The sequence below is a fragment of the Pseudomonas maioricensis genome, assembly GCF_022790535.1.
Taxonomy (GTDB): Bacteria; Pseudomonadota; Gammaproteobacteria; order Pseudomonadales; family Pseudomonadaceae; genus Aquipseudomonas; species Aquipseudomonas maioricensis.
Map to the genome: position 1 here is coordinate 1 of NZ_LOHG01000019.1, position 56,569 is coordinate 56,569.

Annotated in this window: 55 protein-coding genes (1 of these 55 cut by a window edge); 42 read left to right on the forward strand and 13 right to left on the reverse strand. The window is 58.1% G+C overall.

The genetic code is table 11. The features are described from left to right. Positions 1-210 precede the first annotated feature (210 nt). From AUC61_RS22185 to AUC61_RS22225, 9 genes are all read left to right on the forward strand, one after another. Positions 211-1,236, forward strand: coding sequence for an NAD(P)H-dependent glycerol-3-phosphate dehydrogenase (locus tag AUC61_RS22185; RefSeq protein WP_122666552.1), 1,026 nt, complete (start codon positions 211-213; stop codon positions 1,234-1,236). Positions 1,237-1,314: 78 nt separating this feature from the next. Continuing rightward, positions 1,315-1,605, forward strand: a complete 291-nt coding sequence (locus tag AUC61_RS22190; protein WP_243248414.1) for a DUF4389 domain-containing protein — start codon at positions 1,315-1,317, stop codon at positions 1,603-1,605. Further along, a complete protein-coding gene (sixA, locus tag AUC61_RS22195; protein ID WP_243248340.1) occupies positions 1,602-2,057 on the forward strand; it encodes a phosphohistidine phosphatase SixA in 456 nt (151 codons plus the stop codon). The genes AUC61_RS22190 and sixA overlap by 4 nt, the downstream gene beginning before the upstream one ends. A gap of 226 nt (positions 2,058-2,283) precedes the next feature. Further along, positions 2,284-3,954 carry an AMP-binding protein gene (locus AUC61_RS22200; RefSeq protein ID WP_243248341.1) on the forward strand — a complete coding sequence of 557 codons (1,671 nt, stop codon included), beginning with the start codon at positions 2,284-2,286 and terminating at the stop codon, positions 3,952-3,954. 52 nt (positions 3,955-4,006) lie between these two features. After that, a complete protein-coding gene (locus tag AUC61_RS22205) occupies positions 4,007-4,450 on the forward strand; it encodes a hotdog fold thioesterase (protein WP_243248342.1) in 444 nt (147 codons plus the stop codon). 116 nt (positions 4,451-4,566) lie between these two features. Further along, positions 4,567-5,364, forward strand: coding sequence for an alpha/beta fold hydrolase (locus AUC61_RS22210; RefSeq protein ID WP_243248343.1), 798 nt, complete (start codon positions 4,567-4,569; stop codon positions 5,362-5,364). After that, a complete protein-coding gene (locus AUC61_RS22215; RefSeq protein WP_243248344.1) occupies positions 5,361-6,215 on the forward strand; it encodes an alpha/beta fold hydrolase in 855 nt (284 codons plus the stop codon). The genes AUC61_RS22210 and AUC61_RS22215 overlap by 4 nt, the downstream gene beginning before the upstream one ends. A 130-nt stretch (positions 6,216-6,345) precedes the next feature. Then, on the forward strand, positions 6,346-7,164 hold the full coding sequence (locus tag AUC61_RS22220) for a DUF4892 domain-containing protein (RefSeq protein WP_243248415.1): 819 nt from the start codon (positions 6,346-6,348) through the stop codon (positions 7,162-7,164). A gap of 100 nt (positions 7,165-7,264) precedes the next feature. After that, on the forward strand, positions 7,265-8,311 hold the full coding sequence (locus AUC61_RS22225) for an AI-2E family transporter (RefSeq protein WP_122666560.1): 1,047 nt from the start codon (positions 7,265-7,267) through the stop codon (positions 8,309-8,311). Positions 8,312-8,323: 12 nt separating this feature from the next. On the opposite strand, the gene AUC61_RS22230 is transcribed toward AUC61_RS22225, so the two are convergent. Next, positions 8,324-9,574 carry an MFS transporter gene (locus AUC61_RS22230; RefSeq protein ID WP_243248345.1) on the reverse strand — a complete coding sequence of 417 codons (1,251 nt, stop codon included), beginning with the start codon at positions 9,572-9,574 and terminating at the stop codon, positions 8,324-8,326. Positions 9,575-9,935: 361 nt separating this feature from the next. Between AUC61_RS22230 and AUC61_RS22235 the strand changes: the two genes are divergently transcribed. Together AUC61_RS22235 and AUC61_RS22240 are read left to right on the forward strand one after the other, a co-directional pair. Beyond that, entirely contained in the window at positions 9,936-11,423 is a 1,488-nt protein-coding gene (locus AUC61_RS22235) for a PAS domain S-box protein (protein ID WP_243248346.1), read from the forward strand. Positions 11,424-11,593: 170 nt separating this feature from the next. Continuing rightward, positions 11,594-11,857 carry a DUF1652 domain-containing protein gene (locus AUC61_RS22240; RefSeq protein WP_243248347.1) on the forward strand — a complete coding sequence of 88 codons (264 nt, stop codon included), beginning with the start codon at positions 11,594-11,596 and terminating at the stop codon, positions 11,855-11,857. Here the strand turns inward: AUC61_RS22240 and AUC61_RS22245 are convergent. Then, on the reverse strand, positions 11,846-12,151 hold the full coding sequence (locus AUC61_RS22245) for a DUF6482 family protein (protein WP_243248348.1): 306 nt from the start codon (positions 12,149-12,151) through the stop codon (positions 11,846-11,848). The genes AUC61_RS22240 and AUC61_RS22245 overlap by 12 nt on opposite strands. A 344-nt stretch (positions 12,152-12,495) precedes the next feature. On the opposite strand from AUC61_RS22245, the gene AUC61_RS22250 reads away from it, so the two are divergent. Beyond that, a complete protein-coding gene (locus AUC61_RS22250; RefSeq protein WP_243248349.1) occupies positions 12,496-14,115 on the forward strand; it encodes a methyl-accepting chemotaxis protein in 1,620 nt (539 codons plus the stop codon). Between the two features lie 60 nt (positions 14,116-14,175). Here the strand turns inward: AUC61_RS22250 and AUC61_RS22255 are convergent, their stop codons facing one another. From AUC61_RS22255 to AUC61_RS22265, 3 genes are all read right to left on the reverse strand, one after another. Then, on the reverse strand, positions 14,176-14,922 hold the full coding sequence (locus tag AUC61_RS22255) for a FadR/GntR family transcriptional regulator (RefSeq protein ID WP_243248350.1): 747 nt from the start codon (positions 14,920-14,922) through the stop codon (positions 14,176-14,178). A 152-nt stretch (positions 14,923-15,074) separates the two neighbouring features. Beyond that, positions 15,075-16,658 carry an aldehyde dehydrogenase (NADP(+)) gene (locus AUC61_RS22260; RefSeq protein ID WP_243248351.1) on the reverse strand — a complete coding sequence of 528 codons (1,584 nt, stop codon included), beginning with the start codon at positions 16,656-16,658 and terminating at the stop codon, positions 15,075-15,077. 179 nt (positions 16,659-16,837) lie between these two features. Beyond that, a complete protein-coding gene (locus tag AUC61_RS22265) occupies positions 16,838-17,740 on the reverse strand; it encodes a LysR family transcriptional regulator (RefSeq protein WP_243248352.1) in 903 nt (300 codons plus the stop codon). Between the two features lie 100 nt (positions 17,741-17,840). Between AUC61_RS22265 and AUC61_RS22270 the strand changes: the two genes are divergently transcribed. The 4 genes from AUC61_RS22270 (at position 17,841) to AUC61_RS22285 (ending at position 21,397) form a co-directional block, all read left to right on the forward strand. After that, on the forward strand, positions 17,841-18,377 hold the full coding sequence (locus AUC61_RS22270; protein ID WP_243248353.1) for a GNAT family N-acetyltransferase: 537 nt from the start codon (positions 17,841-17,843) through the stop codon (positions 18,375-18,377). Positions 18,378-18,547: 170 nt separating this feature from the next. Then, complete coding sequence (locus AUC61_RS22275; protein ID WP_243248354.1) at positions 18,548-19,624, forward strand: ABC transporter substrate-binding protein; 1,077 nt, start codon at positions 18,548-18,550, stop codon at positions 19,622-19,624. Then, complete coding sequence (locus AUC61_RS22280) at positions 19,611-20,609, forward strand: ABC transporter permease (RefSeq protein ID WP_243248355.1); 999 nt, start codon at positions 19,611-19,613, stop codon at positions 20,607-20,609. The genes AUC61_RS22275 and AUC61_RS22280 overlap by 14 nt, the downstream gene beginning before the upstream one ends. After that, on the forward strand, positions 20,603-21,397 hold the full coding sequence (locus tag AUC61_RS22285) for an ABC transporter ATP-binding protein (protein ID WP_243248356.1): 795 nt from the start codon (positions 20,603-20,605) through the stop codon (positions 21,395-21,397). Before AUC61_RS22280 ends, AUC61_RS22285 begins: the two co-directional genes overlap by 7 nt. A gap of 15 nt (positions 21,398-21,412) precedes the next feature. On the opposite strand, the gene AUC61_RS22290 is transcribed toward AUC61_RS22285, so the two are convergent. Then, positions 21,413-21,649: a hypothetical protein gene (locus AUC61_RS22290; RefSeq protein ID WP_243248357.1), complete on the reverse strand. Its 237-nt coding sequence runs from the start codon at positions 21,647-21,649 to the stop codon at positions 21,413-21,415. Between the two features lie 257 nt (positions 21,650-21,906). Between AUC61_RS22290 and AUC61_RS22295 the strand changes: the two genes are divergently transcribed. After that, positions 21,907-22,560 carry a TetR/AcrR family transcriptional regulator gene (locus AUC61_RS22295; protein WP_243248358.1) on the forward strand — a complete coding sequence of 218 codons (654 nt, stop codon included), beginning with the start codon at positions 21,907-21,909 and terminating at the stop codon, positions 22,558-22,560. 39 nt (positions 22,561-22,599) lie between these two features. On the opposite strand, the gene AUC61_RS22300 is transcribed toward AUC61_RS22295, so the two are convergent. After that, positions 22,600-25,359 carry a beta-glucosidase gene (locus AUC61_RS22300; RefSeq protein WP_243248359.1) on the reverse strand — a complete coding sequence of 920 codons (2,760 nt, stop codon included), beginning with the start codon at positions 25,357-25,359 and terminating at the stop codon, positions 22,600-22,602. A gap of 481 nt (positions 25,360-25,840) precedes the next feature. Here AUC61_RS22300 and AUC61_RS22305 point away from each other — a divergent pair, with 481 nt between their 5' ends. The 13 genes from AUC61_RS22305 to AUC61_RS22365 all read left to right on the forward strand — a co-directional run bounded on the left by AUC61_RS22305 (position 25,841) and on the right by AUC61_RS22365 (position 37,042). Then, the gene (locus AUC61_RS22305) at positions 25,841-26,068 is read left to right on the forward strand and encodes a hypothetical protein (RefSeq protein ID WP_243248360.1); all 228 of its coding nucleotides are present in this window, start codon (positions 25,841-25,843) and stop codon (positions 26,066-26,068) included. Positions 26,069-26,153: 85 nt separating this feature from the next. Next, positions 26,154-27,890 (forward strand): type II secretion system ATPase GspE, encoded by a 1,737-nt coding sequence (gspE, locus tag AUC61_RS22310; RefSeq protein WP_243248361.1) that lies wholly within the window; start codon positions 26,154-26,156, stop codon positions 27,888-27,890. Continuing rightward, positions 27,887-29,089 (forward strand): type II secretion system inner membrane protein GspF, encoded by a 1,203-nt coding sequence (gene gspF, locus AUC61_RS22315; protein ID WP_243248362.1) that lies wholly within the window; start codon positions 27,887-27,889, stop codon positions 29,087-29,089. Before gspE ends, gspF begins: the two co-directional genes overlap by 4 nt. 24 nt (positions 29,090-29,113) lie before the next feature. Next, entirely contained in the window at positions 29,114-29,545 is a 432-nt protein-coding gene (gspG, locus tag AUC61_RS22320) for a type II secretion system major pseudopilin GspG (RefSeq protein ID WP_243248363.1), read from the forward strand. Positions 29,546-29,554: 9 nt separating this feature from the next. After that, positions 29,555-29,992: a GspH/FimT family pseudopilin gene (locus AUC61_RS22325; protein WP_243248364.1), complete on the forward strand. Its 438-nt coding sequence runs from the start codon at positions 29,555-29,557 to the stop codon at positions 29,990-29,992. Continuing rightward, positions 29,989-30,366: a type II secretion system protein gene (locus tag AUC61_RS22330; protein WP_243248365.1), complete on the forward strand. Its 378-nt coding sequence runs from the start codon at positions 29,989-29,991 to the stop codon at positions 30,364-30,366. Before AUC61_RS22325 ends, AUC61_RS22330 begins: the two co-directional genes overlap by 4 nt. Beyond that, entirely contained in the window at positions 30,363-30,983 is a 621-nt protein-coding gene (locus tag AUC61_RS22335) for a prepilin-type N-terminal cleavage/methylation domain-containing protein (RefSeq protein WP_243248366.1), read from the forward strand. Before AUC61_RS22330 ends, AUC61_RS22335 begins: the two co-directional genes overlap by 4 nt. Then, complete coding sequence (locus AUC61_RS22340; protein WP_243248367.1) at positions 30,980-31,714, forward strand: type II secretion system protein GspK; 735 nt, start codon at positions 30,980-30,982, stop codon at positions 31,712-31,714. Before AUC61_RS22335 ends, AUC61_RS22340 begins: the two co-directional genes overlap by 4 nt. Continuing rightward, entirely contained in the window at positions 31,711-32,784 is a 1,074-nt protein-coding gene (locus AUC61_RS22345; protein ID WP_243248368.1) for a PilN domain-containing protein, read from the forward strand. Before AUC61_RS22340 ends, AUC61_RS22345 begins: the two co-directional genes overlap by 4 nt. After that, the gene (gene gspM / locus AUC61_RS22350; RefSeq protein ID WP_243248369.1) at positions 32,759-33,394 is read left to right on the forward strand and encodes a type II secretion system protein GspM; all 636 of its coding nucleotides are present in this window, start codon (positions 32,759-32,761) and stop codon (positions 33,392-33,394) included. Before AUC61_RS22345 ends, gspM begins: the two co-directional genes overlap by 26 nt. Then, complete coding sequence (locus AUC61_RS22355) at positions 33,391-33,915, forward strand: general secretion pathway protein GspN (protein WP_243248370.1); 525 nt, start codon at positions 33,391-33,393, stop codon at positions 33,913-33,915. Before gspM ends, AUC61_RS22355 begins: the two co-directional genes overlap by 4 nt. A 1-nt stretch (position 33,916) precedes the next feature. Then, positions 33,917-36,256, forward strand: coding sequence for a type II secretion system secretin GspD (gene gspD, locus AUC61_RS22360; RefSeq protein WP_243248371.1), 2,340 nt, complete (start codon positions 33,917-33,919; stop codon positions 36,254-36,256). Positions 36,257-36,316: 60 nt separating this feature from the next. After that, positions 36,317-37,042 carry an alpha/beta hydrolase gene (locus AUC61_RS22365; RefSeq protein ID WP_243248372.1) on the forward strand — a complete coding sequence of 242 codons (726 nt, stop codon included), beginning with the start codon at positions 36,317-36,319 and terminating at the stop codon, positions 37,040-37,042. A gap of 193 nt (positions 37,043-37,235) precedes the next feature. Here the strand turns inward: AUC61_RS22365 and AUC61_RS22370 are convergent, their stop codons facing one another. Further along, positions 37,236-39,137 carry a sigma 54-interacting transcriptional regulator gene (locus AUC61_RS22370; protein ID WP_243248373.1) on the reverse strand — a complete coding sequence of 634 codons (1,902 nt, stop codon included), beginning with the start codon at positions 39,135-39,137 and terminating at the stop codon, positions 37,236-37,238. A 239-nt stretch (positions 39,138-39,376) separates the two neighbouring features. Here AUC61_RS22370 and AUC61_RS22375 point away from each other — a divergent pair, with 239 nt between their 5' ends. The 7 genes from AUC61_RS22375 to AUC61_RS22405 all read left to right on the forward strand — a co-directional run bounded on the left by AUC61_RS22375 (position 39,377) and on the right by AUC61_RS22405 (position 45,412). Further along, the gene (locus AUC61_RS22375; protein ID WP_027900808.1) at positions 39,377-39,859 is read left to right on the forward strand and encodes an MSMEG_0572/Sll0783 family nitrogen starvation response protein; all 483 of its coding nucleotides are present in this window, start codon (positions 39,377-39,379) and stop codon (positions 39,857-39,859) included. 179 nt (positions 39,860-40,038) lie between these two features. After that, positions 40,039-41,007 (forward strand): Nit6803 family nitrilase, encoded by a 969-nt coding sequence (locus AUC61_RS22380; RefSeq protein WP_243248374.1) that lies wholly within the window; start codon positions 40,039-40,041, stop codon positions 41,005-41,007. Continuing rightward, positions 40,994-42,076, forward strand: coding sequence for an MSMEG_0568 family radical SAM protein (locus AUC61_RS22385; RefSeq protein ID WP_243248375.1), 1,083 nt, complete (start codon positions 40,994-40,996; stop codon positions 42,074-42,076). Before AUC61_RS22380 ends, AUC61_RS22385 begins: the two co-directional genes overlap by 14 nt. A gap of 24 nt (positions 42,077-42,100) precedes the next feature. Further along, positions 42,101-42,661 (forward strand): MSMEG_0567/Sll0786 family nitrogen starvation N-acetyltransferase, encoded by a 561-nt coding sequence (locus tag AUC61_RS22390; protein WP_243248376.1) that lies wholly within the window; start codon positions 42,101-42,103, stop codon positions 42,659-42,661. Next, entirely contained in the window at positions 42,654-43,682 is a 1,029-nt protein-coding gene (locus AUC61_RS22395) for a sll0787 family AIR synthase-like protein (protein ID WP_243248377.1), read from the forward strand. The genes AUC61_RS22390 and AUC61_RS22395 overlap by 8 nt, the downstream gene beginning before the upstream one ends. Before the next feature lies 1 nt (position 43,683). Further along, positions 43,684-44,004, forward strand: coding sequence for an MSMEG_0570 family nitrogen starvation response protein (locus tag AUC61_RS22400; RefSeq protein WP_243248378.1), 321 nt, complete (start codon positions 43,684-43,686; stop codon positions 44,002-44,004). A gap of 118 nt (positions 44,005-44,122) precedes the next feature. After that, the gene (locus AUC61_RS22405) at positions 44,123-45,412 is read left to right on the forward strand and encodes an MSMEG_0569 family flavin-dependent oxidoreductase (protein WP_243248379.1); all 1,290 of its coding nucleotides are present in this window, start codon (positions 44,123-44,125) and stop codon (positions 45,410-45,412) included. Positions 45,413-45,728: 316 nt separating this feature from the next. Here AUC61_RS22405 and AUC61_RS22410 read toward each other — a convergent pair whose 3' ends face one another. After that, positions 45,729-46,730, reverse strand: coding sequence for a DUF4917 family protein (locus AUC61_RS22410; RefSeq protein ID WP_422765593.1), 1,002 nt, complete (start codon positions 46,728-46,730; stop codon positions 45,729-45,731). Between the two features lie 171 nt (positions 46,731-46,901). On the opposite strand from AUC61_RS22410, the gene AUC61_RS22415 reads away from it, so the two are divergent. The 3 genes from AUC61_RS22415 to AUC61_RS22425 all read left to right on the forward strand — a co-directional run bounded on the left by AUC61_RS22415 (position 46,902) and on the right by AUC61_RS22425 (position 50,046). Further along, the gene (locus AUC61_RS22415) at positions 46,902-47,633 is read left to right on the forward strand and encodes a GntR family transcriptional regulator (protein ID WP_243248380.1); all 732 of its coding nucleotides are present in this window, start codon (positions 46,902-46,904) and stop codon (positions 47,631-47,633) included. A gap of 213 nt (positions 47,634-47,846) precedes the next feature. Then, the gene (locus AUC61_RS22420) at positions 47,847-49,136 is read left to right on the forward strand and encodes an MFS transporter (protein WP_243248381.1); all 1,290 of its coding nucleotides are present in this window, start codon (positions 47,847-47,849) and stop codon (positions 49,134-49,136) included. Between the two features lie 70 nt (positions 49,137-49,206). After that, positions 49,207-50,046 (forward strand): amidohydrolase family protein, encoded by an 840-nt coding sequence (locus AUC61_RS22425; protein WP_243248382.1) that lies wholly within the window; start codon positions 49,207-49,209, stop codon positions 50,044-50,046. A 226-nt stretch (positions 50,047-50,272) separates the two neighbouring features. On the opposite strand, the gene AUC61_RS22430 is transcribed toward AUC61_RS22425, so the two are convergent. From AUC61_RS22430 to AUC61_RS22440, 3 genes are all read right to left on the reverse strand, one after another. After that, positions 50,273-51,664, reverse strand: a complete 1,392-nt coding sequence (locus tag AUC61_RS22430; protein ID WP_122666598.1) for a sensor histidine kinase — start codon at positions 51,662-51,664, stop codon at positions 50,273-50,275. Next, a complete protein-coding gene (locus AUC61_RS22435) occupies positions 51,642-52,325 on the reverse strand; it encodes a response regulator transcription factor (protein WP_122666599.1) in 684 nt (227 codons plus the stop codon). Before AUC61_RS22435 ends, AUC61_RS22430 begins: the two co-directional genes overlap by 23 nt. 296 nt (positions 52,326-52,621) lie before the next feature. Next, on the reverse strand, positions 52,622-53,542 hold the full coding sequence (locus AUC61_RS22440; protein WP_243248383.1) for a formate/nitrite transporter family protein: 921 nt from the start codon (positions 53,540-53,542) through the stop codon (positions 52,622-52,624). Between the two features lie 141 nt (positions 53,543-53,683). Between AUC61_RS22440 and AUC61_RS22445 the strand changes: the two genes are divergently transcribed. Together AUC61_RS22445 and AUC61_RS22450 are read left to right on the forward strand one after the other, a co-directional pair. Further along, positions 53,684-54,169 (forward strand): GNAT family N-acetyltransferase, encoded by a 486-nt coding sequence (locus AUC61_RS22445; RefSeq protein WP_243248384.1) that lies wholly within the window; start codon positions 53,684-53,686, stop codon positions 54,167-54,169. Between the two features lie 55 nt (positions 54,170-54,224). Next, positions 54,225-55,994 carry a S8/S53 family peptidase gene (locus AUC61_RS22450; protein WP_243248385.1) on the forward strand — a complete coding sequence of 590 codons (1,770 nt, stop codon included), beginning with the start codon at positions 54,225-54,227 and terminating at the stop codon, positions 55,992-55,994. A 100-nt stretch (positions 55,995-56,094) separates the two neighbouring features. Here AUC61_RS22450 and pncA read toward each other — a convergent pair whose 3' ends face one another. Beyond that, positions 56,095-56,569: the 3' portion of a bifunctional nicotinamidase/pyrazinamidase gene (pncA, locus tag AUC61_RS22455; protein ID WP_243248386.1), read on the reverse strand. 167 nt of this gene lie beyond the right edge of the window; the window shows 475 of its 642 coding nt (coding positions 168-642); its start codon lies off the right edge, out of view — the gene reads right to left on this strand; it ends in the stop codon at positions 56,095-56,097.

Below are 56,569 nucleotides of genomic sequence, written 5' to 3' on the forward strand. Positions count from 1 at the left end.
GGTGGGGCAAAAGCCTTTTGCTTACTTTTGGGCCCAAAAGTGAGGCGCTGTAAAAGCGCAACCAATATCAGCCATGCCCGCGGTAACGGATATGTACACAAGAACCACTACCAAGAACCACTTGGCAATGAACGTTGTCACTGGCCGCCATCGCCATGCTCCGTATAATGCCGTCATCGCCAGATGAGATGGCTCTAGATGGATGTTTTTATGACCACACAGCAACCTGTTGCGGTTCTGGGGGGCGGCAGCTTCGGCACCGCAGTGGCCAACTTGCTGGCGGAAAACGGCCGTCAGGTCCGTCAATGGATGCGCGACCCGGAACAGGCCGAGGCGATTCGGGTCAATCGCGAGAACCCTCGTTACCTCAAGGGTATAAAAATCCTGCCACTGGTTGAACCGGTCACAGACTTGGCAGCGACTCTGGATGAATGTGAGCTGGTTTTTGTCGCCTTGCCGTCCAGTGCTTTACGTAGCGTGCTGGCCCCTCACGTCGAGCGTTTGACGGGCAAGATGCTGGTCAGCCTGACCAAAGGGATTGAGGCGCAGTCATTCAAACTGATGAGTCAGATCATTGAAGACATCGCTCCGCAAGCCCGAATCGGCGTGTTATCAGGTCCCAATCTGGCGCGTGAAATCGCAGAGCACGCGCTGACTGCAACCGTGGTCGCCAGTGAAGACGAGGACCTCTGTCAGCAGGTCCAGGAAGTGCTGCACGGCAGGACGTTCAGGGTTTACGCCAGCAACGACCGCTTTGGTGTTGAGTTGGGCGGGGCGCTTAAAAACGTCTACGCGATTATCGCCGGTATGGCCGTGGCGCTGGACATGGGCGAGAACACCAAAAGCATGCTGATCACCCGTGCATTGGCGGAGATGACCCGTTTTGCCGTCAGCCAGGGCGCCAACCCGATGACCTTTCTTGGGCTGGCGGGCGTCGGTGACCTGATCGTGACCTGCTCTTCGCCGAAGAGCCGTAACTATCAAGTCGGATTTGCCTTGGGGCAGGGCTTGAGCCTGGACGAGGCCGTCAACCGTCTTGGCGAAGTCGCGGAAGGTGTCAACACGCTCAAAGTGCTGAAAGTCAAAGCTCAGGAGCTACAGGTGTACATGCCGCTGGTCGCGGGATTGCATGCAATTCTTTTCGAGGGTCGTACGCTCAGTCAGGTCATTGAACTGTTGATGCGCGCCGAGCCCAAAACAGACGTGGACTTCATTTCCACAACCGGCTTCAACTGATAGCCCTCATCCCGGGAGAAGATTTTGAACGAATCAAAAATCAAGCAACACGAATCGATTGTGCTGCGCATCCTCTGGATGGTGCTGTTTGTAGTGATCTGGCAACTCGCCGAACTACTGCTGGCAGGGGTGGTTCTGGTGCAATTGGGCTATCGTCTGATTTATGGTGCGCCGAGCGCCAGTCTGATGAACTTTGGCGACAGCCTGAGTCAGTTTCTCGCGCAGATAGGTCGGTTTGGCACGTTTCACACTGACCAGAAGCCGTGGCCGTTTGCGGACTGGCCAACGCCTCGTGCGCCGGATGGCGAGACGCCGCACAGCATCCCACCTGCCGCGCATCCTGTGCGCGATGAGGAGCCCAAACTGTGAAGCTATGGGTGTTGCGGCACGGAGAGGCCCAGGCTCACGCACGCAGTGATGCGCAGCGTGAGCTGACCGGTCATGGTCGTGAGGAGGTCCTGCAAAGTGCCGCTCATTTGCTGGGTAAACCCCTGACGCGAATCCTCGCCAGCCCCTATGTTCGAGCACAGCAGACTGCTGAACTGGTGCGTCAGGCGCTGGGTTTCAGCGATGCTGTGGTGACGGTGTCCTGGCTCACGCCGGAAAGTGATCCGGGCAAAGTGCTGAGTCAACTGGACGCTTATGCCGCTGATGATGTTTTGTTAGTCAGCCATCAGCCTCTGGTGGGCGCGTTGATTGGGCTCGCCGTGCACGGCAGTCATCAGCAGCCACAACCCATGAGTACTGCCAGCCTGGCTGAATTGAAAGGTGAATTTGCGCTGGCCGGAGCGATGGAATTGCTGAGCGTGCGGCACGTTTGATGTGCCTGGCTAGCTAACTCGGCGTGAAACTTTTCCGACAACCAGAGTCCTGCCCGCTAGTTTGAGGCGCCTTTATCGTCCGGATATGGGCGCCCGGGTTTCACTTGCGTTACATCCCTCAAGCCAGGCACTCATTGCATAAAACTGCTTTCAGATAACCGGCAACCAAGCAGTTGCTTGGTCGACTACGCTTGCTCCGAATAAAAATAAAAAGGAGTGAGTCGCAATGACTATCGCCGTTGCTTTGCCGTTGAGCCGCTTCTATGACCGTGAGGCTCAGAACCCTGACACGCCCTATCTGGTTCAGCCTCTGGCTGATGGGCGGGTACAGTCCTTGAGTTGGTCAGAAGTCGGCAATCAGGCGCGGCGGGCAGCGCATTGGTTGCGACGTCGAGGGCTGCCCCGAGGTAGCTCCATCGCAATCATTTCGAAAAACTGCGCTCACTGGATCATTACCGATCTGGCGATCTGGATGGCCGGACATGTCTCAGTGCCGCTGTACCCCAATCTGACCGCGGACTCCGTGGCTCAGGTTCTGGAGCATTCCGATGCTGTACTGGTATTTGTCGGCAAGCTCGATGAATGGCCCGCCATGAGTCGGGGAATCAAAGTCGGGCTGCAAACCATCGCCTTGCCGATTTGCCCTGGTGACGCACAGTTTGATTTTACCTGGGATGATTTACAGCGCTGGGAGCCCATCAAGGACAACCCTTACGGCCACGCCGATCAGTTGGCGACGATCATCTATACCTCGGGAACCACAGGTGCTCCCAAAGGCGTGATGCACAGTTTTGGAAACCTGGCATTTGCTGCGACTTATGGCAGCAGCATCTTTGGCCTGGGTGAAAAAGACCGTTTGTTCTCCTACCTGCCGTTATGCCATGTGGCTGAACGAATGTTTGTCGAAATGGCGTCGTTCTATGGTGGCCAGACGGTCTTTTTTGCGCAGAGCCTCGACACTTTTCTCGATGATCTGAAGCGCGCGCGACCCACCGCATTGTTCGCTGTGCCGCGCATCTGGACCCGTTTCCAGATGGGCGTCTACAGCAAAATCCCGCCTGCGCGTCTGGACCTTTTGCTGGGCTTGCCACTGATCGGCAGCTATATGGGACGCAAGGTGCTCAAGGGGCTGGGGCTGGATGCGTTGAAAGTGTCCTTGTCCGGGGCCGCGCCTGTTCCGCAAACGTTATTGCACTGGTATCGGCGGCTGGGCCTGGATGTGCTGGAGGTCTACGGCATGACTGAGAGTTGCGGGTACTCGCATATCTGTCGACCTGCAAAGCAGAAGCCGGGCTGGATTGGGCAGCCTTGCCCTGAGGTTGAGGTGCGCATTGCCGATAATGGTGAGGTGCTTGTGCGCAGCGGAGCGAACATGTCCGGCTACTTCAAGGACCCGCAGAGAACTGCTGAGACGCTGACGGATGACGGCTTTCTGCACACTGGTGACAAAGGCGAACAGGACGCTGACGGTTATTTACGGCTGACGGGCAGGCTCAAAGAGATCTTCAAAACCAGCAAAGGCAAATATGTAGCACCGGCGCCTATCGAGAACTTGCTGGCCATGCATTCGCGAATTGAACAAGTCTGTGTAGTGGGCGAGGGCCTGGTCGCACCGCTCGGTCTGTGTGTGCTGTCGGCCGCTGAGTCTCAAGCGCTCTCCAGTGCGAGTCGCGCGGCATTGGAGAAGAGCCTTGCGACGCTGCTGGACAGGGTCAATGCCGATCTCGACAAACATCAACGCTTGCACAGATTAGTGGTGGTGAAAGATAGTTGGGGGGTCGAAAACGGTTTCCTGACTCCGACCCTGAAGATCAAACGCACAGTGATCGAATCCGTTTATGGCGAGCGCTTTCAGGAATGGAGCTCGCGTCCGGAGGCGGTGGTGTGGCAGGAGTGAGGCGATTAATTCCAGCGCTCATTTTTCGGGCGCTTCATAACAAGGATTGACTATGAGCGTGTGGCGCGAAACCCCGAATCTTGACCAGCTTAATGCCAACAGTAAAAACACCATTCTTGAATTGCTCGATATCCGTTTTGAGTCTTTTACCGAGGACTCTTTGACCGCCAGCATGGTGGTTGATCACCGTACTCATCAGCCTTACGGCCTGCTGCACGGCGGGGCGTCAGTGGTGTTGGCCGAGTCGTTGGGTTCTTCAGCCAGTTATCTGTGCATCGACACCAGCAAGTATTTTTGCGTCGGTATCGAGGTCAACGCCAACCATCTGCGTGGCGTGCGCAGTGGTCGGGTAACGGCGGTGGCGCACGCGGTGCACATCGGTCGCAGCACCCATGTCTGGGATATCCGCCTGACCAGCGATGAAGGCAAAGCCAGCTGCATCTCGCGATTAACCGTTGCTGTCGTGCCTCTAGGTCAGGAACCTCCGGCACGCTAAGTGTCGCTTATGCCGTCTGATGGCCGGATCACCGTGTTCGATGGCCGTTACGATCATTGCTGAGGTGCCCGTCGTTACGCACAATCGCAACTGATCTGGTCATTGGGTGCTCCGGCATGTCGCAACAGGTGTTCTTCGCTCACGCCAACGGTTTTCCGTCTGGTACCTACAGCAAGCTATTCGCGGCACTGGCGCCGGACTATGCCGTGAGCCATCTCGATCAGCATGCCCACGATCCACGCTTCCCGGTGGATGATAACTGGCTGAATCTGGTGGATGAGCTGATTCATCATCTGCGTGAGCAGCCCGAGCCAGTGTGGGGTGTCGGGCATTCTTTGGGTGGTGTGCTGCATTTACATGCTGCGATGCGTTGTCCTGAACTGTATCGCGGCGTGGTCATGCTCGATTCACCGGTGCTGACCCTCGCTGATCAATGGATGATTCGCGCTGCCAAGCGGTTTGGTTTTATCGATCGTATTACCCCGGCCGGGCGCACGGTGGGGCGTCGCGAGGCGTTTGCCGACATTGAGTCGGCGCGACTGTACTTCTCTGGCAAAACCCTGTTCCGCCGCTTTGATCCCGAATGTCTGGATGCTTACCTGCAACATGGCTTGCACAATGATGGCGAGCAACTGCGCCTGCGTTTCGATCCCGCCACGGAAATCAGTATTTACCGCAGCGTGCCACATACCAGTCCGGGCCAGTCCCGGCAGCTCAAACTGCCGCTGGCCGTGGTGCGTGGCGAGCACAGTCGAGTCGTGATGCGCCACCATGCGCGTTCTGTCAGGCGGATGCCCCAAGGGGAGTATTTGTCTATGCCAGGCGGGCATATGTTTCCTCTGGAACGTCCTGAAGCCACGGCGCAGATGCTCAAGGCACTGTTCAGCCGCTGGACAGCCGGTGTCGACGCATGAGTCATTCAGTGGAAGAAGTCCGTTTGAGCCTGCCGCACATCGAGTTGGCGGCGCATTTGTACGGTCCTGAAGACGGTCAGCCGGTCATCGCCTTGCATGGCTGGCTCGACAATGCCAACAGCTTTGCCCGACTTGCGCCGCTGCTACCGGGTTTGCGCATTGTTGCGCTGGATCTCGCCGGGCATGGTCATTCCAGCCACCGCCCGCCAGGCGCGAGTTATGCGCTGGCTGATTACGTTCACGATGTACTGCGGGTTGCCGAACAACTTGGCTGGCAGCAGTTTTCATTACTGGGCCATTCCCTGGGGGCAATTATTTCGGTGTTCCTCGCCGGTGCATTGCCTGATCGTGTGTCGCGACTGGCGCTGATCGATGGTCTGGTACCGCCTACCGGTGAGGCAGATAACGCAGCAGAGCAGTTGGGCAGGTCTTTACAGGCGCAGTTGCGTCTGGCGAACAAACGCAAGCCGGTTTATCCCGATCAAGAGCAGGCGATCTGTGCGCGGATGAAGGGGGCGGTCGCGGTCACCCGTGAAGCTGCCGAGTTGCTGGCCCAGCGTGGCTTGATGCCGGTGCCGGGTGGTTACACCTGGCGCAGTGATGAACGCCTGACGTTGCCCTCGGCCATTCGCATAACCCGCCCGCAAGCCATGGCGTTCGTCGAGGCTATTCGCTGTCCGACACATTTGGTAGTAGCTTCTCAAGGGTTACTGGCGCAGCAGAAGACGTTGCTTTCAACGTTGCCTTTTGAGGTCTCGGGCCTGTCAGGAGGCCATCATCTGCATCTCAACGATCACGTCGGGGCGAGCGCTGTTGCAGACTGTTTCAATCGCTTCTTCGCTGCGCCTTGACTTGCGTCGGGCAACTGTCGAGGCTGGGCGGGTTGAAACAGGAATCAATCATGATGGATCTATGTATCGCTGCACCTTTTAAACTGCCCGTTAACGCTTTTTCCCTGAACGTGACGCAATGAGCGCGCCTATGGGAGTGACTCGCGCATTTGGATTGACCTTGTGTGCATCTGTACTCAGCACATCCTTGTGGGCTGCCGACGTCCCCGGCAGCAGCGATCTGCAGATCGTGCCGAGGCTGGCTGACGCGGAAATCGTCGATTACCGTCCTGCTGCCGAACTTGAACGCATCTATCCAATGGGCTCAATCCGCAAGATCAGTGGGCAATTGCGCTTTGATGGTCAGATCAACGCTCGTGGCAATGTCACCGGTGTGACCTATCAACTACCAGCCGAACGTACCTCATATGAGGCTTTTACCGCTGCTCGCGAAGCGTTGCAGGCGCAAGGTGCCGAGCTGTTGTTCTGGTGTCAGGCAAGGGACTGCGGCGAAAGCAGCCTATGGGCCAACGAAGTGTTCGGCAACGCCAAACTGTACGGCGCGGACGAGCAACAAGCTTATCTGCTGTTGCGCCTGGCCGAACCCAAAAGTGACACGCTGGTTGCCTTGTACAGCATTACGCGAGGCAACCGCCGGGCTTACCTGCATGTCGAACAGTTCGAAGCTGCTGCACCGCTGGGTGAGCTGATGCCCACATCCGGCACGCTGCTGCGGCAGTTGAAAAGCACCGGCAAGCTGGCGTTGCCGAAACTGTCGGGCGCGCCTCAGGACGCGTGGCTGACGTTGTTGTCGCGCGGTCTGAATCTGGACAGCAGCTTGCGCGCCACGGTCTCGGGTCCCCAAGCTGAAGCCTGGCGTCAGGCGTTGATTGGCAAAGGTGTGCGAGCAGCGCGACTGGAGGCAGGAACCGGCGATACGACCGGGCTGCTTATCGAACTCATTCGCTGAGTAAGGCTCTTATCCGCGTCCACGGCGAACACTGACGTTGTCACTGTTCGCCGTTATGCTTCACTTCTGATGTCCTGACACTTCTTTTGGAAACCGCCCCATGTTCAATAACGACCGTCTGTTGGTGCAGATTCTGCTCCTGGCGCTACTGGGTGCCTGTGTCTGGGTGATGGCGCCGTTCTGGTCGGCGCTGTTCTGGGGCGCAGTGCTGGCATTTGCCAGTTGGCCTCTGATGCGCCTGCTGACCCGCTGGCTCAAAGGGCGCGAGTCTCTTGCGGCGCTGATTCTGAGTCTGGGCTGGATGATTCTGGTGGCCGCACCGCTGGTCTGGTTAGGGTTCAACCTGGCAGACCACGTACGTGACGTCACTGTGTTGATCAAAGACATACAGGTGGATGGATTGCCCGATCCTCCGGGTTGGCTGGGTAGCGTCCCGCTGGTAGGTGAGCGCCTGGTTGCATTCTGGAACAGCATTGATCAGCAGGGCGCAGCCTTGATGACCACCATCAAACCGTATCTCGGTCAGGTAGGTAACTGGTTGTTGGCACGCAGCGCGCAGATCGGTGGCGGCATCCTAGAACTGACGCTGAGCCTTGTGTTCGTGTTCTTCTTTTACCGTGATGGCCCGCGGCTCGCGGCGTTTGTCCTGCGTTTGCTGGAGCGATTGATCGGTGAGCGGGCGCAATATTACCTGGACCTGGTGGCTGGCACCGTGCAGCGTGTTGTCAACGGCGTGATCGGTACTGCTGCCGCACAGGCTGTACTGGCGTTGATCGGCTTCCTGATTGCTGGTGTGCCTGGTGCATTGGTGCTGGGCATCATGACCTTTATGTTCAGCCTGATCCCGATGGGACCGCCACTGGTATGGATTCCCGCAACCGCCTGGCTGGCGTGGAATGGCAGCTACGGCATGGCGATTTTTCTTGCCATCTGGGGCACGTTCATCATCAGCGGGGTCGATAACGTGCTCAAGCCTTACCTGATCAGCCGTGGCGGTAATCTGCCGTTGGTGATCGTTTTGCTGGGCGTATTCGGCGGCTTGCTGGCCTTCGGTTTCATCGGGCTGTTCATCGGCCCCACGCTGTTGGCGGTGGCCTACAGCCTGGTAACCGATTGGGCACGTAGCGAGCGCCCCGCAAGGAGCTGATCCAGACTTCTTTCACGCGACCGGGAGGGCGGCGTCTGTCGTTTCTTCCGGACGCTGAATGGCGGTCCGGGTTTCCGGCATCCTCAGCAGCAACAACAGCGCGGCTGTCGCGATTGCGGCAAGCGTCAGAAACGCCGCGCTGTAGCCCGCATTCTGGACAATCAGCCCTGCCAGCCCGTTGCTCAAAGCAGCACCGAGGCCAAATATCGTGGAAATGACCCCAAGGCTGACGCTGAAACGACCGGTTCCCTGAGTCAGGTCCTTGACCACCAGGGGGAACAACGCCCCGAACAATCCGGCACCGATGCCGTCGAGCAACTGCACGGCAACCAGCCAGAACGGGTTATCGGACAGCACATAAAGTACGCCGCGGATCGGCAGAATCAGAAAGCCAGCCAACAGCAACGGCTTGCGCCCCCAGACGTCGGCCTTTGCCCCCACCAGCAGCGCCATAGGCACCATGACCCACTGTGCGGCGACGATGCAGGCCGATGTCAGCGGTGTCGCCAATTGCAGGTTCACCTCAGCGAGCTTCTGGCTCACTAACGGCAACATCGCCGCGTTGGCCAGGTGGAAGAGGGCGCAGCAGGCAGCGAACAGCAACAAGGTTTTATTGCCTGCCAGTGCTTTGAGGCCTGAAGGCTGTGCGTGGTGCTGTGCATCGCCAGTGCTCAGCTCCCGAGCGACATCATGATCAATTGCGTCAGCGGATACGCAACTGACGGCGATGACGCTGGCGACCGCCATCGCCGCCATCAAATAGAACACTGCGATCGGGCCAAACAGGTACGCGAAACCACCTGCGAGCATGGCTGCACACGCGTTACCCGCGTGATTGAAGGTTTCGTTGCGCCCGGTGCGCCGGGTAAACGCCTTGGGGCCTGTAATACCCAGAGAGATGGCGGCAATAGCCGGAACAAAGACTGACGCGGCAATCCCGCTGATCGCCTGGGTGATCGCAATCAGGCTGACCGAAGAGGTGAAGGGCAGGATCAGACAGCTGGCAGTTACCAGTAGCGCGGCGACTGCAATCACCGCCCGTTTGTAATGAGTGCTGTCGATCAGCGCCCCGGCCGGACCCTGGGTCACCAGACCGGCGATTGCCGCGACCGTCATCACAATACCAATGCTGGCCGGATCCCAGTGATGCACCGCCAGCAGATAGATAGCCAGGTAAGGCCCAAGCCCGTCTCGAACATCAGCGAGGAAGAAATTGAGGGCATCCAGTGAACGGTTGTTGCGGCGTTGGGTATGGGCGTCCACGGAGTTTCTCGATCAGGCGATGATGATTGAGCTTTGAGCGGTGGTTACGGAAAAGGTTTGCTGCCCCATCGAGTTTTCATTGGGGCGCAAGGTGGACCCGCTTTAGCCGGGAAAGCGGTATCTCTCACGACTTGTTTATAGAGACGGTAAGGGCGTCTGCCTGGCTAAACCGGGTCCCACGTCATCGCGCCCAGGTTCAGATTGACCCCGCGACAGATTGCATTCCAGCTGAACGCCCTCGAATTCTTTGGAATTCATGGGAATGCTTGATTGTCCTACCGACATTGGGCAACGAACCGCGGCCACTGAGCATTTGAATTCAGCAGCGTGCCGGATGCTCTTAACATGGAATGGAGGAACCATGAGTCAAGCAGTCCTTGATAGAGAAACCGATCGTCGACAGTTGCAGAGCATCATTGGTGGCCTTTCTGATGGCGTACTTTTGATCGAACTGGATCAGAGCATTCTGTGGGCCAATGAATCCGCGCTGGAGATGCACGGCGTCAGCCACGTCAAGGAGTTGGGTCGTAACGTCACAGAATATGCTTCGCGGTTCAACCTGCGCTATCGCAACAATCATCCGCTTGCACTGGAGAATTACCCGATCAGCCGTATTGCTGAGGGCGAGTCCTTCAGTGATGTGGTGGTGGAGGTCAGGCCGGTGGGTAACGAAGACAAATGCTGGGTGCACCGGGTGCGGAGCATGGTGCTGGATGGTCGGTCGGGTGAGCCTGAGTTAATGGCACTGATCATCACCGACGCCACCGAACTGGCCAGTGCCGAGCAACGCTTCGAGCGTACCTTTGCTGCCAATCCGGCACCGGCGGTTATTTGCAGGCTCAGCGATTTACGTTACATCAAAGTCAATCCAGGCTTTCTGGAAATGACCGGCTATACCCGTGAGCAGGTTATCGGACGTTCCGTGTATGAGCTGGACGTTCTGGAAAACGCCGAACGCAAGGATCTGGCCATTGAGCGTCTCAACGATGGCGGCACCATCCCGCAGATGCAGGCTGAGCTCAAGCTGCCCGAAGGTGGCAGCAAGCTGGTGATTGTTGCTGGCCAGCCGCTGGACATCAATGAAGACGACTGCATGCTGTTTTCCTTCATGGACATGGAGCCCCGTCGCAAGGTCGAGACCGCGTTACGACAGAGCGAAGAGCGCTTCGCCAAAGCGTTTCGCCTGACCCCTGTACCGACTCTGGTGTGCAATGCCGAATCGCAGTTTGTGGTTGAGGTCAATAATGCGTTCATCAGCACCACCGGGTTTACCGCCCAGGAGCTGACAGGACGATCCGTTGAAGAGCTGGGTTTCATCGATGGCAAAAAAACGTGCGAGCAGATTTTCGAGGTGTTGAAGAAGACTGGCAGCATTGAAGGCATGGAGCTCAAGGTGCGCAAGCGTGGCGACGAGTTGATTGATTGCGTGTTGTCTGCCGACACCGTCGTCATTCAGGATGTCCCGTGTTATCTGCTGGTGATCATGGATATTTCAGAGCGTAAGCGATCCGATCTGGAGCTGATCGCGGCGATTGAAGAGGTCATGCAGGATGCGTCATGGTTCGCACGTTCATTGATCGAGAAGCTTGCCAACGTCAAGAAGGGCAAGGCACCGCAATTGCCGGGCATTTCGCTGACAGATCTGACCAGTCGTGAAAAAGACGTATTGGGCTTGATCTGTGAAGGCCTGGCAGACAAGGAAATCGCAGCGCGCCTCAAGCTGGCGCCTAATACCGTGCGTAATCACGTGGCAACGATGTACTCCAAACTGGGCGTGCACAGTCGCGCGGAGGCAATTGTCTGGGCGCGCGAGCGTGCACTATTCACTAGTGACAACCGCAAGCAATAGCACTAACAAAAAGTGCAAATGCACTAGTGCTATCAGTGCAAATTCGTCTGGTTGATCCGGCACGGCTTTCTTTACCCTGACCGTCCATTTTCTGGACCTTGTCAGGGGCCTCCGTTGCAGAATTTTAAACGCTTGCGGATTCAAGATGGCTGGCCACAGGGTGGTCAGAAGTGAGCTGGCTGTCACAGGTCCGTCACGAAATCGAAGGCAGTTTCGAGCCTTTGGCATGCGAGTGCGTGATTGGAGCCGATTCATCCTTGAGTGTGCGCATTTATGATCGTGAATCGGGGCGCGTTGATCTAATGGTCATCGGCATTGCTCTCGATCAGGTAAAGACGCAGCACGACGTACTGGCGTTGATCAACGAGTTACGTGATGAGCTGGGCAGCGTCGGTATGAACCCTCTCGATATAGAGCCTTCCTCACAGGCTTGAACGCCACGGGATCGGTTCGCGGTTGGGCTGCCGGTCTACGCTGCCCAGTCCGACCATCTCATCCTGAACCGCTGGCTGGACCAGAAACAGCGGCACTTCCGGTACGCCTTTCAGATTCTTGCGAGCCTCTTCCATTGAGGCGACATGCAGGGTGCTTCCCTTGGCGTTGATCAGTGGGTGAGACTTGCCACTCTTCAACGCGTGCATGACGTAGGAGCCACCCTCCATCGCGACCAGATGGACTTCTTCGATCTCACCCGCCTTCACATGATCGGCCAGCTTGCTCAGTTCCATGACGTCACCTTTATCTGTGTGGCGGGCGATTGCCTGCCTGTCTTGATTCGAGGCGCACGCGCTGGCTGAGTTCGAACTGAATGGATTAATGGTCGTCGAACCGATTTGGCGGTAGCGGAATAAAAACTGACTGTTTGATCAGTTTAAGGTTTTAAATGTGTTTTATTTGTCGGTGAATTCTTTCATTTCGCTTTCAATTAATCATTTTTTTACTCTCGCTGCGGAAGTTTTCACTGTTAATTGATCGTTTTAAAACTCATTACCCCCACGGCCCCTCAAGCTTGTTTTTTAATGGCCGATAGTTTCAGGTTGAATGTTAATCAAACTGAAACAGGAGTCTGTCAATGAGAAACCTCAAGGTATCGGTGCGCGCGACGCTAAGTTTCATGTTTATCGCTTTTTTGCTGGTCGCCCTCGGTGGTATTTCCGTCTGGAAAATGGGCGAAATTCGTGAGACGGCTGCGGACCTGGAAAATGACTCCCTGGCCAGCATTGTCGTAGCAGACCGTATTAATGCCGCCATGCTCCGACTGCGCCTTGAGAACCGCAGACTGATATCTCAGACGGACCCCCAGAGTATTGCGGCGACCATCCAGACCATTAATACCGTAAGTGGCGAGCTCAGAAAGCAAATTAAGACCTATGCGCCTTTTGTTGCCAGTGACCGGGAAGGCCAGTTATTCAAAGCTGTTTCTGAAAACGCTGAAAAGATGCTAGCCGCTTTTGATGGTGTTTCAGCGCTTGTTACCCGAGGGTCAACGGCCGAAGCACTCGCTTATATAAATAGCAATGTCACGCCTGTTACACGACCGCTCGAAGAGGCGGTGGGCGGGCTTGTACAGATGAATATTGACGAGGCGGACAATGCGGGAAAAGAGTCCGAAGCCTCTTATGAAAGTGGTTTGATATTTGTCATCGTTATTATTGTCGCCGCCGCACTGGCGACCGTTGTGCTAGCTATTCTGTTTACCCAAAGTATTGTCGCTCCATTACGGGACATGTTGAAGGTCAATGAAACGATCGCCAAAGGCGATCTACGCAGTGTAATTACCGTCACCGGTAAGGACGAATTTGCCGACCTCATGCGCTCCACTCAAGTCATGCAGAAAAACCTGCGCGACACCATCAAGCTGATCGGTGATTCATCTACTCAATTGGCCTCGGCGTCCGAAGAGATGAACGCGGTCACCGAAGAGTCCAGCAAAGGGTTGATGCGCCAGAACACCGAAATCGACCAAGCGGCGACGGCGGTGAATGAAATGACTGCGGCTGTTGATGAAGTCGCCCGTAATGCAGCTTCGGCGTCTGACGCCGCCAAGGCTTCTGATCAGGCGACACGCACTGGCGCTTCGCGCGTCACCAGCACGGTTACAGCTATCGAGAGACTCAGTCAGACCGTGCAGAACACCAGCGGTGATGTTCAGCGTCTAGCGGTACAGTCCAAGGACATCAGCAAGGTGCTGGACGTAATTCGTACCATTGCCGAGCAGACAAACCTGCTGGCCTTGAACGCGGCTATTGAAGCGGCGCGGGCCGGTGAGCAGGGTCGCGGATTTGCAGTCGTTGCCGATGAGGTGAGGGCCCTTGCCCACCGTACTCAGACCTCGACTCAAGAAATTGAGCAAATGATCGGCGACATTCTCAAGGGTACCGAGCAGGCCACCAAGGCCATGAGCGAGAGCTGCGAGCAGGCGCAAGGCACGCTGAGTGTGGCCCATGAAGCGGGCGCGGCGTTGACGTTGATTGCCAAAGCCATCAATGAAATCAACGAAATGAACCTGATGATCGCCACTGCTTCCGAGCAGCAGGCCCAAGTGGCTCGTTCGGTTGACGGCAACCTCATGAGCATTCGGGATTTGTCGATCCAGAGCGCGACCGGCGCCCATCAGACGGCGGCGGCGAGTTCCGAGTTGTCGCGTCTGGCAGTAGACATGAACAAGCTGGTGGGACGATTCTCGCTTTAATTTTTGTGCAGGGGAGAGGTGTACCGGCGAAAAAGCCGGTACGCCTTGTCCGGTCAGATTTTATGAACCCCGTCGCTCATACGCGACGCGCAAGCGTTCACGAATATTGCTCAAATGGCGGCGCATGGCGGCTCTCGCACCGTCCGGGTCACGATTGGCGATGGTCGCGTAGATGTCGTGATGTTCCTGGCGCAGCCTGGCGCTGTAGTCTTCGATGGCAGTATTGGCCAGGGCTGCCGAGTTGAGCCGGTTGCGGGGAATCAGTGTCAGGCCCAAATGTTCGGTGATATCAGCGAAATAGCGGTTGTCAGTGGCCAGCGCAATTTGCTGATGAAAATCGAAATCGGCAGCCGCCGCTTCGGCTCGGCTGACCGTCGGGTCTTCGATGATCTTCAGCGCCTGGTGCATGCGCGCCAGATGGTCTTCAGTCCTGCGCAGAGCGGCAAAGCCTGCGGAGTCGACTTCGATACCGATGCGTAGTTCGATGACGGCCATGACATCGCTGAGCGTGCGGTCCGCTTGCGGGTCGATCTGATCAACGCGCTGTCTGACCACGAACGTGCCGATGCCATGCCGGGTTTCCACCAGCCCGTGGGATTGCAGATGGGAAATGGCTTCTCGCACAACGGTACGACTCACGCCATGTTCCTGGGTGATGTGTTTTTCCGGCGGGAGCTTGTCACCGACCTTCAGTTGGCCGTCTTCAATCATGCTGGTCAGGATATTGGCCAGCGCCAGAGTCAGATTGCGCGGACGTCTTATGGACGAGTCGGTCTCTGCTGGTTCGGAAATCGGGGTGGGGTTCATGGTGTGTTCCACCTGATGAAAAAATGCGCTTTCCAGTCGCACCCATTGACGCGCTGTCAGCTCTTCACGACGTTCACATGACGTTCACATAAAGAAACGGCGCGGCTTGAGGGCCGCGCCGTTTCTTTTACAGAGCACTGATCAGGTCAGTCTCAAGCGATGGGCTGATCGCTCCACTCGCTGTTGACCAGACGCTTGAGGCCCAGCGGGTTAGCGTTCTGCAACGCTTCTGGCAGCAGGCTGTCAGGGTAGTTCTGATAGCAGACAGGACGCAGGAAGCGATCGATGGCCAGAGTGCCCACCGAAGTACCACGTGCATCGGAAGTCGCCGGGTATGGACCACCGTGAACCATGGCTTCGCAGACTTCGACGCCGGTCGGGTAACCGTTGACGAGGATGCGGCCGACTTTCTCTTCCAGCACCGGTACCAGCCATTGGTACTTCTGCAGGTCGCTCTGCTCGCCGATCAGAGTGGCGGTCAGTTGGCCGCGCAGGCCTTGCAGCGCGCTTTTCAGTTGCGCGTCGTCAGCGACTTCGATGACCAGGGTGGTTGGGCCGAATACTTCTTCCTGCAGCAGCGGGTCGCCATTGAGCAGCAGGCTGACGTCAGCTTTGAAAAGTTGAGCCTGAGCCTGTTTGCCTTCCTGCGGTTTACCCGCCAGGTGCGTAACGCCTGGGTGCGACAGCAGATGCTGAACGCCTTTGCTGTAGCTGCGCAGGCCACCTGCGTTAAGCATGGTTTGTGGAGCCTGGCCACCCATGTGTTCCTGAAGTTGCTCAAGGAACCTGGTGAAGGTTGGCGAGCTGATGCCGATCACAACGCCTGGGTTGGTGCAGAACTGACCTGCGCCCATGACGACCGAAGCTGCAAGGTCCTTGGCCACGGTATCACCGCGAGCGGCCAGCGCTTCAGGCAACAGAACAACCGGGTTGATGCTCGACATTTCCGCGAACACCGGGATCGGCTCAGGACGTTCGGCAGCCATTTTGCACAGTGCGTCGCCACCGCTCAGGGAGCCAGTGAAGCCAACGGCTTTGATGGCCGGATGCTTGACCAGACCTTCGCCAACGCCGCTGCCGAAAATCATGTTGAACACGCCTTTCGGCATGTTGGTTTTTTCTGCCGCGCGGATGATCGCAGAACCGACCAGGTCGGCAGTTGCCATGTGGCCGCTGTGCGCTTTGAACACAACCGGGCAACCGGAAGCCAGTGCTGCTGCGGTGTCGCCGCCAGCAGTAGAGAAAGCCAGCGGGAAGTTGCTCGCGCCGAACACGGCAACCGGGCCTACGCCGATGCGGTATTGACGCAGGTCGACGCGTGGCAGAGGCTTACGATCCGGCAGTGCCAGGTCAATGCGTGCCCCCAGGAAGTCACCGCGACGCAGGACTTTGGCGAACAGGCGCATCTGGCCGCTTGTACGTCCGCGCTCACCCTGAATACGGGCGGTCGGCAGGGCGGTTTCCTGGCAAACGATGGCAACGAAATCATCACCGAGCTGGTCCAGCTCGTCGGCGATTGCATCAAGGAATTCTGCACGACGCGCCGGGCTCAGCTGACGGTATTCAGCAAAAGCGCCTTTTGCTGCCAGGGCTGCTGCGTCGATTTCTGCATCGGTGGCCTGGTAGAAACTGTAGGGCAGTGCTTCACCGGTAGTGGCGTCGAGACTTTTGTGTTGCGGCTCGCCAAGTGCGCTACGTGCGCCTGCGATGAAGTTGTGGCCGAGAACATTAGGCATCTGTGTCTCCTGTTTTTATTTGCGGGTTTAATCAGGCTGGTGCCTGTCTTAGAGATCTGCCGACCGTTCGATGACGGTGTGAGCGGCCTGTAACCGGCGTCGCTCAAAAATGTTGACAGTCATCGTACAACTACCGATGAAAGTGCGCAACCATGGAGTGTCGGGCACAGGGCCGCGTTTCAAGTCAGGATTTGCAGTCGCTTTAGCCCTCGCAACGCATCAACAACCTCACGTAGCGCCCGGTTGACCGGTTTGTCCTGTCGCAGTACCAGGCTCAGGGTACGAACCAATGGCGGCGTCAGGCTATGAATGTGCAGGTTGCGCTGATGATGGGCTGTGGCTACCGCAATGCGTGGCACGATGCTGTAGCCCAGCCCGGCAGCGACCATCTCTTTGATCGCTTCGATGCTGCCCAGCTCCATCACCGGTTTAGGTTGAACACCGGCATGCTGGAACCACTGATCGATCAGCAGGCGTGTGCTGCTGCCTGTTTCAAATACCACCAGAGGAAGGTTGCTCAAGGTCTCGGCATCGAGCGGCAGCTTCAGATCGGCTTGTGCAGGGGCAAATATCCCGACCATTTCGTCTTCCAGCAGAGCCGTGACGTGCAGGCTACGTCCGGCTGCGGGCAGGGTGACCAAGGCCAGGTCAATCCGGTTTTCTTCCACGGCCTTGAGGATCGCCTCGGTATTGCCGGTGCGAACCCGCACATCCAGTTTCGGGAACGCCGTGCGCAACGCTTTCAGGATGGGCGGCAATAGATGAATACACGCGGTGGCGCCAGTGCCGATGACCACCTGGCCAGCGACCCCTTCGGCATGACTGGCCAGATCCTGCAGGGCATCGTCGATCACCGAATCGATACGACCGATATGGCGTAACAGGGTCAGCCCGGCCGTTGTCGGTTTCAGACGCTTGCCCACCCGCTCGATCAGGCGCAGGTTCAGACGTTGTTCCAACAGACGTATATGCAGGCTCACAGCAGGCTGTGTCAGGTTCAACGCAGTGGCTGCAGCCGAAAAACTGCCGTGGTGGATGACCTCGGAAAAGCTGTTCAAGTGATTCAGGTTCAATGGCTGCATGGCAAAGTTTTACTTATGCTTGGGATGAGTAATCATAGCTTTATTAAGGTATCGGGCGTCGTCATGATTGCCGCACTTGTAGTCGTTACCGAGAACCAACATGAATCACGATCTAATCCTGCGCACCGCTCGCGAGGATGACATGCCCGCAGTACAGGCTATTTATGCGCACCACGTGCTGACCGGCATTGCCAGCTTTGAACTGCAACCGCCTTCAGTCGAGGAAATGGTGCGACGCCGCGCTGAAGTGCTATCCCGTGAACTGCCGTATCTGGTTGCCGAACTGGCGGGAGAGGTCGTTGGCTATGGTTACGCCACCCTGTATCGACCCCGACCCGGCTATCGTTTTACGGCGGAAGATTCGGTGTATATGGCAGAAGGCATGGCCGGTAAAGGTATCGGTCATGCGCTGTTGAGCGCTGTCATCAATCACTGCGTGCAGGGTGGCTGGCGCCAGATGGTGGCGGTGATCGGCAACAGCGAAAACCATGGCTCATTGCGACTGCATGAAAAGCTGGGCTTTCGTCGGGTCGGCGTTTTCGAGTCGGTTGGCTTCAAGCACGGGCGTTGGGTTGACACCGTGTTGATGCAGCGAGCGTTGGCGGAGGGGAGTGATACGCTGCCCAACGATCAGTGAGGGTGTGGTGATCGATAGACTGTTTGCATATTAGTTTAGAATTTAAATGCATTTTCGGAATAAACAATCCGGTGATATGGTTTTAACCAGTCACTGGAAACCTTGAGAAAAGTTATAAGAAAGGGATTTCGGCTGGCGGCCTGACTTCTAACTTCTCAAGGAATACCTGCATGGCAGCTTTTGATCATCTCACCCGCCGTCGTTTGCTTGGCCTGACCGGTGTTGCTCTTGCCAGCCCGTTACTGGCTTCTGTTCCCGGTTTTGCCTGGGCTGCCGACGAGCATGCCGGGCACAACGTCGGCGGCGCTGACGCCGAGCCCGCGGGCACCGGGGAGTTCATCAAACTTGCCGAAACACGCAAGCTCAAACTGGCAATCAATCTCAATGCGGTATGTCTGGCGCCGGTCGTGATTGCACACGGTCAGGGCTTCTTCACCAAACACAATCTGGACGTCGAACTGGTCAATTTCGGCAACTCTACGGAAGTGCTGCTTGAGGCCATAGCCACTGGTAAAGCGGACGCCGGTGTCGGCATGGCCTTACGCTGGCTGAAAGCATTGGAGCAGGGGTTCGACGTCAAACTCACCGCGGGCACTCATGGCGGCTGCTTACGCTTGCTCAGTGCGGTCAACAGCCCGGTGCAAAAGCTCGAAGACCTCAAGGGCAAGGCTATCGGCGTTACCGACATGGCCAGCCCGGATCGTAACTTCTTCTCGATCCTGCTCAAGAAACACGGGGTTGATCCTGTGCGTGACGTCGAATGGAGACTGTATCCGGCCGATCTGCTGGGTACCGCTCTGGAGCGCGGTGAAGTGCAGGCCGTCAGCGGCAGTGACCCGTTCATGTACCGGCTTATTCAGGGCGGTAAAGCCCGCGAACTGTCGAATAACCTGGTCGATGAGTATGCCAATCTCAGCTGCTGCGTGGTGGGCGTTACCGGCAAGCTGGTGCGTGAAGAGAAGCGCGTCGCAGCGGCGTTGACCCAAGCGATTCTTGAAGCCCATGACTACTCCGTGAAACACCCTGAAGTCGTCGCCAAAGGGTTCCAGGCCCACGCGCTGAACACGTCGGTGGAAGAAGTGAAGGCCATCCTTCATGACCACACTCACGGCCACCATGCGGTAGGCGCAGCGTTGACCCAGGAAATCGTCACCTACGTGACCGATTTGCAGACGGTTGAAGTGATTCGCAAGAACACCGACCCCGTGGCCTTCTCCAGGGAGATCACCGCCGATGTCTTCAATTGAAGTCGCACCGCAAATAGCTGCCCAAGAGCAAGCACCCGCCAGATTCTGGCGGCAGGGTGCGGTGGCCGTTGTCGCCTGGATTGGCGTCGCGCTGCTGATCGCTTATTTCCCTAACGCTACCCGTAACTGGCCGATGACGCAGGGGCTGGCCAATCTGTGTCTGGCGGTCGCCGCGTTGATTGGCCTGGCGGGCATTCTCGGTCGCTGGTTTCCGGCTGTGCAGCGTCGGGCCCATCCCGCAGGTGCCTGGCTGATTGCCCTGCCGCTGTTGTTGGGGATCTGGGAGCTGCTTACCGCCAAGCTGGCAGTCCTGCCGGTGCCTTTCTTTGCGCCGCCGCAAGCGCTGCTCGATGTCTATATCGAAGACTGGCCTCGGTTGGCAGACAGCTTGCTCAATTCAGCGCTGTTGCTGGGAACGGGTGTGGCACTGGGTGCCGTTACCGGTTTTGTCGCGGGCGTCGCCATCGGCTGGTCGACCAGCATCGGCTATTGGCTGCATCCGGTCTTGCGCATTCTGGGGCCGGTGCCGTCCACCGCCTTGCTGCCGCTGTGCTTCTTCCTGTTCCCGAGCAGTTGGAGCGCCAGCGTGTTCCTGATTGCACTGGCGACGTGGTTTCCGGTCACGGTGCTCACCTGGTCGGGCGTTGCCAGTGTCGACAAGGCGTACTACGACGTTGCCCGGACACTGGGTGCGAAGCCGGGCTTTCTGATTTTCAACGTGGCGATCCCGGCTGCATTGCCGCACGTTTTTGTCGGCTTGTTCATGGGGCTTGGCGCGTCGTTCTCGACCCTGGTGGTCGCGGAAATGATGGGGGTGAAGTCAGGCATTGGCTGGTACTTGCAGTGGGCTCAAGGCTGGGCCGCCTACGCCAATATGTATGCGGCATTGTTGATCATGGCGCTGGCCTGTTCCGGGTTGATTTCCGGGCTGTTCCTGATACGTGATCGCTTGCTCGCCTGGCAACAAGGAGCCATGAAATGGTAGCCACTGCATCTGCTTCAACGGTTTCAACGTCCGCCGGGCTGGCGCTGCGTATTGAGCATCTCAACCACGGTTTTGCGCTGGACGGGCAGCATTTGCCGGTTCTGGAAAATGTATCCCTGGACGTTGCGCCGGGTGAGTTCGTCGCGCTGCTGGGGCCGTCGGGATGCGGCAAGTCTACTTTGTTGCGATTGGTAGCCGGGCTGGAGCCCGCTGACAGTGGGGCGCTATCGGCGGACGGGCTGTCGATCAGAGGCCCCGATCCGAGTCGTGTTGTCGTCTTTCAGGATCCGACGCTGTATCCGTGGCGACGCGTGTGGGACAACGTTGCGCTAGGGCTGCAAGCTCAGGGCCTGCTCAAGATCCACTCCGGCAAAGTGGATGCTGCATTGGCCACGGTGGGCCTCAGCAGTTTCGCCCGCGCTTATCCGCGACAACTGTCAGGTGGTATGGCCCAGCGTGTGGCGCTGGCCCGCGCGCTGGTTAACGAGCCGCGGCTGCTCATCCTCGACGAACCTCTGGGCAAGCTGGATTCGCTGACCCGCATCACCATGCAAAAAGAGCTGATTGATTTGTGGCAGCGCCAGGGCTACACCGCGTTGCTGGTGACTCACGACGTGGAAGAAGCGCTGCTGCTGGCCAATCGCGTCATTGTCTTCAGCGACCGACCGGCCAGCATCAAGGCGCAACTGACCATCGAGCGACCTTATCCACGGCATCGTGACGATCCGTATCTGGTCGACCTGCGCAAGCAGATTCTGGGGCTGCTCGGGTTGGGGGAGAGCTGGTAGCGGTATAGATCGGGCTTAAAAACGGGCCTGAGCTGAATACTCCGGCCCGTCATTGAAGCAGGCCAGGTCTACCAGCAGGGTTTCCCACTCCACGCCATCGACGAACTGGTCCAGATGCGCCTGACCCGCGTCGGCATCCGAAGCGGTGATGGTTTTCATCGGTTCCGGCTGAACGTTGATGCTTTCCGGTGTGGCAGTTTTGATCGCAAGGCGAGCGAGCAGCGATTCCTTGAGCAGCAGTAGATAGGACATGGACTAATTCCTTGCTGATAGCGTGAGTATCGGTCTGCGCTGCACTGTTATTGGACGAAACACCGGTACAAGACTTCTAATTGGTGCGCCTTGTGCGGCGATTGGTCCGGCAGTGCGGCAAATGGCGGCCTGACACCAGTACCCTTGAAAATAGCGTGCCAACCTGGAACGTTCGTTCAGTTTATGGCTGGGCTTCAATGATTGCGACGGTTTGTCTTTGCCGGTAGGGTAGCCGGCTGTCTGGCAAGGAGCTTGAAATGACTCAGTTAACCCCGCCCGGAGTGGCGGCTGAAGCGCTTGATCGTCCGAAACAGCGTCGCGCTCCCAAAGGCGAAAAACGCCGTGAAGAGCTGCTTGATGCGGCCTTGCAGGTTTTTTCTCTTGAGGGTTACAGCGGCGCCTCTGTTGCACAGGTCGCCTCGATTGTGGGTATTTCGGTCGCCGGGCTGTTGCATCACTTCCCCAGCAAGATATCGCTGCTGATGGGCGTGCTGGATCGTCGTGACAGGGCCAATAGCCGGATCGCCGAGGAAGTGCGTTCAGACAAGAGTCTGACCGGCTTGCTGGGGAGTCTGCGCGCAATCAACCGTTCAAACGCAACCGCGCCTGGCGTGGTGCGGGCGTTCACCATTCTCAATGCGGAAAGCCTGGTCGAAGGGCATCCGGCCTGGAACTGGTTTCAGGATCGCTACGAGTTAATCCATGGCAGGCTGATCGGACAGTTTACTGATCTGGTCAATGCGGGAGAGGTGCGGGCCGATGTCGACCTGCCGGGGTTGGTCCAGGAGATCCTGGCGATGATGGACGGCTTGCAGATCCAGTGGCTGCGCTTTCCGGAAAAAGTGGATCTGGTGGAACGTTTCGACAGCTACATCGCACGGGTCGATGCGGCGATAAGGGTTCGTCCCTGAACCCGTCTTAAAACTTCTATCCCTGAGTCAGCCGATCAATTACTCGGCTGTTTCATCACTGTCGCTGTTTTGGTCCAGCAAGCCGCCAGTTTTGACAGCCGACTCACGCAACGTCGAGTTCAGCGCCGAACGCGGCAGCGGGTTGCTGGTCGTGGTCGACAGTTCCTGACGGAACGAATTGGTCAGCTTGGCGTTGAGGCGAATGTCCTGAGACGACGCGCCCACCGACAGGTTGAAGCTGTCCGCATCGACGATCCACTGCTTGCTCTTCTCGTCGAAGTAGGCAAGTGAACGGTCGTTCAGCTCGATGGTTACGCGCTTGCTTTCGCCCGGATTGAGGAACACTTTCTTGTAGCCCTTGAGCTCTTTGATTGCGCGATCCACTTTAGGGTTCTGCTGACCCACATACAGCTGAGCCACTTCCGAACCGCCTACCTTGCCGGTGTTGGTCAGGTCAAACGACACTTTGATCGGCGTGTTGCCCACTGCGACACCCGGGGTGACGCTGATGTTGCTGTAGCCGAACGTGGTGTACGACAGGCCGTAACCGAACGGGTAGAGCGGCTTGATGCCTTTCTTCTCGTAACCGCGATAGCCCAGGAACAGGTCGTCCTTGTAGTCCATCGTTTCAAGCGAGTTGTCGTTGGCAAATTTCGGGAAGCTCTCGAAGACCGGGTTGTCTTCGATGTTGCGTTCGATACTGATTGGCAGCTTGCCCGATGGGTTGACCTTGCCGAACAGAATCTCGGCCAGGGCCTGACCACCGTTCTGGCCTGGGTAGAACGCATGCAGCGCTACCGGAACCTGATTGATCCAGTCGCTCATTTTCAGGCCAGTGCCGCCGAACATGGTCACGACTGTGTTCGGGTTGACCTTGGAGATGCTCTGGATCAGTTGGCTCTGGTATTCCGGCAGTTCAAAGCTATGGTCGAAACCTTCGCCTTCGTACTCAGCGCTGTTACCAACAGCGACGACTACGGCGTCATACGCGGACAGATCCTGCGGAGCGTTGAGCGATGCCCAGCTCATCTGCACGCCTACCAGGCCGCCCATGGTCGACAGGTATCCGGCACGGCGCGAGTATTCAAGCTTCACGTCGTAGGATTTACCGGCTTCCATTTCGACTTTAGCGAATTCCGGAATGGTTGGCGGAATGCTGTTACCCGGGATCGGATTGCCTTCGCCGTTATCAATGATCTTCTTGCCGTTGACCCACAGACGGATTGCACCGTCAGCACGGACCTTGAACACTTGCTCGCCACTTTGGGTAGGAGTGACCTTGCCGCTGTAGCGAATCGACGTGGAGGAGGTGTCCCCGTTCAGTTCGCCAGAAGTCGAGCCTTTGTTGGTGTACGGGTCGGAGCTGCCGGTATTGCTTTCGAAAGGCAGGTCGGAGTCGTTCGCCCAATCCAGATCAATGCGTTTTTCTGTGCGGGTCACGGCTGGGTCGCCGGACCAGTTGGCATTGGCGAAGTATTCGGCTTTCAGGCCCTGAACGTCGTTGCCCGCCGTGTTGGTGCTGGACCAGACCGAAGTAGTCGGGTCCAGAGAAAGGCCGTCGATGAACTCTACTTTGGCACCCGGTGCCAACTGCTGCAAACCGCTCAGCTCGCTGATGTAGTGAGCCGCTTCAACATTGGCGCTACCGAAACCGGTCGGTGGTGCGTATTTGGCGAGGTTGCCGACGACAGCGATCTTCTTGACTTTCTGCTTGTCCAGCGGCAGCAGATTATCCTGGTTCTTCAGCAACACGATGCCTTCACGCGCAGCGTTCAGAGCCACCTTGTTGCTGGTGGAGCTGTTCATGTTGTGCGTGGTCAACGGCGCTTTGCTGTCGAACTTGTACAGGTAGATCTGCTTGAGGATGCGACGGACTTTATCGTCGATGGTCGCCGGGTTCAGCTCACCGCTGTCCAGGAACGGCTTCAGCACGCTGCTGTTCATCTGGTAGCCCATCATGTCCAGGTCGGCACCGGCCTGAGCAGCTGGAAGACCATGAACGATGGCGTTGTAATCGCTCTGAACAAAGCCTTTGAAGCCCCATTCGCCTTTCAGAATGTCGCTCAGCAGATGCTTGTTTTCGCAGGCGTATTCGCCGTTGATCTTCTGGAACGAGCACATCATCATCGCGACTTTGCTGTTCTTCGCCGCCGACTCGTAGGCTGGCAGCGACATTTCACGCAGTACACGCTCGCTCATGATCTGGTTCAGCTTGAAGCGGCTGCTTTCCTGGTCGTTGGCGGCATAGTGCTTGGCGTTAGCCCACACGCCACGCGACTGAATGCCGTTGATAACAGCCGGAGCCAGGCTTGCGCCCAGGAACGGATCTTCGCCGGAGAGGTATTCGAATGCACGTCCACCATAAGGCATGCGATACAGCGTGATGCCCGGGCCGGTAACGAACTGATAGCCGCCGGTAGCCGTGTCATAACCCAGCGCGCGACCCAGATCGATTGCACGACGCGGGTTCCAGGTGGCGGCCAGGTTAGGGCCGGACGGGTAAACCACGCCCTGAGCGTTGCCTTCGCTGGTGTAGCGGACGCCGATGCCGCCATCCGTACCGTGAATCTGTGGCACGCCGTATTGAGTCAGGGGCTTCACGTCCCAGCCACCAATACCGCCGATGTAGGCCAGTTTTTCTTCCATGGTCATTTTGGCCAGGGTTTTTTCTGCGGCTTTTTCGGCGCGGCTGACTTTGCCTTCATCCAGCGCAGGGCTGGTGGCTGCGTGGACCTGCGAGACGGCCAGTGCCAGCAACGCAAGGGCTGACTTTGCACCGATCATTTTCCGTTTGTTCATGTATATCTCCGACTACTGATTTTCAAGTTCTGTGCTTTTAGAAGCTGATCACGTCTGATTGCTCACGAATTTTATTCGGGCAATAGTTCACCTTCTTCGCGACTTTCCGAGTGTTGATCTCAGTGCAATAGTTAGTGTTTTTCAGGTGTAGTTATATTGTAAGAATTATGTGTTGCTTGTCTTTACTTGATATCTAAGTGCCATCGCAAGGTGGCACTTTGATTCGCGTTGGCGGCGTAATTAAGGCAATTCCGGGCTTCAAATGTCAAATAAAAGCTGGTTTTTAGCGAAATTTGTTTTTTTTCCTTACAAAAATGAACTCATGCTAAACCTACTGGTCGATTGGTTTAAGAATTTTCGGTGCGTGGAGTGTCTCCTGCCAATGGTGGGGTGCCGAAGTTCAGCTTAGTTGCGTTGTTAGTGCTCCTGGAGAGGGATCGCTTTTGCGTGGCTTATTATTTTTATTATGTGGAGAATGGTTATGAAGTTGCCTCTGATCGGTGCAGGTGTTGTATTGGGTTTCGTACTGTGTGGCGCAGCTGTTGCAGCTGAAGCGACCGATGCCGATGCGAAGTCCGGTGCTACCGACTCCACCGTGCTGACCCAGACTCAAGACGCCAAGGCGCTGAAAAAGCATCAGGCACAGACCACCAAAGGTGGCCGTCCGCTGGACAACACAAAAAACAATTCGCAAAAAACCTCGAATTGATGGTCTAACCGTTTTTCTCCCGGCCTCCTGATATCATCGGCGGCCGGAAGCCTTGCTCCTTCGATCTGTACAGATGCCCGCACCTATGTTGTCAGCCCCCGTCGATACCTCCCGATTAGTGATCCCCGATGCCGAGCAGGTGTGCGCGTGGCTGATGGAAAATGCCGGTCTGAAGACCGTTGATCTGGAACGTGCGCGGCGTTTGGCTCAGGAATCGGCTCAGGAATCTGAAGCTGCCGAGCTGTTGGGCCTGTTGACTCGATTGGGTCTGGTCTCCGAATTTGAATTGGCCCGTGCCTGGGCGGCCTTGCTTCATGCACCGCTGGTACTCGCCGAGTCCGCGCCACCACTGCTTGACCCATTGCCACCGTTGACCGAGCGCTTCATGCGCCACTACCAGATCGTGCCGCTGGGCTGGAGTCACGGTGGCTTGCGCGTGCTGGCGGCCAATCCACATCTGCTTTATCCGTTCCAGGCAGTGGCTTATGCGTGCGACGTGCCGGTGTGGCTTTCCGTAGGGCCGCGGAACGAAGTCGAAACCCTCATCGAGCGTTATTACGGCCAGGGTCGTTCAGCCATGGGCACGCTGATCGAGAACCTCGACGAAGAGGGCGGCTCGCTTGAAGACATTGAACACCTGAAAGACATGGCGTCCGAGGCGCCGGTGATTCGCCTGGTCAACCTGATCCTGCAGCGCGCCGTTGAACATCGGGCATCGGACATTCATATCGAGCCGTTTGAAAGCCAGCTCAAAGTCCGTTACCGCATTGACGGTGTGCTGCACGAAGCCGAAGCGCCGCCGTCCAGTTCATCGGCTGCGGTGATCTCCCGCGTGAAGATCATGGCCCGGCTGGACATCGCCGAGCGCCGCTTGCCGCAGGACGGCCGGATCATGCTCCGGATTCAAGGTAAAGAGCTCGACTTGCGGGTGTCCACCGTGCCTACCAGTTTTGGTGAGTCGGTGGTCATGCGCCTGCTGGATCGGCAGACCATCAACTTCGACTTCCCGAGCCTGGGCTTCGACGGCGAACGCCTCGACGAATTTCTGGAAGTGCTGGAACGTCCTCACGGCATCCTGCTGGTTACCGGGCCGACCGGTTCCGGTAAAACCACCACGCTCTACACCGCGCTATCCCGGCTTAATACTGCCGAGCGCAAGATCATCACCGTTGAAGACCCGGTTGAATATCAACTGGAAGGCATCAACCAGATTCAGGTCAAACCGTCTATTGGCCTCGACTTCGCTGGTGCCCTGCGCTCCATCGTGCGTCAGGACCCGGACGTGATCATGATCGGTGAGATGCGTGACCTGGAAACCTGCCGCATTGCGATTCAATCCTCCCTTACCGGTCACTTGGTGCTCTCGACTTTGCACACCAACAGCGCCGCAGCGAGTATTACCCGCTTGCTGGACATGGGTGTCGAGAGCTACCTCATTGCCTCCACCGTTAACGGCATTCTGGCGCAGCGCCTGGTGCGTCGTCTCGACCCTGCGACCCGCGAAGCTTTTGAAGCGCCGCCTGAATTAATAGAAGAGCACGGACTTGATCGTTTTACTGACGAACGTCCCATCATGCTGTACCGTCCACGCCCCGATGCGCCCGGGGGCGGTTATCGCGGACGAAGCGCGATTACCGAATTGCTGGTCATGAATGAAGAACTGCGCAGCTTGCTGATGCGTCATGCCGACGCGTCGACCCTTGAACAAGCCGCTCGCCGTGGCGGTTTGCGGACCCTGCATGAAGAGGGTCTGCGTCAGGCCGTTGCCGGTGTAACGTCTCTGGAAGAAGTCCTGCGAGTCACTCGTGGTGAAGGCAATTGAGCCTGTTCAAGTTTCGCGCGCTAGACAGCCAGGGTGTCGCTCAGAACGGAACGCTGGACGCCAAGGATCAGGACACGGCCGTCAGCGTTCTGCAAAAACGTGGCTTGCTGGTCCTGCACATTGAAGCGGCAGGCATGGGCGGTCTGCGCAATGCACTCGGTCGAGGCATGCTCAATGGCGCGGCGCTGGTCAGTTTTACTCAGCAGTTGGCGACATTGCTGGGGGCCGGTCAACCCCTGGAGCGCTCGCTCGGCATTTTGCTCAAACAGCCCGGCCAACCGCAGACGCGCGCGCTGATCGAGCGTATCCGCGAGCAGGTCAAGGCAGGTAAACCGTTGTCGGCAGCGCTGGAAGAGGAGGGCAGTCAGTTTTCCTCTCTCTATATAAGCATGGTCCGCGCGGGCGAAGCGGGCGGCGCGCTGGAAAGCACTTTACGACAACTCAGCGACTACCTGGAGCGCAGTCAGTTGCTGCGTGGCGAAGTCATCAATGCGCTGATTTACCCGGCGTTTCTGGTGGTAGGCGTGCTGGGTTCCCTTGCATTGCTGCTGGCCTACGTGGTGCCGCAGTTCGTGCCTATTTTCAAGGATCTGGGTGTGCCGATTCCCATGATAACTGAAGTTATTCTGGGGCTGGGCGAGTTTTTAAGCGCGTATGGGCTGGCGGTGCTTGCCGCAATTATCGCGTTGATCTGGTTCATGGCCGTGCGCATGCGCGACCCGCAAAGACGTGAGCGCCATGACCGACGTGTGCTGGGTATTCGCATCATCGGCCCGCTGTTGCAGCGGGTCGAAGCGGCACGCCTGGCCCGCACGCTCGGGACGTTGCTCAACAATGGCGTTGCCCTGCTGCAGGCGCTGGTCATCGCCCGGCAGGTCTGCACCAATCGGGCTTTGCAAGCCCAGGTGGCGCAGGCCGCCGAATCGGTAAAAGGCGGCGGGACGCTGGCAAGCGCTTTCGGCGCACAACCGCTGCTGCCTGACCTTGCACTGCAAATGATTGAAGTCGGCGAACAGGCCGGTGAGCTGGACAGCATGCTGCTCAAGGTCGCCGACGTGTTCGACGTCGAGGCCAAGCGCGGCATCGACCGCATGCTTGCAGCGCTGGTACCGGCGCTGACCGTGGTCATGGCCGGGATGGTGGCGGTGATCATGTTGGCGATCATGCTGCCGCTGATGAGCCTGACCAGCAATATCTGAATTTTCGAAAGAGGAACGATCCTGATGAGCTTCAGCCGTAAACGCTTTAAACCTGGCCGCAAACAAAGCGGCTTCACCTTGCTGGAAATGCTCGCGGTCATCGTGCTGCTGGGTATCGTTGCCACCATCGTCGTGCGTCAGGTCGGCGGTAACGTCGACAAGGGCAAATACGGCGCGGGCAAGGCGCAACTGGCAAGCTTGAGCATGAAAATCGAAAGCTATGCGCTGGACGTCGGTTCGCCACCCAAGTCTTTGCAACAGCTGGTTGAAAAGTCCGGCAATGCCTCTGGCTGGGCTGGCCCGTACGCCAAACCTTCGGACCTGAAAGACCCGTTCGGCCACGCGTTCGGCTATCGCTTCCCGGGTCAGCACGGCACTTTTGACCTGATCTTTTTCGGCCAGGATGGCCAGGCAGGTGGCGAAGGTTACAGCGCCGACCTGGGCAACTGGGAATAAACACCGATCATGAACAGTCGTGCTGCAAGCCGTGGTTTTACCCTGATGGAAATGCTGGTGGTCATCGTTCTGATGGGCATCGCCATTGGCCTCGTAGGGTTCGGCCTGCAGCAGGGTTTGAGCGCAGCAAAAGAGCGTCAGACGGTCGGGCAGATGGTTAACGCGTTACGCGCCACACGGGTCAAGGCGATTGTCACCGGTCAGCCCGCACGGACGGTTTTTGACCTGCGCAGTAAAGCGTTTCAGGCCCCTGACCAGCGCGTTCATCACTGGCCTGCGGAATTGCAGGTAACCTTGCAGACCGCCGCCGAGATGGGCTCGACCGTAGAGTTTTACCCGGACGGCGGGTCCACGGGCGGCAACTTGACGCTGGTCAATGGAGACAGGCGCTGGCGAATCGACATTGGCTGGCTGACCGGCAGCGTACAGTCCAAGGCGTTGCCATGAGCGGCGGCAGCCAAGGTGGTTTCACCTTGCTGGAAATGCTCGCAGCGCTGACCGTGATGGCGGTGTGCAGCAGCGTGCTATTGGTAGCCTTTGGTCAGAGCGCGCGTTCCTTGCAACAAGTGTCGCAGAGCGACCGGCTGACACATGCCGCGCGTACGATCATGGATCAAGAGGCGGCCGGTCCACTGGAAAGCGGTACACGGCAAGGCGTCCTGGCGGGCGACATCAGTTGGCAGCTCGATATTCAGCAGATGCCGGGGCGTAATGGTCAGGCGCGGATGTTCCGACTGGATCTGGACGTGCGTGAACACCAGCGCAGGGCGCAGTTCAGCACCCTCAGGTTACGTGGCGCAGTCACTGGAGCGGGCTCTTGAGATCGGCACAGCGTGGTTTCACGCTGCTGGAAATCATGCTGGTGCTGAGCTTGTTGGGCGTGTTGTTGACCCTGGTGGGCGGTGCGATGCTGGGCGCCAATCGTGCGGTGCTCAAAGCTCAGCGTTACACCACCAGCCTGGACGAGATGCGTGCTGCACAGAAATTCCTGCGCAGTTCCATCGGGCAGGCGCTGCCGCTGGACAGTTCGGAAGATGACAGCGAAAGTAGCGGCTTTTTTGTCGGCTCAGCGCAACGTTTGCAGTTTGTGGCGACGTTGCCGGGTGAGTTGGGCGGCGGGATTCAACTGCACACCCTTGAGGTGAAGGACCACGACTTACAGGTGGCCTTCGCGCAGATCCTGAGCACTGCGGATGGCACGACGTCCAGGCCTTGGGGCGATCCGCAAGTGCTGATACGTCATGTCGAGTCCTTGAATTTGAGTTACCGCGGTGTAACGCCCAAGGGCGAACCTACCGGCTGGATGGCCGACTGGCCTTGGCCAACTAGGCTGCCAAGGGCCGTACGCATTGATGCGAAAGTTAACGGGCCGGTGCCGTGGCTGACTGAGGTCGTGGCGCTGCGTCTGGACCTGTCTGGCGGAGCCGGGGGCCAATGAGGTCTTCATCTGGCCAGCAGCGCGGCGTTGCTCTGCTGTTGGTGTTGTGGGCCTTGGCGCTGCTCAGCCTGTTGCTTGGTGGCCTCGCCAGTTGGGTTCAACTGGAAAGCCGCCAGGCATTGTGGGCGCGTCAACACACACAGGCGCAGTTGGCTGCGCAGGCTGGTCTGGCCATGGCAGTGCAAGGCTTGAGTGACCCGCAACAACGTAAACGCTGGATAGCCGACGGCCGGGAAGTCGCGTTGCGCTTTGATGATGCACAACTGCGCGTCAGCGTACGCAGCGAGCGTGGCAAGCTGGACTTGAACAGTGCCGTGGTCGGCGATATTGCCCGTCTGGCCCTGGCCTGCGGGGCAGGGAAAGATCAGGCCACCGCAATGGCTCAAGAGATTGAAAGTCGTCGTGGCTCAGGGGCGCCGCCGCTGCGAGTGATTGAAGAAGTCCGGCAATTGCCGGGGATGACTCAGGCGCTTTACAGCCGGATGTTGCAGGAGGTGACGCTGTGGAGCGGGCTGGATCGACCGGAGCCAGCGTTTGCTTCGCCTTTGTTGCGCCGAGCCTTGAACCTGCCGAATCAGAGTGCGGTGGGCAGCGATCCGGGAGAAGTATTAATGATTGAAAGCTACGCGCTACGTCCCGGCGGGTTTCATGCCGAGCTGCAGACCACTGTTTTATTGAGCCCATCGGAGGGAAGCGCACAGCCTTATCGGGTGCTGCGTTGGCAAGAATGAATCGATTATTTTCAGCGCGGCAGATGACATTGCCTGCGCCCCTATTGGCCTTTGTCGAGCGGATCGCACAGCAGTGGCGCGGCAGTCTGCTGCAACGCGGCTGGCGTTTATGGCTGGTGGAGCTGCGGGCCTGCATGCCGGAAAAAATGCAGCGGTTGTTGATTCACGACACACCGCAGCATCTGCATGCCTGGCCATTAGTCGCGCCCTTGCCTGTGCTGTTGTCCAGTGTGCAACAGATTTTGCTGTTGCCCTCGTCAGCCGTGCTGATGCAAACCTTGCAACTGCCTTTGGCTGCGGCCCGCGATTTGAACACCGTCGTCGGTTACGAGTTGGATCGTTTCACGCCGTTTGACGCCTCGCAGCTGTATTTTGTTGCCCGGCAAGAGAAGCGTAGCGGGGCGTTTATTCAGGTCACGCTGGTGGCGATCCTGCGGGAACGCCTGGATGCGATTCTCAATGAATGCGCGGCACTCGGCTTGCAACCCTACGCGGTAGACGTGGGTAACGACGAGTCTTCACGGTTGCAGGTTGACTTGCTTCCAGCGCCCTTGCGTCCGCGTCAGCAGCGTAATGGCCTGGGGCTGCAACGCAAACTTCTATGGCTCTGCGGCGGCCTGTTGCTGGTTGCCATGCTGCTCTGGCTCAACAACCGTCAGCAGCTTTTAGATGAAATGGAGAGCACGGTACAGGCGCAAAGAGCTCAGGTCGCGCAGATCCAGAAAATCCGCCAGCAGTTGACCAACACCCGCGGTGCGGCCAGTTACCTCATACAGCGCAAAGCCGCCCAGCCTACTTTCGCTGCGCTGCTTAACGAACTGACGGCCTGCTTGCCGCGTGACACCTGGATTGATCAATTTGAAATCAATGACAGCGCCGAAGTTTCGTTTTCTGGCCAGAGCGCCAAGGCCAGTGCCTTGATCAGTCGGGTCAAGGACTGCCACAGCCTGGATAACGCCCAGTTCCAGGGGGTTATTCAGCCGGATCCGCAAACCGGCAAAGACCGCTTTTCACTGCGTGCCCATCTGCATCAGGAGGCCGCCCATGCGCCGACCACTGACCAGCCGTGAACGGCGAGGTGCCGCGTTGATCGTCCTGGCGCTGGTACTGTGTTTCGCTTACTGGTTGCTGATTGACAGCTGGTTTGCCGGGCCGCTCCGCGACATAGATACTCAGGCCGAACAGCTGCGTGAACAGCAACAGCGTTACGCCGGTTTGTTGAGCCAGGGCGACACGCTAAAAAAACAACTGGAGCAGGCGCGGAATGATCCGGCCAGCAGCACCAGCCTGCTGCCTGGTGATGACCCCAGCGCGGTGGCTGCAGACTTGATGCAGCGTATCGCCGACCTGATCAGCAGTCACGCCACGACAGGTGGTGGCTGCGCGCTGACCCAGCGAATGCCGATCACGCCTGAGCAGGACAGCGCAGAGCCGTATCGTCAGGTGAAAGTGAGTCTGACGCTGGAGTGCGCCATTGAACCGCTGACCGCTATCCTGCATGAGCTGGAGTATCAGCGACCCTTCCTGTTCATCGATGAAATGAGCGTGCGCCGTGGTGCTGATGCGCCGATTAAAGGCGGAGCTGGCAAGCTGGTCGCGCATATGTTGGTGCGCGGTTATCTGCAACCTGCAGGTGCTGAAGAGGCATCGCAAGAAGCATCCGAAGAGGAGGCTCAATGATCGGTTCATTGCGCTCCACCGAATGGGGCTTGATTGGTCTGGCGGCTGTTCTCGGCCTGGTTATCACCGCCATTGTCAGTGGTGCCGCCAACTCACCGGACTGGTTGCCGGAACAAGCACCACGTTCGTTAAACAACAAGGCAGACAAAGCCCATGTCGCGCCAACGGCGACGTTGCAAAGTCTTGCGCAAACCTGGCAGGCGCCATTGTTCAGCACTGACCGGACGCCGGACCGCTCTGTTGGCAAGGCCCAGGCGTCGAGCCTGGCTGGCTTGACCCTGACCGGGATCATGATCGACGGCGACCTGCGCGTTGCCATGATCAAGCGCGCTGACGGACCACCGCTGAAGGTTCACCAGGGTGAGTCACTGCCCAACGGCTGGAAGCTTGAAAAGCTGACCCCGATGCAAGCCGATTTTTCCTCCGATGGCCGCACTCAAAGCCTGGCGCTGCGTGCGCTGCGCCTGCCGCCGCCGTCCAAAACACCACCGATTTCTCTTCCTCGCGAGTCCACTCAGTAAAATGGCTACTTCTTCAGGCGTTCGTCAATTCCCTCGCTTGCGCACCCCCGTGTTGTGCCTGGCCACATCTGTCGCCCTCGGCGGCTGTGCTACCGCGCCCAACAACTATGATCAAGACAGCGACATGTTGCGCGAGGCCCTGCAGGGTACTGGCTCGCAACGTCCGCCGGTTGATCCGCGCAGTGAGCAGGCTCCGCAGGAAGCGTCACAGCCTCAACCCGCCACAGCGCCCACGCGGCAATTGATTCGTGGCAACCAGCAGTTCGTCCGCAGACCTTCGTCAGTTTCTTCGCCAGCACCTGCTGCCCGGGATTCTGAAACCGGCGATATCGTGTTCAACTTCACCAATCAACCCATCGAAGCCGTGGTCAACAGCATCATGGGTGATCTGCTGCAAGAGAATTACAGCATCGCCCAAGGTGTTAAGGGCGACGTCAGTTTCTCCACCTCAAAACCGGTGAACAAGAAGCAGGCACTGTCGATTCTCGAGACGCTGCTGTCCTGGACCGACAACGCCATGATCAAGCAGGGCAATCGCTATGTAATCCTGCCTGCCAACCAGGCCGTGGCGGGCAAGCTGGTGCCGGAAATGGCCGTGTCCCAGCCTGCTGCGGGCATGTCCGCACGCCTGTTCCCGCTGCGCTATATCTCGGCTACCGAGATGCAGAAACTGCTCAAGCCGTTTGCCCGGGAAAACGCTTTCCTGCTGGTTGATCCGGCGCGCAACGTGTTGAGCATGGCCGGTACGCCGGATGAGCTGTCCAACTATCAGGACACCATCGACACCTTTGACGTCGATTGGCTGAAGGGCATGTCGGTGGGTGTGTTTGGTTTGCAGCGCGCCTCGGTGGGCGAACTGATGCCCGAACTGCAGAAGATGTTCGGCCCCGACAGCGGCATGCCGCTCGCGGGTATGGTGCGTTTCCTGCCGATCGAACGGACCAACTCGGTGGTGGCGATTTCTTCGCAGCCTGAATACCTGCGTGAAGTTGGCGACTGGATTCGTACCATTGATGAGGGCGGCGGCAACGAGCCGCAAATGTACGTCTACGATGTGCGCAACATGAAAGCCACTGACCTCGCCAAGTACCTTCGGCAGATCTACGGCAACGGTGCAATCAAAGACGATTCGGCAGCCAAGGTTGCGCCGGGTCTGCGCACCCGTTCACTGTCGTCGTTGAGCTCGGGTGGTACTTCCAACGGCATGAACAACAGCACCGGCGGCTTTGGCGGCATGGGCGGTGGCATGGGCGGTGCGAGCGGTGGCATGGGGATGGGTAACAACCAGATCCAGGGCATGGGCAGCGGCGACGAAGAGCAGGACAGCGAAGGCAGCGAAGAAAGCCTCGACAGCGAAACCGATGGCGGTATGGGGCAGGGCGGCGGCACTGGTAATGCGCCCAAAGGCATCGACGCCAGCACCCGCATTACTGCGCAGAAGAGCAGCAATCAGTTGCTGGTTCGTACCCGCCCGGCGCAATGGAAGGAAATCGAATCGGCCATCAAGCGCCTCGACAATGCGCCGCTGCAAGTGCAGATCGAAACGCGGATTCTTGAAGTCAATCTGACCGGCGAACTCGACCTCGGCGTGCAGTGGTATCTGGGCCGTCTGGCGGGCAACACGGGCACCACCAACATCTCCAATGTCGCTGGTAGCCAGGGCGCATTGGGTGGCGGAGGCCTGGGGGTTCAGAATTCTTCGCTGTTTTATTCGTTTGTCAGCAGCAACTTGCAGGTCGCCTTGCGCGCGCTGGAAACCAACGGCCGTACCCAAGTGCTGTCGGCACCGTCTCTGGTGGTGATGAACAACCAGCAGGCGCAGATTCAGGTTGGCGATAACATCCCGATCAGCCAGACCACGGTCAATACGACCAACTCCGATACCACCCTGAGCAGCGTCGAGTACGTGCAGACCGGTGTGATTCTGGATGTCGTGCCACGGATCAATCCGGGCGGTCTGGTGTACATGGACATCCAGCAGCAAGTCAGTAATGCGGACACATCGTCCATCACCGAGACGCAGACCAATCCGAGCATTTCGACTCGCTCGGTATCGACCCAGGTTGCCGTACAAAGCGGCCAGACGGTACTGCTCGGCGGCCTGATCAATCAGAACAACGCCGAGAGCGACAGCTCGATACCTTATCTTGGCAGAATTCCCGGTCTGCGCTGGTTGTTCGGCACCACCAGCAAATCCAAGGCTCGCACCGAGCTGATCGTGCTGATTACGCCTCGTGTGATCACCAGCAGTAGTCAGTCGCGTCAGGTGACAGATGATTACCGTCAGCAAATGCAGTTGCTGCGTCCGGAGAAGGTCAGTCACACTGGTATTACTGACTAACCTGTATGCCCACTCAGCGCTGACCTGAAAACAGGCAGCGCTCACCCGAGGTCACGATTCATGCTGAAAGTGTTCGCCTTCATGTTGTTCGCTATGTGCGGGCTGGCCCAGGCCGAAGAACCGTTACTCAGCGATTTGCCGCTCAAGTATGTTGCACAGGCCAGCACTGAGACAAAAGACAAGCCGCTGATCATCTTCCTGCATGGTTACGGCGGCGACGAAACCAACCTGATCAGTTTCACCGCTGCGCTGCCCCGCGATTACAACTACCTGTCGGTGCGCGCGCCGCTGAAGGCTTATCAAGAGGGCTACCAGTGGTTCAATCAGCGCCCCGAATCTGCTTATTACGATGGCAAGACCGAGGACCTGAAAAGCAGCGGGCAAGTGCTTGAGCAATTCATCGAGCAGGCAACCCGCAAATACCAGACACGACCTTCGAAGGTCTTTCTGGTGGGCTTCAGCCAGGGCGCAATGATGAGCTACGAGGTGGTTCTGCGTCATCCTGGGCTGGTCGGCGGTTTTGCTGCCTTGAGCGGGCACATGCTGCCGGTGCTCAAGGCCGAACTGAAGCCTGACCCGGCGCGGCAAAAACTGGCGGTGTTCATCGGCCATGGCGCTGTCGACACACTGATCCCGGTGCAAGGCGCAAGCGATGCCGAAGCCTACTTGAAAACCCAAGGCATCAAGCCGCAGTTTCATGCCTACGCCGGATTGCCGCATGGCGTGAACGAGACCGAGGTCCGGGATTTGGCGGCGTGGTTGGAGAAAGTTGCCAACGCTCGTTAGCGGGGTGATTGCACCGGATGTGGCTGACACAGCGCGTCATCTGTAGGAGCAAACAAACTGCAATTTTCCAGATTGAATCCTGTCTTGTAGGAGCTCACCGAGGTTACGAGGCCAGCGATGGCGGAGTATCAGACAGACCGCTATCGCTGGCCTCGTAACCTCGGTGAGCTCCTGCAGGTCTGGGCTTGCATCCTTAAACGATGATATCCAGCCGCTTCAATCGCGAAGCCAGCGTCGTTGGCTTCAACCCCAGTAATTCTGCCGCACCACCTTTACCAAACAGCTTGCCATTACTGGCCTTTAGCGCCGCTTGCATGTTGCTACGTTCCAGTTCTCGTACCTGGGCGTCAGTCATGATGCTGCCTGCTGTTGAAAGCTGGGCGAGCGGTGCTTCGGCTTTATGGGGCTCGTCCGGGAGGTCCATGTTCAGGTCCGCACCGTGGGAGGTGATGAGCGCTCGTTCTATGACGTTCTGCAACTCACGGATATTGCCTGGCCACGAATAGCGCTGCAGGCGCTCGATGTCACTGTTGCGCAACCGGCGGCCCGGCATGTTCAGGCGTTTGGCGGTCTGCTTGAGGAAGTGCGCAGCCAGTGGCGCGATGTCCATGGGGCGCTCGCGCAGGGCCGGGGACTGGATGGGGAAGACGTTAAGGCGGAAGTACAAATCCTCACGAAAATGCTTGGCGGTCACCTCCTGACGCAAGTCCCGGTTAGTCGCGGCGATGATGCGCACATCGACCTTGCGCGTACGTTCTTCGCCGACCCGCTCGAATTGCCCTTCCTGTAAAACCCTTAACAGCTTGCTCTGCAACTCCAGCGGAATCTCGCCGATTTCGTCAAGGAACAGCGTGCCGCCATCCGCCAGTTCAAAGCGTCCGACACGGTCACGAATCGCCCCGGTAAACGCGCCGCGAATATGGCCAAAAAATTCGCTTTCGAACAACTCAGTGGGAATCGCCGCGCAGTTGACGCGAATCAGCGGGTTGGCGCTGCGTCGACTGGCTTGATGGATCGCCCTTGCAATCAGTTCCTTGCCGGTGCCGGACTCGCCATTGATTAATACGCTGGCATCGGTAGGCGCGACCACGTCTATCTGTTTGATGATTTTCAGGATCGGATCGCTCTGGCCGACGATTTCCCGAAAGTTGTGTTCGATGTGAATCTCCTCCTGCAGATAGGCGTTCTGCTCTTCGAGCCGCTGCTTCAGCACTTTGAGTTCTTCCAGTGCATTGTGCAGCTGGTTTTCCGTGGTGCGCCGCTCGGTGATGTCGCGGAACACCACCACCGCACCGGCAATTCGCCCGTCGGCAATCACCGGCGTGCTAGTGAATTCCACCGGGAACGAGCTGCCATCCCGACGCCAGAACACTTCCTGACGACCTTCATGAACCACGCCATCGCGTACCGCTTTGTAGATCGGGCAGTCTTCTACCGGGTAATGGCTGCCGTCGGCGTGGGTGTGATGGTGAATGCGGTGGATGTTCTTACCGATCATGTCCGCCGGTTCCCAGCCCAGCATCCGTGCGCCCGCCGGGTTGACGAAGGTGGCCAGGCCATCTGTGTTGATGCTGTAAATGCCGTCGCCCACCGCGCTGAGCAGCAACTGGTTATCGCGCTCGGTTTCCTGGAACAGGTTGAGAATGTTGCGCCATTCCAGCAGCCCGCCGCGCATGGTGCGTTCGGTGTGGGCCTGATCACGCTGATACTTTTCATGGCTGGCTTCGCGCATGACCAGAATCAGCTGTGGGTTGCCCTTGACCTGCAGGATGGTCGCCGACAATTCCAGCTCGATGCGCTCACCGGTTTTGCAATTGCAGCTCAACTCTTCGGTCCAGCCGCGGCCTTTATTCATGACGGCTTGAGTAAACACGATCAGGTCGGCCAGTTGATGACCGAACAATTTGCTGACCGGCAGCTCCAGCAGCTCCTGGCGTGGATAGCCGAGCAGCTTGCAGGTGGCCACGTTCAGGTCGCCGAAGCGATCTGCGACAGGGTCCAGCAGGGCGATGGCCTCGGCGCAGTGTTCGAACACCATGTGCCGCGAGGAATAGGCCAGGTCGGCCCAGCCGGTCAGTGAGTCTGGCTCGCTCATTACGAAATCTCGTGATTTAGCGCTACGAAGAATCGTATTTCTACGGGAATGCGTAATCCAGCGATAGGCTCAGAAAGGCCCGTAAAAACCGGATCAGATTTGAATGTTCAGTCTAATCAGGGGTTTAGCTGTTCTGCGGATATCGTTTTTATTTTTGGCACGGCGTTCGCTCTGGTTCTGTTGTCACCCCGGCGGTTCCAAGCCGCTGATAAAAACATGACTCACTGGAGAACGACGATATGCCAAGCGTGGACATTGCTCACTATCAAGACGGCGACTTCCTGGTCAATTACGAAGAAAAAGTCTTCGAGGACGTCAAAGCCGAACCCGGCGAAAAAGCCCTGCTCACGTTTCACACCATCGCTTTCGAAGGCTCCATCGGCCTGGTCAACATGCTTCAGGCCAAGCGCCTGCTGCGTAAAGGCTTCGAAACCAAAATCCTGTTGTACGGGCCGGGCGTACAGTTGGGTGTGCAGCGTGGTTTCCCGACGCTGGGTGCAGAAGCCTTCCCCGGCCATCTGGCGGTGAACAACCAGATCAAAGCGTTCATGTCCGAAGGCGGGGAAGTCTACGCCTGCCGCTTCGCCTTGCAGGCCCTCTACGGCCAGACCGAAAAAGCCCTGATCGAAGGCATTCGTCCCATCAACCCGCTGGACGTCATGGACCTGCGCCTGCTGATGCGCCGCGAGGGCGCGATGATTATCGATACCTGGACGGCGTAACAGAACACGCGGTGCCTGCATGGAATGCACCTGTGGGAGCTGGGCTTGCCCGCGATAAACGATAACGCGGTGTATCTTCAAGACGCGTCTCATGCATCGCGGGTAAGCCCGGCTCCCACAGTTGGATCTCATTCCAAATCAGTTTCATGAAAGCCGCTACAACTTTTCAGGACATAACCATGACCACCATCCGCGCCGCCGCCGTTCAGTTCAGCCCGGTGCTGTACTCCCGGGAAGCCACAGTCGCCAAGCTTTGCAATACGTTGCTGGCGCTGGGGCGAGAAGGTGTGCGGTTCGCGGTTTTCCCGGAAACCGTGGTGCCGTATTACCCCTATTTCTCCTTCGTCCAACCGCCATTCGCCATGGGCAAGGAACACCTGAAGCTCCTTGAGCAATCCGTGACGGTGCCCTCTGACGTGACCCGGCAGATCGGTGACGCTTGCCGAGAGGCCGGGATCGTTGCGTCTATCGGCGTCAACGAGCGTGATGGCGGCACGATCTACAACGCGCAGTTGCTGTTCGATGCTGACGGCACGCTGATTCAGCACCGCCGCAAGATCACCCCGACGTACCACGAGCGAATGGTCTGGGGGCAGGGCGATGGCTCTGGCTTGCGTGCGGTGGACAGTGCCGTCGGGCGCATTGGCTCGCTGGCTTGTTGGGAGCATTACAACCCGTTGGCCCGCTATGCGTTGATGGCCGACGGCGAGCAGATTCATGTGGCGATGTTCCCCGGTTCGTTGGTGGGGGACATTTTTGCCGAGCAGATCGAAGTGACCATCCGCCATCACGCCCTTGAGTCAGGCTGCTTTGTGGTCAACGCCACAGCCTGGCTGGATGCCGATCAGCAAGCACAAATCATGCAGGACACCGGCTGCAGCCTGGCACCGATCTCTGGCGGGTGCTTCACGGCCATTGTCTCGCCGGAAGGCAAGTTGCTCGGCGAGCCGGTGCGTTCCGGTGAAGGTTGGGTGATTGCTGATCTGGACCTTGCGCTGATCGACAAGCGCAAACGAATGATGGATTCAGTGGGGCATTACAGTCGCCCGGAACTGCTCAGCCTGCTGATCGACCGTACACCCACGGCTCATGTGCATGAGCGCGCTTCACAGTTGAAAGCCGAGGAGCTTGCCCATGCAGACCAATGAATTGCTGGCAGAGCTGCAGTGCCACGGGGTGCGCTGGCCCGCCGCGCAGAACGGTCTATCGCGGCAAGGCGGAGCAGGGCCATCGGACCACAAAGCGCTGAGTTTCGGCAGCCGGACCATGATGGTGCCGATCCTCAATCAGGCGTCTCAGGATTCGCCCTATCAAGCGCAACCCAGCGAAGACGGCAGTCAGGCACTGATTTTTCGTCAGGGTTTGCAGGTCGGTCAGGTACAGATGCCGGGCGTGCCGAAGTTTTACGGATTGAGCACCGATGACGGCATTCCGTATTGGAAAATCGCCACATTGCACAGCAGTGATGTGCTCGCGACGACCGTTCTGCAGCACTGCATCCGGTTCAATGATCGCGGCACTTCATGCCAGTTCTGCGCCATCGGCCAGTCTCTCGCTGCTGGCAAGACTATTGCTCGCAAACGTCCGCAGCAGCTGGCTGACGTGGCAAAAGCGGCGGTCGAGCTAGATGGCGTCAAGCACATGGTGATGACCACCGGCACACCACAAACGCCTGATCGCGGCGCAGCCATTCTGTGTGAGTCCGCCGCTGCGGTGACGGCCGCCGTCGATCTGCCGATTCAGGCGCAATGCGAGCCGCCGGATAACGACGCCTGGTTCACTCGTTTGCGTGACAGCGGTGTGGTGTCCCTGGGCATGCACCTGGAGGCGGTCACCGACGAGGTTCGTCAGCGAATCATGCCGGGCAAGGCTGAAGTGCCCCTGACACGCTATTTCGAAGCGTTCAGTGCTGCGGTCGAGGTGTTCGGTCGCGGCCAGGTCAGCACTTACATTCTTGCTGGCCTGGGCGACAGTGAAGCCGCGATCACCGAGATGAGTGAGCGTTTGTGCGAGCTGGGTGTTTACCCGTTCGTGGTGCCTTTTGTACCCATCGACGGCACGCCACTGGCCCGTCATCCCAAACCCGACAGCGCCATGATGGCTCGCCTGTATCCGCAAATCGGCGCAAGCCTGCGTCGTCACGGTCTGCATTCCGAGCAAATCAATGCCGGTTGCGCCAAGTGCGGCGCGTGTTCGGCCCTGAAGAATTACGAATAAGCGGTTCATCCAGGAGAAGCGCCCATGTCCAGCCTTGCCTTCGCTCTAGTCGATAGTACGTTCGAGCCTTTCCGGGCGGGTGAACTGCTGGTCAAACCGGCCACCGAACCCTGGGAGAAACAGGCTTATTACGCGCTGCGTCGGGCGGTGTTTTCCGATGAGCAACAACTGCTGGCGCAAGACAAGGACGGTCACGACTTTCAGGCGATTGCTATCGTCGCGCTGGCAGGCAATTGCGGCATGGCTGATCAGGTGGTCGGCGCGGTACGGATTTACCAGCCGGAACCTGGTTTGTGGTTTGGCGGACGCTTATGCGTTGCGCCTGCCTATCGACGCCACAGCATGATTGGCAAGGCGCTGGTCAACGAGGCGGTGTCCCGGGCCAAGGATCTGGGCTGTGAAGTGTTTCATGCCACCGTACAGACGGCGAACGAACTGTATTTTCAGGCGCTGCACTGGCAAACCCTGAGTCATCTTGAGTTGCTCGGGCAGCCTCATTGCCTGATGCAGGTCGATTTGACGTGCTACCCGTTCATGCCGCGTCAGGTGTCATTGCGTACGTTGCAGGGAGCCCGCCATGCGTGAGATCAACGATCTGCCAGCGCTGCTCGAACGGTTGCGAAACACCCAGGCAATGCTTTCCAAGCAGGCCATTCAGCAGCCCGCAGCGGTCATCGGCAAAGCGGACAAGGTGATGACCCGCACCGAGCTGTACGCGTTGCCCGGTGATGACACCGCGGCCATTGCCTGCGGCGAGCAGTTTCAACTATTGGCGATCGAAGGCATGTTGCCCGGTTTCGTCAGCGCCGCGCCGTGGTTTGCGGGCTGGTCGGCAGTGATGGCCAATGTCAGCGATATTACCGCCATGGGCGGTCGCGCCACTGCGGTGGTCAACGCCTATTGGCACCATGATCAGGATGCTGCGCAGCAGGTGTTGGCCGGGATTCGTGCCGCATGTGAAGCCTACGGTCTGATTCTGGCGGGCGGGCATACCAGCCTTGCTTCTGGCAATCCAGCTGCGCTGGCCGTGGCGATAACCGGTTTCGCCAACAGGTTGCTGTCGAGCCTGCATGTGGCGCCGGGGCAGGTCATCGCCATGGCGGTCGACCTCGAAGGCCAGTGGCATGCGGATACCCCCTACTGGAAAGCGTTTGAGGGCGTCCCGGCCTCGCGGCTGCGCAGCAAGCTTGAAGTGCTGCCACGTCTGGCCGAGGCGCAACTGCTGCATGCCGCCAAGGACATCAGCAATGCCGGAATATTGGGCAGCCTGCTGATGCTGCTGGAGGCCACCGGTTATGGCGGGCACGTGGATTTGAATGCGTTGCCATGCCCGCCAGACGCTGATCCGGAGCGCTGGCTGCAGGTCTTTCCCAGCTACGGCTTTGTGATCACCCTTGATGAAAAAAACTGGCCCAACGTGCAGGCCGCTTTCGAGTTTGAAGGGCTTTGCTGCGCGCGAATCGGCGAGGTGAAGCCGCGGGGAGCACTGACTGTGCAGGCGGGTTCGCAACATGCCGAATTCTGGAACCTGAGGGAGCAAGCTTTCACCGGATTCAGTTATGCCCATCTTGATCTGTCCTCATTGAACACCCAACAGGAGCACTGACATGCCCGCTGTCAATTTCACCATTCGCTGGCCCAATGGCAAGGAAGCTTCCGGTTACTCACCTTCGACGGTGATCTACGACCACCTGCAAGAAGGCGCCAGTTACCCGCTGGCCGATTTCCTGCAGCGCATCGAGGGCGGCCTCAACAACGCCTCGGAGCGGGTCAAACAGGTCAAGGGGTTCTACTGCAGTTCGGCAATGGACACCCTTAATTCCCTGAAAGGTCAGGCCATGCGTCAGGAAGAGGGCGCGGTGCAGGTGATCAGCATGCGCACCGAAGGCGGTGGGCGGGTGCCTAGTTCGGGGTGGAGTTCTTTCTGAAACAAATGCCCTGTAGGAGCTGCCGAAGGCTGCGAAAGCGGTGTGTCAGGTATAACGCTATCGCAGCCTTCGGCAGCTCCTACAGAACGTGCAATCCGCGACTCACCGGAGCTTTCAAATGCCCAACCCTCTCGCCTCAATCAAACCACCCCATCACAGCGTAATCATCGTCGGCGGCGGTCAGGCCGGGTTGTCTGCCAGCCATTATCTGCAGGCTCACGGCATCGATCATCTGGTGCTGGAGAAACATAGCCTGACCCACACCTGGCGGACCCAGCGCTGGGACGCGTTCAGCCTGGTCACGCCCAACTGGCAATGCGCGTTGCCCGGGTATCGCTACAACGTAGAGCATCAGGGTAAAGATCCCCATGGCTTCATGACCAAGGGGCAAATCAACGAATATCTGGCGGGCTTTGTCGCGTCGGTCAATGCGCCTGCGCTCGAAGGCGTGGTGGTGCAGCGTGTGCTGCCACGCGCTGTTGGTGGCTTTGAGGTGCATACCTCCAAAGGCGAGTTCACGGCCGATCAGGTGATCGTCGCGTCGGGCGGTTATCACACGCCGATCATCCCGCGCCTGGCCGAGCGTGTGTCCGCGCACATCGCCCAGATCCACTCCGAGCAATACCGCAACGCCGAGTCGCTGCCCGAAGGCAATGTGTTGGTCGTAGGCTCAGGGCAGAGCGGCGCGCAGATTGCCGAAGATTTGCATCTGTCCGGGCGTAAGGTCTATCTGGCGGTCGGCGACGCACCGCGGTGCGCGCGTTTTTATCGTGGCAAGGACGTGGTCGACTGGCTGGCTGAAATGGGCTACTACGACATCGGCGTCGACACACATCCGCTGCGTGAAGGCGTGCGCGACAACACCAACCACTACGTCACCGGGCGTGATGGCGGACGGGATATCGACCTGCGTCGCTTTGCTGCTGAAGGGATGCAATTGTTCGGTCGTCTTGAAGGCTTGCGGGGCGGCACGCTGACCTTTGCCAACAATCTCAGGCAAAGTCTCGACGGCGCTGATGCGGTCTATAACCGGATCAATGGCTCCATTGATAAGTACATTCTGGAACAGGGAATAGACGCTCCCGCCGGCGAGGTTTACGTGCCGCAGTGGACGCCGGAACGGGAGCGTACCGAGCTTGATCTGGACGCGGCAGGCATCACCAGTATCGTCTGGTGCATCGGTTTTACGCCTGACTTCACATGGGTCGAAGTACCCGTGTTCAACGGTCGCGGTCATCCCGGACACAAGCGGGGTATTACCGCACAGCCGGGCTTGTATTTCCTCGGCTTGCCATGGCTGTACAGTTGGGGTTCCGGCAGGTTTTCAGGCGTGGCGCGGGATGCAGAGTATCTGGTCGCACATATCGCTGAAGCGTTGGCGCCTGTGCGGCGAGTGGGGGCGGGGTAGGCGTTTGTCTATGCGCGGTGCTCTTAACACCACACTGTGGTGGTCTGAGCACATGATCCATGTGGGAGCGGTGCTTGGTCTGGGCGGCATTTCGACGATAAAGGCGACGCGGTTTGAAGCATAAACCGCGGTGTTCTTATCGCGGGCAAGCACCGCTCCCACATAAAAACCTAATTTATTCAGTGAGTTATATTTTTTTTGATAGGAGCGGTGCTTGGTCTGGGCGGCATTTCGACGATAAGAACAACTCGGTCTACCCAGAATCGCGTCAAGCCTTCGCGGGCAAGCACCGCTCCCACAGGAGTAAGCTTTACAGTCAGGCCTTCACCAACGAATCCGCGCTCCCCAACGGGTGGCTCTTCGCATCAAAAAAGCTCAACTCGATATCCAGATCACCGAACAACTCTTTGTAGTGGCGCTTCTGGAATTCGATAAACGCATCGCTGCGCGGCAGCACGGAGATCGCGATGCGCTTGGGTCGGGCCTGACGAATCGCGGCGACGATGTGTGCATCCTGCTTGCCCAGCGCATGGCCGAAGATGCACAACGCATCACGGTGTTGCGCCAGTTGCCCGTGACAGAACGACAGGTAATCCGAAGTGCGGATGAGCTTCATCTTCTCGGCGCTGGTGCCTTCGCTGATGAACAGCGGTACATCGTCCAGTGCATTGATGGCGAAGCTACCCAGCAACGAGCTTTCCGAGGACAGCAGCTTGCGCACCGAGCCGTCCAGATTCTTCACCAGATGCATGCCGCCATGCAGATACAGGATCCGTGTCGCGTTAGCCCGGGTTGCATGCAGATTGAACGTCGCGTTGTCGTTGAACAGATCGTCGAAGTGCTCCGGTGCATGCATCACCGCCCAATAGGCGAGCAGGTCATAGTTACTCGAGTAGACGCTGGCATAGCGCTGCAACTCGGCGTTCATCCGGGCCAGCGTATCGGCTTCGATCAGCTTCCACGGGATGTGCACCGAGCGGATCGCATGGATCAGCGCTTCCTTGATGGCGAAGTACCGGTTGCGTGGCGATGAAGAACTGATGGTCAGCGCTGCATTGACCCGCATTGCCGACTTCAGTGCCGCCAGTACGGGCTCGAAGTTGTGAGTGTCCATGGCGCTGAACACCGCCAGCTCGGTCCGGCTCATGGGGTTGCTACGGGTGGTTTGCGACAGGTCGAACAGCGAGTCGTAGGCGAAGTTTTTCCAGACAGCCAGACTGGCACCATTGCCCATCAACAACCCCCATTCTTCATCGCGGGCAGTTCGCAGTGCATTCCAGTCAGCCAGTCCAGCGTCAATTTCCGTCAATTGCATCATCTCGCTTCACTTCTGATTCAGGGATCGCCCTCAACGACGGGCGTCTTGGGCTGAAACCTGGCCATCTTATAGAACGGAGCGAAAAAATGTGACCGGGTTGCTCTTGACGACCTTTTGTATCAAGACAATACTTCGCTGCACATTCATATAGATGACTAGATAAATAAAAATATGAACAGATTATCCAGTGATGAGCGTCTACCCCTTTATCAACGTCTGCGCGATCAGTTAGCTGAGCAGATTGCCAACAATCGCTGGCGTCCAGGCGAGGCAATTCCTACCGAAGCGGCACTGTCCAGCGAATATTGCCTGTCCACCGGCACGGTGCGCAAAGCCATCGACATGCTGGTTGCCGATAACATTCTTGAGCGTCAGCAGGGTCGCGGAACATTTATCCGTCGCCCGCAGTTTGAATCTTCGCTGTTCCGCTTCTTTCGTTTTCAGTCCGCTGCTGGCGCGCGCCAGGTTCCGGAAAGCCGAATTCTTTCCATTGAACCCATGACTGCGCCGTCGGCGGTCAGCCAGGCCCTCGGTCTGATTCCGGACGCTCCCGTGATTCGCATGGTACGTCTGCGCTTGCTCGACGCGCAGCCAATGCTGGCAGAAGAAATCTGGCTGCCTCGGGTTCAGTTCCAGGCATTGCTGGATAACGACCTGCAACGCCAGGGGCCGTTGCTCTACCCGATTTACGAAGCGCTATGTGGCCAGGTGGTCGCTTATGCCGAAGAGACCCTGACAGCCGAGGCCGTCAGTGAAGTGCATGCGCGGCTGTTGCAGATTCCAGCCAACAGCCCGGTTGTGGTGATTGAACGTCTGGCGCGCAATTACGCGGGCGAACCCCTGGAATGGCGCCGTTCGCGTGGGCACGCCAGTCATTTCCGTTACAGCGTGGAAATCCGTTGAGGCTGATGCCTCGGCTCTTCCCTGATTCACTTTTATCAAACGATCGCAATGGCCTGGATTGGAACAGGGTGCACAGGTGGGAGCGAATTCCTTCGCGAAAGGGCATTTACATCCGACGCAAACCCGTCGGCTGGAATATCGATTCGCGAGTGAACTTGCCCCCACCTGGCGTCTGTCAGGGGCTCCGGGTAACTCTATATAAGGACAAAAACCATGTTCAGTTGGTATCGCCAAGTCACTCCTCGGGAGCGCAAAACGTTTTGGGCGTGTTTCGGCGGCTGGTCGCTGGATGCGCTGGAAGTGCAGATGTTCGGCCTGGCGATTCCGGCGCTGATTGCCGCCTTTGCCCTCACCAAAGGCGATGCCGGCTTGATCAGCGGCGTGACACTGGTCACCTCGGCACTGGGCGGCTGGGTCGGCGGTACGCTGTCTGATCGCTACGGCCGGGTCCGTACCCTGCAGTGGATGATCCTCTGGTTCTCGTTCTTCACTTTTCTCTCGGCGTTCGTCACCGGCTTCAACCAGTTGCTGATCGTCAAGGCCCTGCAAGGCTTTGGTATCGGTGGTGAGTGGGCCGCCGGTGCAGTGTTGATGGCTGAAACCATCCAGTCCAAATATCGCGGCAAGGTGATGGGCACCGTGCAGAGCGCCTGGGCGGTTGGCTGGGGTCTGGCGGTGCTGGTCTTTACCCTGATCTACTCGTTGGTGCCGCAGGATATCGCCTGGCGGGCGATGTTCCTTGTCGGTCTGTTGCCATCGCTGCTGATCATCTGGGTACGCCGCAATGTTGAAGAGCCGGACAGCTTTCAGCGTCAGCAGAAAGACAAGACCACGCCGAAAAGCTTCTTCAAGTCCATGGCGGGTATTTTTCGCCCTGAGTTGCTGCGTGTAACCCTGCTCGGCGGCATCCTGGGTCTGGGGGCTCACGGCGGTTACCACGCGGTAATGACCTGGTTGCCAACCTTCCTGAAAACAGAGCGCAATCTGTCGGTATTGAACTCTGGTGGCTATCTGGCGGTGATCATTGTCGCTTTCTGGTGTGGCTGTGTGGCCAGCGGCTTCTTGATCGACCGCATCGGTCGTCGTATGAACATTTTGCTGTTCGCCATCTGCTGCGTGGTCACTGTGCAGTGCTATGTATTCCTGCCCCTGACCAATACCCAAATGCTGTTCCTCGGCTTCCCGCTGGGTTTCTTTGCAGCCGGTATCCCAGCCAGTCTCGGTTCATTCTTCAACGAGCTTTACCCGGCGGATGTGCGCGGAGCAGGGGTGGGCTTCTGCTACAACTTCGGCCGCGTATTGTCCGCTGTATTCCCGTTCATGGTCGGTCACATGAGTGAATCCATGTCGCTGGGGTCGGCCATCGGTATCGATGCCGGTATCGCCTACGGTGTGGCAGTGATTGCCGCACTTTGCCTGCCTGAAACCCGTGGTCGCAGCCTGGAAGCGACCACGCCTGAAACTGATGCGACTCAAGGACGTGAAGCCCCGCAGCAAGCCTGACGTGCCGTCTGGTTTGCAGTAGATCCACGCGTGGTGCGTTTGCACCGCGCTTCCTTGATAGATGAGTTCCATGCCTGAGTCCTGTACTTCCCCCATCATCGGTATCGATGGCCACGCCCATGTGTTCAGCAGTGATCTGAGCCTGACGGCGGGCCGCCGTTACACCCCCGACTATGACGCGACGCTTGATGCCTACTTGCGGCAGCTGCGCGAGAATGGCCTGAGCCATGGCGTTCTGGTGCAACCGAGCTTTCTGGGGACCGACAATCAATACCTGCTGGACGCGCTGGCCAAGGCGCCAGAGCAACTGCGCGGTGTGGCCGTGGTCGATGCCGACATCAGTCGTGAAGCGCTGCGGCAGATGGACGAGCAGGGCATTGTCGGGATTCGCTTGAACCTGATGGGCAAGCCTTTGCCGGACTTTACCGAGCCCGGCTGGAAACGGCTTCTCGATGAGGTTTCGGCGCTGGGCTGGCACGTGGAGTTGCATCGCGGGGTAGAAGATATTCCGACCCTGATTCGCGGTCTGATGCCATTCGGCTGCAAGATTGTGGTCGATCACTTTGGCCGCCCAGACGCGCCGCTCGGGGTTGATCATTCGGCGTTTCAAGCGTTGCTGGAATGCGGTTTGAGCGGGCGGGTATGGGTCAAGGTTTCAGCGATTTACCGCTTGGGCGGCAGTGCTAAACAAAATGCTGAATTCGCCCGAGCGGCCTTGCCGCTGCTGCGGACATGCTTTGGTTCGAACCGTCTGGTCTGGGGCAGCGACTGGCCACATACGCAGCACGAGCGTGAGGTTGATTTCGCTCATGTGATGAAGCAGTTGCAAGATCTGGAGTGTTCCGACCCCGTGCGCCACGCGTTGCTGGTCGATGCGCCGAAGATATTGTTTGGATTCGCGGCGTCTTGAAACACCGCTGCCTCCTGAAATCGTAACGACCTGTAGGAGCTGCCGGAGGCTGCGATGGCGGTATCAGGTGGAAGCTTTTTACCTGGAGCGACCGGGGTGGCGCTCCACCTTGCCCACGATCAGGTTTGTCAGTCGATAAATTTATCGGCTGCGCTGACGCTATCGCGGGCAAGCGCGCTCCTACGATTCCAGCTTGAATGTTTGTTGGATAAATGATCGCGCGCGGTCACACCAACGCCACTGTCTGCCGACACTCCAGACTCAATCTCGCGCCGCCCAGCGGGCTGGTTCCGATGTGCAGGGTGAAGCCGTGCAAATTGACGATCGCAGCAACAATCGATAGCCCCAGACCAAAGCCGTGTTTCTGAGTACTGCCTTCGCTGCGATAGAAGCGCTGAAACACCGCCTGGCGTTCGGCTTCGGGAATACCGGGGCCTGAGTCCTGGACTTCAAGACACGTGCTGTCGCCGTCGGCGCGGGCACTCAGGATCACGCTGCCATTGGGCGGGGTGAACTTGATCGAGTTGCTGAGCAGATTGGCCAGTGCTTCAAAGAGCAGGGCGCGGTCGCCCAGTAGCTGTGGCAGCGGATCCTCTACGCGCAGGTAAAGACTGACGCCGCCTTCTTCAGCCAGGGGCAGGTAGAAATCGTGGACCTCTTGCAACAACGCGCCAGGGTCGATCTCGATGAATGCCGAGCGTCGCTGGTGATCTTCGATTTCAGAGATACGCAGCAAACCGCGAAAGCGCGCCATCAAGGTGTCCGCTTCGGCAATCACCTGATCCATTTGCGTGGCGACCAGCGAGTCTTCCGGTGATTGCTGCTGAATGCGGTACAACTGTGCCCGCAGGCGAGTCAGCGGTGTACGCAAGTCATGGGCAATGTTGTCACAGACGCCTTTGACCTCGTTCATCAGCTTTTCGATGCGATCAAGCATGGCATTGACGATGACTGCCAGCATGTCCAGTTCGTCGCGCCTTGCTGACACCGGCAAACGGCGCCCGAGGTCGCCAGCGACGATTGCTTCGGCGCTGGCCTGGATACCACGAATGCGTTGCAACGGTCGGCGGCTCAGCAGATGCCAGCCAGCGATGCCCGGAATAATCGTCAGTGACAGCCCCCACAGCAGGGCGCGCAAGATCAGGGTAGTCACCGCAAACAAGGAGCCGTTGTCACGCACCAGTACCAGCCAGTGACCGTCACGCGTCTGGCTGGCAACTGCATCGCAGGTGTCCTGCGGCATGTGCGGGTCTTCAGAGTCGACGCAGTTGCTGAGCTGATGGATTTTGCCGTCCAGCGGCAGGCTTGGCGGTACGGTCTTGATCGGACCGTTGAGCGGGCGCAACTCTGCATCGAACAATCCGTAGGCGTCTACGGCGCGCATGTCGAAGGTCATGCTGGAGGTCAGCGCCTCAATCAGTTGTTCACCTTCGAAGCGGGCGAACAACTGTTGGCGTTGCATGAGGGAGTGACGGGCGAGGTTTTCCAGATAGCTGCTGACTTCCCAGTAGACCACCCCGATCAAGGTGCAGCTCCAGGCCACAAACAGAAAGCTGTACAGCGCCAGCAAGCGGCTGCTGGAAGATCGCCAGCCTTTAGACGGGTTCAGCAATGACATAACCCGAGCCTCGTACGGTTCGAATCAGTGGAGTCATGCCGGGCGGATCGATTTTTTTGCGCAGGCGGCCGATATGCACATCGATCAGGTTGGTCCCGGGATCGAAGTGATAGCCCCAGACTTCTTCGAAAATCATCATGCGGGTGATGATCTGCCCGCTGTTACGCATCAGGAATTCCAGCAGTTTGTATTCCGTGGGCAGCAAGCTCAACGGGTGTTGACCACGGCTTGCTTCACGCTTGATCAGGTTCAGTTCCAGGTCGGCGACTTGCAGAATGGTTTCTGCCGCCGCCACCGGATTGCGTCGGCGCAGCAGGACTTCAACCCGCGCAGCCATTTCGTCGGAGGCAAACGGTTTGGCCAGATAATCATCGCCACCGGCACGCAGGCCCCGGACGCGCTCGTCGACATCGGAGAGTGCGCTGATCATCAGGATGGGGGTGAAGATACCTTGAGCGCGCAAGGTGGTGACAATCGCCAGGCCGTCTACTTCGGGCAACATACGATCCAGAGTGATCAGATCGTAATCACCGCTTACTGCTCGGGCGAGGCCTTCGCGACCGTTATCCACCCAGTCTACTTCGAGGCCATGGTTGCTCAATTCAGCGACGATTTCCCGGGCGGTCACGGCGTCGTCTTCGATGGTCAGAATTCGGGTCATCTTGCCTGCCTGAAGGGGTTACAGCCAAAACGCCATTCTGGCTCATCTAACCTGAACAGATTCTGAAAGAATTTTCATCTGGCACTTGGCCTGGGTTGAAATGCGATTTCTCTGTGGAAGCGGCGCTTGTGTGAGTGGTGGACTTTGTGGGAGCAGAGCTTGCTCGCGATAAGGGCTCCGCACCTCTCAGGTAGAGCACGTCCAGCCTTATCGCGGGCAAGCCCTGCTCCCACAGGGAATTAAGCTAGCAGTGAAATATAGAATCTCCCACAAGGGAAATCGCATTCCAGTTCGGATTACTCCGTAGCAGTCGCTGCCTGCTCTTCCTTTTTGAGCCGCTTCTTCTCTTCAATCTTCTTCAGGCGGTCCCGCTCAAGCTTGGCCGTGGTGTCTTTCTCGCTACGGATCTGAGCATGGCTGAGGATAGCGAAGATGAAGCTGCCACCGATGATGTTGCCGGCCAGAGTAGGTGCGGCGAAGATCAGCCAGAAGTCGCTCCAGGGCAGTTCGCCCGCAAACACCAGATAAGAAACCTCTGCCGAACCGACCACGATGTGGGTGAAATCGCCCAGTGCCATCAGATAGGTGATCAGCACGATGATCCAGATCTTGGCGGCTTCCATGGACGCAATCATCCAGACCATGGTGGCGATCATCCAGCCAGACACAATGCCTTTGGAAAACATATGAGTGACGTCGTTTTCCATGACCTTACGGCCAATTTCGAGGAAGGCGTGATCGGTCTTGCTGTCGAAAATAGGCAAATGCAACATCACATAAGCCACCAGCAACGTGCCGCACAAGTTGCCGAATAGCACCACACCCCACAAACGAAATAACCGGCCCAGATTGCTCAGGGTGGGCTGGCTCATGACGGGTAGCACCGCAGTCAGGGTGTTTTCGGTGAACAACTGCTGGCGGGCGAGGATAACCGCGAGAAAGCCGGCGGAGTAACCCAGGCTGGCGATCACATGGCTGGATTCGATATCCGGCAGGCGGGATTTGAACAATCCCATGGCCATCAGTGACAGGCCCATGGTCAGACCTGCGGCCAACGCGGACCACCACAACGCGGCGACGCTGCGCTCGAGTTCGTGATCGCCCTGAATGCGGATGGTCTCGTGCAGCACCGCCGGTCGCGGTGGCTGATTCTCGTCGACTTCCCGTTCCTCTTCTGCGGACAACCCGGGTGTTCTGCCTTCTGCTTTATCGTCCATACAACATCCTTAAAATGCGAGTGAAGGCGTAGGTGTTTAAATGCTGCGCCGGGCTGATGGTTGAGACACAATCCACCGCTGGTCGTTCGCCATTGAACCCATCTGATTGATTAATAAAAGCCAGTCATCAAGGAGAAAACCGTGACATTGCAGATTCGTGAAGCCACCCGCGCGGATGCTCAGGTAATTTTGGGCTTCATTACCGAGTTGGCTATCTATGAAAAGGCCGAACATGAGGTTTTGGCTGACGTTGCGGATATCGAACGCAGCCTGTTTGATGAAGCATCCCCGGCCCGTGCCTTGATCTGCCTGCTGGACGATCAGCCGATAGGTTTCGCGGTTTATTTCCTCAGTTACTCCACCTGGCTGGGCCGCAAGGGGCTTTATCTTGAGGACCTGTTTGTTTCGCAGGTTCATCGCGGTGTGGGGGCTGGCAAATACCTGTTGCGCCATCTCGCAAAAATCGCCCATGACAGCGGTTGCGGACGTTTCGAATGGAGCGTGCTGGACTGGAATCAGCCTGCGATCGACTTCTACAAATCCATTGGCGCCGAGCCGCAGGACGAGTGGGTGCGGTATCGAATTGAAGGCGACACGCTGAAAAACTTCGCCCTGGGTGGGGTCTGAACCCTGACGTGACGTAGCAGTCAGACTGCTAACCTCACATCCTCAGGTATGTTTAATGCTAAGCCGTACGCTGTTCCCCGTGTTCATGGCCGCGCTGGCGAGTGTTTCTCCGGTGCAGGCTGATCAGGCGTTGCGGGTCGAGCGCCTGCAGCGCTGCGATGATTTACTCGGGCGTGAGCGGCAGACATTCTGTATCGGTGTGCAAGGGCTAAAGCCTGGGGATGTGCAGCTCAAACTGGATGGCAAAGCGCTGCCCGCGCAGTTGTTCGAACGCGACGGTGGGCGGCTCAAATTGCGCCTGACCGCTGCCGACTGGCGCAGCGGGCCGCTATGGCTGGAGCAGGGCGGACAGAGCAGCAATGCGGTCTGGCTGAGCATGGCGGGCAGTCACGTACTGGCTGCAACGCCTCAGCAGGTGGCGAAGAATATGGATGGCCTGACCAGCTACGTGGATCTGGTCAGCGTCATCATCGAGGAAAAATTCCCGGCCGCGAAAGAAGCCGAGCGCATCGCGAAGAAATTCGGTGCCACGGTGGTTGGCTCGATTGCGCCACTCAATACTTACCAGTTGCGCCTGCCGGTCACTGATCTGGTGCAGCGCGACGCCATGGTTTTGCGCATTGGCAGTGAAGTCAGTGTCGACGCGGTGGTCGTTGAAGAGTCCGCTGCCGAGTCTCCGGAAGCCGAAGCCGCACCCAGCGATGGCAAGCAAGCCAAACCAACTCAGGATCAGTGGGCTGCCAACCGGTTCATGGACGCAGTCAACTATTACCAGCGCAGGATTCCCGCTGTCACCTCGCCGATCAAGCCGGTGCCGATCCGCATAGGCGTCATTGAACGTGAGGTGGACTTCGATGCCCCTGACTTTGCCGACTACCTGGGCGACTGTAAATCAGGCAAGCCCCGTACCTGCCTGTATGCCCGGGATGCCAGCAAGCCTGACGGGCATGGCTCCACAGTGGCTGGCATCCTGGCGGCTGATACCGGCAAAGGTGGCAATACCGGCTTCCTTCGAGCGCTGGACGGCACGAGCAACGGCTTTGAGGTGATTGTCGAACGCAACTCAGACGCGGGCATTACCGCCAATGTCGCGGCTTCAGTGAACCTCGTGGAAGACGGAGCAAGGGTGATCAACTGGAGTTGGGGTCTGCACAGGGTCGGGGCGAAAAATGTCGAAGGCGATGAGGTGGATTCGCTGATTCGCTCCGGCATCGCCATGTCAGGTTACGAGGAATTGCTGGAGGAGTTTTTCCTCTGGTTGCGGCAAAAGCACCCTGATGTGGTGGTGATCAATTCAGCCGGTAACGGTTCTTCGTTCTCCGGCACGGATGAGTACCGACTGCCTTCGTCGTTCATCACTGATCAATTACTGGTGGTAGGCGGGCATCAGCGCAGCAAGGATGATGATTTGCCTATCGATGATCCGGCCTACGTCGAGAAGCGCGAATCATCCAACGTCGATAGCCGCGTCGATATCATGGCCGCGGCCTGCACCCGCGCGTCGACTCTGACTTCGGGCGAGCAAGGCGCAGTGCATTGCGGCACGTCCTACGCCACGCCGATGGTCACCGGCATTGTTGCGGCCATGCTGTCGATCAATCCGAAGCTGACGCCCGAGCAACTGCGTATGCTGCTGCGGCGCAGTGCCATGCCCATTGGCGGCAATTTCGACTTCGAAGCGATGGACGCTGATGACCTGACGGCGCCGATTCTACCGTCGGAGCGTAACTACCAGATGGATGATAAAAACGTCGGCCGTTCAGCACGTCTGGACATGCAGAAGGCGCTGGATCTGTCGGTGAAGAGCCTCACCCGGGAGCGTTGAGATCCTGCGGCAATCACTGATTCTGTAGGAGCCATCGGAGGCTACGACGTTCGCGATGCGGTGTGTCAGGCAGACGTCGTTCTGCCCGACACAGCCGTCCTTACGACGTCAGTAATTCACTGCTTTGAATGCGCGTCACCCCGGCCGCCGACATGTCCTGCCAGGCCTTGCCCAACGAGCCATTCATATCGATGGCGCGGCAGGCATCTTCGACGACCAGCGTAGTGAAACCCGCAGCCCTGGCGTCCAGTGCCGACCACGCGACGCAGAAGTCCAACGCCAGACCAACCACAAACACATTCTGCACGCCGCGCTCTTTCAGGTAGCTGGCAAGGCCTGTGGGTGTCTGGCGATCGGCTTCGAGAAACGCCGAGTAGCTGTCGATGTGCGAATTACAGCCCTTGCGCAGAATCAGTTGCGCATGGGGCAGGTCCAGTTCGCTATGCAACTGCGCACCATGGCTGCCCTGAATGCAGTGATCCGGCCAGAGCGTCTGTGGGCCGTAGGGCAGGGTGGTGACCTCGAACGGAATGCGCCCGGAGTGGCTGGACGCGAAGGAAATATGTCCCGCCGGA

Coding starts and splice junctions, on each gene's coding strand:
- AUC61_RS22185 (WP_122666552.1), top strand. CDS start 211: ATGACCACACAGCAACCTGTTGCGGTTCTGGGGGGCGGCAGCTTCGGC.
- AUC61_RS22190 (WP_243248414.1), top strand. CDS start 1,315: ATGGTGCTGTTTGTAGTGATCTGGCAACTCGCCGAACTACTGCTGGCA.
- AUC61_RS22200 (WP_243248341.1), top strand. CDS start 2,284: ATGACTATCGCCGTTGCTTTGCCGTTGAGCCGCTTCTATGACCGTGAG.
- AUC61_RS22205 (WP_243248342.1), top strand. CDS start 4,007: ATGAGCGTGTGGCGCGAAACCCCGAATCTTGACCAGCTTAATGCCAAC.
- AUC61_RS22210 (WP_243248343.1), top strand. CDS start 4,567: ATGTCGCAACAGGTGTTCTTCGCTCACGCCAACGGTTTTCCGTCTGGT.
- AUC61_RS22215 (WP_243248344.1), top strand. CDS start 5,361: ATGAGTCATTCAGTGGAAGAAGTCCGTTTGAGCCTGCCGCACATCGAG.
- AUC61_RS22220 (WP_243248415.1), top strand. CDS start 6,346: ATGGGAGTGACTCGCGCATTTGGATTGACCTTGTGTGCATCTGTACTC.
- AUC61_RS22225 (WP_122666560.1), top strand. CDS start 7,265: ATGTTCAATAACGACCGTCTGTTGGTGCAGATTCTGCTCCTGGCGCTA.
- AUC61_RS22235 (WP_243248346.1), top strand. CDS start 9,936: ATGAGTCAAGCAGTCCTTGATAGAGAAACCGATCGTCGACAGTTGCAG.
- AUC61_RS22245 (WP_243248348.1), bottom strand. CDS start 12,151: ATGGAACTGAGCAAGCTGGCCGATCATGTGAAGGCGGGTGAGATCGAA.
- AUC61_RS22250 (WP_243248349.1), top strand. CDS start 12,496: ATGAGAAACCTCAAGGTATCGGTGCGCGCGACGCTAAGTTTCATGTTT.
- AUC61_RS22255 (WP_243248350.1), bottom strand. CDS start 14,922: ATGAACCCCACCCCGATTTCCGAACCAGCAGAGACCGACTCGTCCATA.
- AUC61_RS22260 (WP_243248351.1), bottom strand. CDS start 16,658: ATGCCTAATGTTCTCGGCCACAACTTCATCGCAGGCGCACGTAGCGCA.
- AUC61_RS22265 (WP_243248352.1), bottom strand. CDS start 17,740: ATGCAGCCATTGAACCTGAATCACTTGAACAGCTTTTCCGAGGTCATC.
- AUC61_RS22270 (WP_243248353.1), top strand. CDS start 17,841: ATGAATCACGATCTAATCCTGCGCACCGCTCGCGAGGATGACATGCCC.
- AUC61_RS22275 (WP_243248354.1), top strand. CDS start 18,548: ATGGCAGCTTTTGATCATCTCACCCGCCGTCGTTTGCTTGGCCTGACC.
- AUC61_RS22280 (WP_243248355.1), top strand. CDS start 19,611: ATGTCTTCAATTGAAGTCGCACCGCAAATAGCTGCCCAAGAGCAAGCA.
- AUC61_RS22285 (WP_243248356.1), top strand. CDS start 20,603: ATGGTAGCCACTGCATCTGCTTCAACGGTTTCAACGTCCGCCGGGCTG.
- AUC61_RS22290 (WP_243248357.1), bottom strand. CDS start 21,649: ATGTCCTATCTACTGCTGCTCAAGGAATCGCTGCTCGCTCGCCTTGCG.
- AUC61_RS22295 (WP_243248358.1), top strand. CDS start 21,907: ATGACTCAGTTAACCCCGCCCGGAGTGGCGGCTGAAGCGCTTGATCGT.
- AUC61_RS22300 (WP_243248359.1), bottom strand. CDS start 25,359: ATGAACAAACGGAAAATGATCGGTGCAAAGTCAGCCCTTGCGTTGCTG.
- AUC61_RS22305 (WP_243248360.1), top strand. CDS start 25,841: ATGAAGTTGCCTCTGATCGGTGCAGGTGTTGTATTGGGTTTCGTACTG.
- gspE (WP_243248361.1), top strand. CDS start 26,154: ATGTTGTCAGCCCCCGTCGATACCTCCCGATTAGTGATCCCCGATGCC.
- gspG (WP_243248363.1), top strand. CDS start 29,114: ATGAGCTTCAGCCGTAAACGCTTTAAACCTGGCCGCAAACAAAGCGGC.
- AUC61_RS22325 (WP_243248364.1), top strand. CDS start 29,555: ATGAACAGTCGTGCTGCAAGCCGTGGTTTTACCCTGATGGAAATGCTG.
- AUC61_RS22330 (WP_243248365.1), top strand. CDS start 29,989: ATGAGCGGCGGCAGCCAAGGTGGTTTCACCTTGCTGGAAATGCTCGCA.
- AUC61_RS22340 (WP_243248367.1), top strand. CDS start 30,980: ATGAGGTCTTCATCTGGCCAGCAGCGCGGCGTTGCTCTGCTGTTGGTG.
- AUC61_RS22345 (WP_243248368.1), top strand. CDS start 31,711: ATGAATCGATTATTTTCAGCGCGGCAGATGACATTGCCTGCGCCCCTA.
- gspM (WP_243248369.1), top strand. CDS start 32,759: ATGCGCCGACCACTGACCAGCCGTGAACGGCGAGGTGCCGCGTTGATC.
- AUC61_RS22355 (WP_243248370.1), top strand. CDS start 33,391: ATGATCGGTTCATTGCGCTCCACCGAATGGGGCTTGATTGGTCTGGCG.
- gspD (WP_243248371.1), top strand. CDS start 33,917: ATGGCTACTTCTTCAGGCGTTCGTCAATTCCCTCGCTTGCGCACCCCC.
- AUC61_RS22365 (WP_243248372.1), top strand. CDS start 36,317: ATGCTGAAAGTGTTCGCCTTCATGTTGTTCGCTATGTGCGGGCTGGCC.
- AUC61_RS22370 (WP_243248373.1), bottom strand. CDS start 39,137: ATGAGCGAGCCAGACTCACTGACCGGCTGGGCCGACCTGGCCTATTCC.
- AUC61_RS22375 (WP_027900808.1), top strand. CDS start 39,377: ATGCCAAGCGTGGACATTGCTCACTATCAAGACGGCGACTTCCTGGTC.
- AUC61_RS22380 (WP_243248374.1), top strand. CDS start 40,039: ATGACCACCATCCGCGCCGCCGCCGTTCAGTTCAGCCCGGTGCTGTAC.
- AUC61_RS22385 (WP_243248375.1), top strand. CDS start 40,994: ATGCAGACCAATGAATTGCTGGCAGAGCTGCAGTGCCACGGGGTGCGC.
- AUC61_RS22390 (WP_243248376.1), top strand. CDS start 42,101: ATGTCCAGCCTTGCCTTCGCTCTAGTCGATAGTACGTTCGAGCCTTTC.
- AUC61_RS22395 (WP_243248377.1), top strand. CDS start 42,654: ATGCGTGAGATCAACGATCTGCCAGCGCTGCTCGAACGGTTGCGAAAC.
- AUC61_RS22400 (WP_243248378.1), top strand. CDS start 43,684: ATGCCCGCTGTCAATTTCACCATTCGCTGGCCCAATGGCAAGGAAGCT.
- AUC61_RS22405 (WP_243248379.1), top strand. CDS start 44,123: ATGCCCAACCCTCTCGCCTCAATCAAACCACCCCATCACAGCGTAATC.
- AUC61_RS22410 (WP_422765593.1), bottom strand. CDS start 46,730: ATGATGCAATTGACGGAAATTGACGCTGGACTGGCTGACTGGAATGCA.
- AUC61_RS22415 (WP_243248380.1), top strand. CDS start 46,902: ATGAACAGATTATCCAGTGATGAGCGTCTACCCCTTTATCAACGTCTG.
- AUC61_RS22420 (WP_243248381.1), top strand. CDS start 47,847: ATGTTCAGTTGGTATCGCCAAGTCACTCCTCGGGAGCGCAAAACGTTT.
- AUC61_RS22425 (WP_243248382.1), top strand. CDS start 49,207: ATGCCTGAGTCCTGTACTTCCCCCATCATCGGTATCGATGGCCACGCC.
- AUC61_RS22430 (WP_122666598.1), bottom strand. CDS start 51,664: ATGTCATTGCTGAACCCGTCTAAAGGCTGGCGATCTTCCAGCAGCCGC.
- AUC61_RS22435 (WP_122666599.1), bottom strand. CDS start 52,325: ATGACCCGAATTCTGACCATCGAAGACGACGCCGTGACCGCCCGGGAA.
- AUC61_RS22440 (WP_243248383.1), bottom strand. CDS start 53,542: ATGGACGATAAAGCAGAAGGCAGAACACCCGGGTTGTCCGCAGAAGAG.
- AUC61_RS22450 (WP_243248385.1), top strand. CDS start 54,225: ATGCTAAGCCGTACGCTGTTCCCCGTGTTCATGGCCGCGCTGGCGAGT.